At 70.9% G+C, this 55008-nt stretch carries 59 protein-coding genes and 4 tRNA genes (2 of these 63 only partly in view); 24 read left to right on the forward strand and 39 right to left on the reverse strand.

The window, feature by feature from the left end:
• A protein-coding gene (metG, locus tag AC4BGB_RS05270) for a methionine--tRNA ligase (RefSeq protein WP_490545380.1) crosses the window boundary here: on the reverse strand, window positions 1-1055 show its 5' portion. 754 nt of this gene lie to the left of the window's left edge; 1055 of the gene's 1809 nt are visible here — the first part of the coding sequence; it begins with the start codon at window positions 1053-1055; its stop codon lies beyond the left edge, outside the window.
• A gap of 80 nt (window positions 1056-1135) precedes the next feature.
• Between metG and AC4BGB_RS05275 the strand changes: the two genes are divergently transcribed.
• On the forward strand, window positions 1136-1816 hold the full coding sequence (locus AC4BGB_RS05275) for a GOLPH3/VPS74 family protein (protein ID WP_490545382.1): 681 nt from the start codon (window positions 1136-1138) through the stop codon (window positions 1814-1816).
• Between the two features lie 10 nt (window positions 1817-1826).
• Here the strand turns inward: AC4BGB_RS05275 and AC4BGB_RS05280 are convergent, their stop codons facing one another.
• Window positions 1827-2477, reverse strand: a complete 651-nt coding sequence (locus AC4BGB_RS05280) for a mycothiol-dependent nitroreductase Rv2466c family protein (protein WP_490545384.1) — start codon at window positions 2475-2477, stop codon at window positions 1827-1829.
• A gap of 81 nt (window positions 2478-2558) precedes the next feature.
• Between AC4BGB_RS05280 and pepN the strand changes: the two genes are divergently transcribed.
• Window positions 2559-5117, forward strand: coding sequence for an aminopeptidase N (pepN, locus tag AC4BGB_RS05285; protein ID WP_490545386.1), 2559 nt, complete (start codon window positions 2559-2561; stop codon window positions 5115-5117).
• Between the two features lie 12 nt (window positions 5118-5129).
• On the opposite strand, the gene AC4BGB_RS05290 is transcribed toward pepN, so the two are convergent.
• Window positions 5130-5510, reverse strand: a complete 381-nt coding sequence (locus AC4BGB_RS05290; RefSeq protein ID WP_490545388.1) for a DUF5130 family protein — start codon at window positions 5508-5510, stop codon at window positions 5130-5132.
• Entirely contained in the window at window positions 5497-5862 is a 366-nt protein-coding gene (locus AC4BGB_RS05295; protein WP_490545390.1) for a hypothetical protein, read from the reverse strand. The genes AC4BGB_RS05290 and AC4BGB_RS05295 overlap by 14 nt, the downstream gene beginning before the upstream one ends.
• Before the next feature lie 78 nt (window positions 5863-5940).
• Between AC4BGB_RS05295 and AC4BGB_RS05300 the strand changes: the two genes are divergently transcribed.
• The 3 genes from AC4BGB_RS05300 (at window position 5941) to AC4BGB_RS05310 (ending at window position 9920) form a co-directional block, all read left to right on the forward strand.
• The gene (locus AC4BGB_RS05300; RefSeq protein ID WP_490545393.1) at window positions 5941-6924 is read left to right on the forward strand and encodes a mechanosensitive ion channel family protein; all 984 of its coding nucleotides are present in this window, start codon (window positions 5941-5943) and stop codon (window positions 6922-6924) included.
• 67 nt (window positions 6925-6991) lie between these two features.
• Complete coding sequence (locus AC4BGB_RS05305) at window positions 6992-9514, forward strand: SCO7613 C-terminal domain-containing membrane protein (protein WP_490545395.1); 2523 nt, start codon at window positions 6992-6994, stop codon at window positions 9512-9514.
• Between the two features lie 16 nt (window positions 9515-9530).
• Window positions 9531-9920: a globin gene (locus AC4BGB_RS05310; protein WP_490545397.1), complete on the forward strand. Its 390-nt coding sequence runs from the start codon at window positions 9531-9533 to the stop codon at window positions 9918-9920.
• A gap of 3 nt (window positions 9921-9923) precedes the next feature.
• Here AC4BGB_RS05310 and AC4BGB_RS05315 read toward each other — a convergent pair whose 3' ends face one another.
• Window positions 9924-10736, reverse strand: a complete 813-nt coding sequence (locus tag AC4BGB_RS05315; protein WP_490545399.1) for an acyl-CoA thioesterase — start codon at window positions 10734-10736, stop codon at window positions 9924-9926.
• A 163-nt stretch (window positions 10737-10899) separates the two neighbouring features.
• Between AC4BGB_RS05315 and AC4BGB_RS05320 the strand changes: the two genes are divergently transcribed.
• Window positions 10900-11517, forward strand: coding sequence for a TetR/AcrR family transcriptional regulator (locus AC4BGB_RS05320; RefSeq protein ID WP_490545401.1), 618 nt, complete (start codon window positions 10900-10902; stop codon window positions 11515-11517).
• 54 nt (window positions 11518-11571) lie between these two features.
• Entirely contained in the window at window positions 11572-12786 is a 1215-nt protein-coding gene (locus AC4BGB_RS05325; RefSeq protein WP_490545403.1) for an acetyl-CoA C-acetyltransferase, read from the forward strand.
• Between the two features lie 147 nt (window positions 12787-12933).
• Here AC4BGB_RS05325 and AC4BGB_RS05330 read toward each other — a convergent pair whose 3' ends face one another.
• Window positions 12934-13479, reverse strand: a complete 546-nt coding sequence (locus AC4BGB_RS05330; protein ID WP_490545405.1) for a YceI family protein — start codon at window positions 13477-13479, stop codon at window positions 12934-12936.
• A gap of 132 nt (window positions 13480-13611) precedes the next feature.
• On the opposite strand from AC4BGB_RS05330, the gene AC4BGB_RS05335 reads away from it, so the two are divergent.
• Window positions 13612-14103, forward strand: coding sequence for a MarR family winged helix-turn-helix transcriptional regulator (locus tag AC4BGB_RS05335; RefSeq protein WP_490545407.1), 492 nt, complete (start codon window positions 13612-13614; stop codon window positions 14101-14103).
• A 42-nt stretch (window positions 14104-14145) separates the two neighbouring features.
• Here the strand turns inward: AC4BGB_RS05335 and ettA are convergent, their stop codons facing one another.
• From ettA to AC4BGB_RS05360, 5 genes are all read right to left on the reverse strand, one after another.
• A complete protein-coding gene (ettA, locus tag AC4BGB_RS05340; RefSeq protein ID WP_490545409.1) occupies window positions 14146-15828 on the reverse strand; it encodes an energy-dependent translational throttle protein EttA in 1683 nt (560 codons plus the stop codon).
• A gap of 111 nt (window positions 15829-15939) precedes the next feature.
• Window positions 15940-16407, reverse strand: a complete 468-nt coding sequence (locus tag AC4BGB_RS05345; RefSeq protein WP_490545411.1) for a single-stranded DNA-binding protein — start codon at window positions 16405-16407, stop codon at window positions 15940-15942.
• A gap of 118 nt (window positions 16408-16525) precedes the next feature.
• Entirely contained in the window at window positions 16526-18181 is a 1656-nt protein-coding gene (locus AC4BGB_RS05350; RefSeq protein WP_490545412.1) for a GTPase family protein, read from the reverse strand.
• On the reverse strand, window positions 18178-19947 hold the full coding sequence (locus tag AC4BGB_RS05355; RefSeq protein WP_490545414.1) for a dynamin family protein: 1770 nt from the start codon (window positions 19945-19947) through the stop codon (window positions 18178-18180). The genes AC4BGB_RS05350 and AC4BGB_RS05355 overlap by 4 nt, the downstream gene beginning before the upstream one ends.
• Window positions 19944-21125, reverse strand: coding sequence for a PrsW family intramembrane metalloprotease (locus AC4BGB_RS05360; protein WP_490545417.1), 1182 nt, complete (start codon window positions 21123-21125; stop codon window positions 19944-19946). The genes AC4BGB_RS05355 and AC4BGB_RS05360 overlap by 4 nt, the downstream gene beginning before the upstream one ends.
• A 39-nt stretch (window positions 21126-21164) precedes the next feature.
• Between AC4BGB_RS05360 and AC4BGB_RS05365 the strand changes: the two genes are divergently transcribed.
• The 3 genes from AC4BGB_RS05365 (at window position 21165) to AC4BGB_RS05375 (ending at window position 23314) form a co-directional block, all read left to right on the forward strand.
• Window positions 21165-22583 (forward strand): aminopeptidase P family protein, encoded by a 1419-nt coding sequence (locus AC4BGB_RS05365; RefSeq protein WP_490545420.1) that lies wholly within the window; start codon window positions 21165-21167, stop codon window positions 22581-22583.
• A gap of 44 nt (window positions 22584-22627) precedes the next feature.
• Window positions 22628-23155, forward strand: coding sequence for a hypothetical protein (locus AC4BGB_RS05370; protein WP_490545422.1), 528 nt, complete (start codon window positions 22628-22630; stop codon window positions 23153-23155).
• 82 nt (window positions 23156-23237) lie between these two features.
• Window positions 23238-23314: transfer RNA gene (locus tag AC4BGB_RS05375), tRNA-Arg, on the forward strand.
• Between the two features lie 9 nt (window positions 23315-23323).
• Here the strand turns inward: AC4BGB_RS05375 and AC4BGB_RS05380 are convergent.
• The 4 genes from AC4BGB_RS05380 to AC4BGB_RS05395 all read right to left on the reverse strand — a co-directional run bounded on the left by AC4BGB_RS05380 (window position 23324) and on the right by AC4BGB_RS05395 (window position 26129).
• On the reverse strand, window positions 23324-23719 hold the full coding sequence (locus tag AC4BGB_RS05380) for a nuclear transport factor 2 family protein (protein ID WP_490545424.1): 396 nt from the start codon (window positions 23717-23719) through the stop codon (window positions 23324-23326).
• Window positions 23720-23892: 173 nt separating this feature from the next.
• Window positions 23893-24906, reverse strand: coding sequence for an adenosine deaminase (locus AC4BGB_RS05385; protein ID WP_490545426.1), 1014 nt, complete (start codon window positions 24904-24906; stop codon window positions 23893-23895).
• Between the two features lie 12 nt (window positions 24907-24918).
• Window positions 24919-25662: a DsbA family protein gene (locus AC4BGB_RS05390; RefSeq protein WP_490545428.1), complete on the reverse strand. Its 744-nt coding sequence runs from the start codon at window positions 25660-25662 to the stop codon at window positions 24919-24921.
• On the reverse strand, window positions 25662-26129 hold the full coding sequence (locus AC4BGB_RS05395) for a MauE/DoxX family redox-associated membrane protein (RefSeq protein ID WP_490545431.1): 468 nt from the start codon (window positions 26127-26129) through the stop codon (window positions 25662-25664). The genes AC4BGB_RS05390 and AC4BGB_RS05395 overlap by 1 nt, the downstream gene beginning before the upstream one ends.
• Window positions 26130-26178: 49 nt before the next feature.
• Between AC4BGB_RS05395 and orn the strand changes: the two genes are divergently transcribed.
• The 4 genes from orn to AC4BGB_RS05415 all read left to right on the forward strand — a co-directional run bounded on the left by orn (window position 26179) and on the right by AC4BGB_RS05415 (window position 29469).
• Entirely contained in the window at window positions 26179-26808 is a 630-nt protein-coding gene (gene orn / locus AC4BGB_RS05400; protein WP_490545435.1) for an oligoribonuclease, read from the forward strand.
• Window positions 26809-26843: 35 nt separating this feature from the next.
• A tRNA-His gene (locus tag AC4BGB_RS05405) sits at window positions 26844-26919 on the forward strand.
• A 175-nt stretch (window positions 26920-27094) separates the two neighbouring features.
• Window positions 27095-28441, forward strand: coding sequence for a hemolysin family protein (locus tag AC4BGB_RS05410; RefSeq protein WP_490545437.1), 1347 nt, complete (start codon window positions 27095-27097; stop codon window positions 28439-28441).
• Window positions 28438-29469: a hemolysin family protein gene (locus AC4BGB_RS05415; protein ID WP_490545439.1), complete on the forward strand. Its 1032-nt coding sequence runs from the start codon at window positions 28438-28440 to the stop codon at window positions 29467-29469. The genes AC4BGB_RS05410 and AC4BGB_RS05415 overlap by 4 nt, the downstream gene beginning before the upstream one ends.
• 47 nt (window positions 29470-29516) lie before the next feature.
• Here the strand turns inward: AC4BGB_RS05415 and AC4BGB_RS05420 are convergent, their stop codons facing one another.
• The 5 genes from AC4BGB_RS05420 to AC4BGB_RS05440 form a co-directional block, all read right to left on the reverse strand.
• Entirely contained in the window at window positions 29517-30308 is a 792-nt protein-coding gene (locus AC4BGB_RS05420; RefSeq protein WP_490545441.1) for a TetR/AcrR family transcriptional regulator, read from the reverse strand.
• A gap of 12 nt (window positions 30309-30320) precedes the next feature.
• The gene (locus AC4BGB_RS05425; RefSeq protein WP_490545443.1) at window positions 30321-30767 is read right to left on the reverse strand and encodes a nuclear transport factor 2 family protein; all 447 of its coding nucleotides are present in this window, start codon (window positions 30765-30767) and stop codon (window positions 30321-30323) included.
• A 74-nt stretch (window positions 30768-30841) separates the two neighbouring features.
• Entirely contained in the window at window positions 30842-32116 is a 1275-nt protein-coding gene (locus AC4BGB_RS05430; protein WP_490545446.1) for an NAD(P)/FAD-dependent oxidoreductase, read from the reverse strand.
• Complete coding sequence (locus AC4BGB_RS05435; protein WP_490545447.1) at window positions 32113-32433, reverse strand: TraR/DksA family transcriptional regulator; 321 nt, start codon at window positions 32431-32433, stop codon at window positions 32113-32115. The genes AC4BGB_RS05430 and AC4BGB_RS05435 overlap by 4 nt, the downstream gene beginning before the upstream one ends.
• A gap of 108 nt (window positions 32434-32541) precedes the next feature.
• The gene (locus tag AC4BGB_RS05440; protein WP_490545449.1) at window positions 32542-32718 is read right to left on the reverse strand and encodes a hypothetical protein; all 177 of its coding nucleotides are present in this window, start codon (window positions 32716-32718) and stop codon (window positions 32542-32544) included.
• Between the two features lie 72 nt (window positions 32719-32790).
• Between AC4BGB_RS05440 and AC4BGB_RS05445 the strand changes: the two genes are divergently transcribed.
• Window positions 32791-34368, forward strand: coding sequence for a phytoene desaturase family protein (locus AC4BGB_RS05445; protein WP_490545451.1), 1578 nt, complete (start codon window positions 32791-32793; stop codon window positions 34366-34368).
• Between the two features lie 83 nt (window positions 34369-34451).
• On the opposite strand, the gene AC4BGB_RS05450 is transcribed toward AC4BGB_RS05445, so the two are convergent.
• A tRNA-Lys gene (locus AC4BGB_RS05450) sits at window positions 34452-34524 on the reverse strand.
• Between the two features lie 184 nt (window positions 34525-34708).
• Here AC4BGB_RS05450 and AC4BGB_RS05455 point away from each other — a divergent pair.
• The 3 genes from AC4BGB_RS05455 (at window position 34709) to AC4BGB_RS05465 (ending at window position 39749) form a co-directional block, all read left to right on the forward strand.
• Entirely contained in the window at window positions 34709-35305 is a 597-nt protein-coding gene (locus tag AC4BGB_RS05455; protein WP_490545453.1) for a hypothetical protein, read from the forward strand.
• Window positions 35306-35462: 157 nt separating this feature from the next.
• Window positions 35463-37517, forward strand: a complete 2055-nt coding sequence (locus AC4BGB_RS05460; protein WP_490545455.1) for a sensor histidine kinase — start codon at window positions 35463-35465, stop codon at window positions 37515-37517.
• Between the two features lie 132 nt (window positions 37518-37649).
• Entirely contained in the window at window positions 37650-39749 is a 2100-nt protein-coding gene (locus AC4BGB_RS05465) for a sensor histidine kinase (RefSeq protein ID WP_490545457.1), read from the forward strand.
• Between the two features lie 3 nt (window positions 39750-39752).
• On the opposite strand, the gene AC4BGB_RS05470 is transcribed toward AC4BGB_RS05465, so the two are convergent.
• The 5 genes from AC4BGB_RS05470 to AC4BGB_RS05490 all read right to left on the reverse strand — a co-directional run bounded on the left by AC4BGB_RS05470 (window position 39753) and on the right by AC4BGB_RS05490 (window position 42678).
• Window positions 39753-39998, reverse strand: coding sequence for a DUF3618 domain-containing protein (locus tag AC4BGB_RS05470; RefSeq protein WP_490545460.1), 246 nt, complete (start codon window positions 39996-39998; stop codon window positions 39753-39755).
• Window positions 39999-40059: 61 nt separating this feature from the next.
• Window positions 40060-40824: an energy-coupling factor ABC transporter ATP-binding protein gene (locus AC4BGB_RS05475; protein WP_490545462.1), complete on the reverse strand. Its 765-nt coding sequence runs from the start codon at window positions 40822-40824 to the stop codon at window positions 40060-40062.
• Window positions 40824-41558 carry a cobalt ECF transporter T component CbiQ gene (gene cbiQ, locus AC4BGB_RS05480; protein ID WP_490545464.1) on the reverse strand — a complete coding sequence of 245 codons (735 nt, stop codon included), beginning with the start codon at window positions 41556-41558 and terminating at the stop codon, window positions 40824-40826. The genes AC4BGB_RS05475 and cbiQ overlap by 1 nt, the downstream gene beginning before the upstream one ends.
• A gap of 5 nt (window positions 41559-41563) precedes the next feature.
• Complete coding sequence (locus tag AC4BGB_RS05485; protein WP_490545466.1) at window positions 41564-41959, reverse strand: PDGLE domain-containing protein; 396 nt, start codon at window positions 41957-41959, stop codon at window positions 41564-41566.
• Window positions 41956-42678: an energy-coupling factor ABC transporter permease gene (locus AC4BGB_RS05490; RefSeq protein ID WP_490545468.1), complete on the reverse strand. Its 723-nt coding sequence runs from the start codon at window positions 42676-42678 to the stop codon at window positions 41956-41958. Before AC4BGB_RS05490 ends, AC4BGB_RS05485 begins: the two co-directional genes overlap by 4 nt.
• A gap of 62 nt (window positions 42679-42740) precedes the next feature.
• On the opposite strand from AC4BGB_RS05490, the gene bcp reads away from it, so the two are divergent.
• The 4 genes from bcp to AC4BGB_RS05510 all read left to right on the forward strand — a co-directional run bounded on the left by bcp (window position 42741) and on the right by AC4BGB_RS05510 (window position 45305).
• Entirely contained in the window at window positions 42741-43241 is a 501-nt protein-coding gene (gene bcp, locus AC4BGB_RS05495; protein WP_490545470.1) for a thioredoxin-dependent thiol peroxidase, read from the forward strand.
• A gap of 61 nt (window positions 43242-43302) precedes the next feature.
• Window positions 43303-43387 (forward strand) — tRNA-Leu (locus AC4BGB_RS05500).
• A gap of 42 nt (window positions 43388-43429) precedes the next feature.
• On the forward strand, window positions 43430-44299 hold the full coding sequence (locus AC4BGB_RS05505) for a bile acid:sodium symporter family protein (RefSeq protein ID WP_490545472.1): 870 nt from the start codon (window positions 43430-43432) through the stop codon (window positions 44297-44299).
• Between the two features lie 73 nt (window positions 44300-44372).
• Window positions 44373-45305 carry an NADP-dependent oxidoreductase gene (locus AC4BGB_RS05510; RefSeq protein ID WP_490545475.1) on the forward strand — a complete coding sequence of 311 codons (933 nt, stop codon included), beginning with the start codon at window positions 44373-44375 and terminating at the stop codon, window positions 45303-45305.
• Here the strand turns inward: AC4BGB_RS05510 and rdgB are convergent.
• The 13 genes from rdgB to clpS form a co-directional block, all read right to left on the reverse strand.
• Complete coding sequence (rdgB, locus tag AC4BGB_RS05515; protein WP_490545477.1) at window positions 45295-45975, reverse strand: RdgB/HAM1 family non-canonical purine NTP pyrophosphatase; 681 nt, start codon at window positions 45973-45975, stop codon at window positions 45295-45297. The genes AC4BGB_RS05510 and rdgB overlap by 11 nt on opposite strands.
• A complete protein-coding gene (rph, locus tag AC4BGB_RS05520) occupies window positions 45968-46699 on the reverse strand; it encodes a ribonuclease PH (protein WP_490545480.1) in 732 nt (243 codons plus the stop codon). The genes rdgB and rph overlap by 8 nt, the downstream gene beginning before the upstream one ends.
• A gap of 43 nt (window positions 46700-46742) precedes the next feature.
• On the reverse strand, window positions 46743-47540 hold the full coding sequence (locus AC4BGB_RS05525; RefSeq protein WP_490545483.1) for an ABC transporter permease: 798 nt from the start codon (window positions 47538-47540) through the stop codon (window positions 46743-46745).
• Window positions 47537-48451, reverse strand: coding sequence for an ABC transporter ATP-binding protein (locus tag AC4BGB_RS05530; RefSeq protein WP_490545485.1), 915 nt, complete (start codon window positions 48449-48451; stop codon window positions 47537-47539). Before AC4BGB_RS05530 ends, AC4BGB_RS05525 begins: the two co-directional genes overlap by 4 nt.
• A gap of 85 nt (window positions 48452-48536) precedes the next feature.
• Window positions 48537-49313, reverse strand: coding sequence for an MBL fold metallo-hydrolase (locus AC4BGB_RS05535; RefSeq protein WP_490545487.1), 777 nt, complete (start codon window positions 49311-49313; stop codon window positions 48537-48539).
• A gap of 40 nt (window positions 49314-49353) precedes the next feature.
• Window positions 49354-50184: a glutamate racemase gene (gene murI / locus AC4BGB_RS05540; RefSeq protein ID WP_490545489.1), complete on the reverse strand. Its 831-nt coding sequence runs from the start codon at window positions 50182-50184 to the stop codon at window positions 49354-49356.
• A gap of 69 nt (window positions 50185-50253) precedes the next feature.
• Entirely contained in the window at window positions 50254-50646 is a 393-nt protein-coding gene (locus AC4BGB_RS05545) for a hypothetical protein (protein ID WP_490545490.1), read from the reverse strand.
• Window position 50647: 1 nt separating this feature from the next.
• Complete coding sequence (locus AC4BGB_RS05550) at window positions 50648-51007, reverse strand: hypothetical protein (protein ID WP_490545492.1); 360 nt, start codon at window positions 51005-51007, stop codon at window positions 50648-50650.
• On the reverse strand, window positions 51004-51951 hold the full coding sequence (locus AC4BGB_RS05555; protein WP_490545494.1) for a PLP-dependent cysteine synthase family protein: 948 nt from the start codon (window positions 51949-51951) through the stop codon (window positions 51004-51006). The genes AC4BGB_RS05550 and AC4BGB_RS05555 overlap by 4 nt, the downstream gene beginning before the upstream one ends.
• A gap of 6 nt (window positions 51952-51957) precedes the next feature.
• The gene (locus AC4BGB_RS05560) at window positions 51958-52251 is read right to left on the reverse strand and encodes a MoaD/ThiS family protein (protein WP_490545496.1); all 294 of its coding nucleotides are present in this window, start codon (window positions 52249-52251) and stop codon (window positions 51958-51960) included.
• Window positions 52252-52292: 41 nt separating this feature from the next.
• On the reverse strand, window positions 52293-52742 hold the full coding sequence (locus tag AC4BGB_RS05565) for a M67 family metallopeptidase (RefSeq protein WP_490545497.1): 450 nt from the start codon (window positions 52740-52742) through the stop codon (window positions 52293-52295).
• A 53-nt stretch (window positions 52743-52795) separates the two neighbouring features.
• A complete protein-coding gene (locus AC4BGB_RS05570) occupies window positions 52796-53374 on the reverse strand; it encodes a DUF2017 domain-containing protein (RefSeq protein ID WP_490545499.1) in 579 nt (192 codons plus the stop codon).
• A complete protein-coding gene (clpS, locus tag AC4BGB_RS05575; RefSeq protein WP_490545501.1) occupies window positions 53371-53667 on the reverse strand; it encodes an ATP-dependent Clp protease adapter ClpS in 297 nt (98 codons plus the stop codon). Before clpS ends, AC4BGB_RS05570 begins: the two co-directional genes overlap by 4 nt.
• A 36-nt stretch (window positions 53668-53703) precedes the next feature.
• On the opposite strand from clpS, the gene AC4BGB_RS05580 reads away from it, so the two are divergent.
• Window positions 53704-55008: the 5' portion of a nicotinate phosphoribosyltransferase gene (locus AC4BGB_RS05580; protein ID WP_490545503.1), read on the forward strand. The gene runs 6 nt beyond the window's last position; only the first 1305 of its 1311 coding nucleotides appear in the window; its start codon is at window positions 53704-53706; its stop codon lies off the right edge, out of view.

Genomic DNA, 55008 nt, shown 5'->3' on the forward strand with positions numbered 1-55008 from the left:
CTGAACTTCTTGCCCTCCATCGTCAGGAACTCGGAGGAGACCACCTCGGTGGGCAGGTTCAGCGCGCCGAACTGGCCCGGCTGGCCACCCTTGTCGCCCTTGCCGTCGTAGGCCAGCAGCTCCGCCGGCCAGATCTGGCTGTGGAAGGTGATGTTGTCCTTGCCCATGAAGTAGTAGCTCAGCGCCTCGGGGTCGTTCCACCACTCGCGCCAGCGGTCGTCGTCACCGGTACGACGGGCCCACTCCACGCTCGCCGACAGGTAGCCGATCACCGCGTCGAACCACACGTACAGCCGCTTGGTCGGGTTCTCGGCCCAGCCCTCCAGTGGCACCGGGATGCCCCAGTCGATGTCGCGGGTCATCGCCCGCGGGCGGATGTCCTCGAGGATGTTCTGGCTGAAACGGATCACGTTGGGCCGCCACAGCCCCGTCGCCTCCCGGCCGTCGAGCCACTCCTTGAGCGCATCGGCCAGCGCCGGGAGGTCGAGGAAGAAGTGCTGGGTCTCCACGAACTCCGGCGTCTCGCCGTTGATCCGCGACCTGGGGTCCCTCAGGTCGGCCGGGTCGAGCTGGTTGCCGCAGTTGTCGCACTGGTCGCCGCGGGCCTTGTCGTAGCCGCAGATCGGGCAGGTGCCCTCGATGTAGCGGTCGGGCAGCGTGCGACCGGTGGACGGGCTGATCGCCCCGAACGTGGTCTTCTCGATGAAGTAGCCGTTGTCGTAGACCCCGGTGAACAGCTCCTGGACCACCGCGGTGTGGTTGCGGGTGGTGGTGCGCGTGTAGAGGTCGTAGGAGATGCCGAGCGCGGCGAGGTCCTCGGCGATCACCCGGTGGTTGCGGTCGGCGAGCTCCTGCGGGGTGACGCCGGCCTCGTCCGCGGCGATCAGGATCGGGGTGCCGTGCTCGTCGGTGCCGGAGACCATCAGCACGTCGTGGCCGGCCATCCGCATGTAGCGGCTGAACACGTCCGAGGGCACCCCGAAACCGGCGACGTGGCCGATGTGGCGGGGGCCGTTGGCGTAGGGCCAGGCGACTGCGGACAGCACTTTGCTCATGCGGGTGATCCTAGGCGCGAGGGGGCGACGCCACCGACCGGGTGCGGGCGGCCGGTTGTCCGGTCTCCTAGTCTGCTGGCATGACGAGGTTGATCGCCGAGGACCTGCTGCTCCTGCTGCTCGAGGACGAGTCCGGGAAGCTCACGAACGCCAGCTACCTCGACACCGGCATCGGGGGCGCACTGCTCGTGGAGCTGGCGCTCGGCGGGCACGTGGAGGTGGTCAAGAGCGAGAGCAGGTGGACCCGCGCCAAGGTGCACTCGACCGGCACGGCGCAGCCGGCGGATCCGGTGCTGGTCGAGGCCCTCGGCATCATCGCCGAGAAGGAGCGCTCCGCCGACGACCTGGTCGGCCGTCTGGGCCGGAAGCGGCGCGAGCCTCTCCTTCTCAGGCTGGAGCGCGAGGGGATCCTGCGCCGCGAGGAGGGCAGGATCATGGGCCTGTTCCCGACCACCCGATGGCCCGCCGCCGACAGCAGCCACGAGGCCGAGGTGCGCCGACAGCTCACGGACGCGCTGGTCCACGGTATTGCGCCCAGCGAGCGGGTCGCTGCCCTGGTGGCCCTGCTCTCCGCGCTCGATCTCGCCCACAAGGTCGTCGACACCGGCGGCCTGCCGGCCCGCGAGGTCCGCAAGCGCGCCAAGCAGATCGCCGCCGGCGACTGGGCCGCCAAGGCCGTGCGCGACGCCGTGAGCGCCGCTCAGGCCGCGATCCTGGCCAGCATCACGGTGGCCACGACCGCGGCCAGCACGAGCAGCTGAAGCTCCTGGCTCAGCTGAAGTCGAGGTCGGCCGTGCGGCTGCGCTTGAGCTCGAAGAAGTAGGGGTACGACGCGACCGCCACGCACCCGTCCCACAGAGCGCCGGCCTCCTCGCCGCGCGGCGCCTTGGTCAGCACCGGCCCGAAGAAGGCCACGCCGTTGATGTGGATCGTCGGGGTGCCGACGTCGTCGCCCACCGCGTCCATGCCCTCGTGGTGGGACCGCGCCACCGCCTCGTCGAGGCCGCTGTCGTCCATCGCGTCGGCCAGCTCGACCGGGAGGTCCGCCTCCTTCAGGGACTCCTCGATCAGCTCGCGGGAGATGTCCTGCTCCTGGAGGTGGATGCGGGTGCCCATCGCGGTGTACAGCGGAAGGAGCACCTCGTTGCCGTACTTCTGCTCCGCCGCGACCAGCACGCGTACCGGGCCCCAGGCGCTCTTCAGCATCTCCCGGTAGTCCTCGGGGATGTCCTTGTCCTGGTTGAGGTAGGCCAGGCTCATCACGTGCCAGCGCACCTTGATGTCGCGCACCTTCTCGACCTCGAGAATCCACCGAGAGGTGATCCACGCGAATGGGCAGCGCGGGTCGAACCAGAAATCTGCCTGCGAACCGGTCTGGGAAGTCGTCATGCACAGTCGAACGCACCCGGCAGGTCGATACATTCCCGACGTCTTGCAGCCGTCCACTCTGGGCGTCTCACGCGGGTTCGGAGCATGTCGCCCCCGGGTGCAATGATGGAAAACATGCCTGGAACCAACCTGACTCGCCATGAGGCACAGACCCGTGCCCGGTTGCTCGCGGTCGACTCCTACACCGTGGAGCTCGACCTGACGACCAGCGAGACGACGTTCGCGACCACCACGACCATCGAGTTCACCAGCGTGGAGACAGGCGCCGAGACCTTCGTCGACCTCGTCGGTGCCACGGTCGGCGAGGTGACCCTCAACGGGGTCGCGCTCGACCCGGCCGAGGTCTACGTCGACAGCCGGATCCAGCTCACCGACCTGCAGCCGACCAACGTGCTGGTGGTCCGGGCCGAGTGCCCCTACTCGCGCACCGGCGAGGGCCTGCACCGGTTCGTGGACCCCGCCGACGACCGGGTCTACACCTACACCCAGTTCGAGGTTCCGGACGCCCGGCGCGTCTTCGCCACCTTCGAGCAGCCCGACCTCAAGAGCGTCTTCACCTTCCACGTCACCGCCCCCGAGGACTGGGTCGTGGTCTCCAACTCCCCCACCCCCGAGCCGAAGCCGCTGGGCGAGGGCAAGGCGCTGTGGCAGTTCCCCCCGACCGAGCGGATGTCGACGTACATCACGGCCGTGATCGCCGGTGAGTACCACGCGGAGTACGACACCTACCGCGGCAAGTTCGGCGAGATCCCGCTCGGGCACTTCTGCCGGCAGTCGCTCGTGGAGCACATGGACACCGCGGAGCTGGTGAAGCTGACCAGCCAGGGCTTCGAGTTCTTCGAGGACGCCTTCGACTACCCCTACCCGTTCCACAAGTACGACCAGCTCTACGTGCCGGAGTACAACATGGGCGCGATGGAGAACGCGGGCGCGGTGACCCTGCGCGACGAGTACCTCCCGCGCAGCCGCCAGGACGCCTCGTTCTACGAGTTCCGCTGCTCGGTGATCCTGCACGAGATGGCCCACATGTGGTTCGGCAACCTGGTCACGATGCGCTGGTGGGACGACCTCTGGCTCAACGAGTCCTTCGCCGAGTGGGCCTGCTACCACGCGGCCGTCGAGGCCACGGAGTACGACGAGTCCTGGACCGGCTTCACCAACGCCCGCAAGAACTGGGCGCTGCGCCAGGACCAGCTGCCCAGCACGCACCCCATCGCCGCCGACAACCACGACCTCCAGGCGGTCGAGGTCAACTTCGACGGGATCACCTACGCCAAGGGCGCCTCGGTGCTCAAGCAGCTGGTGGCCTGGGTGGGCCTGGACAACTTCCTGGTGGGCCTGCGCTCCTACTTCAAGCGGCACGCCTTCGGGAACTCCGAGTTCAGCGACCTGCTGACCGCCCTCGAGGAGGCCTCCGGGCGCGAGCTGGAGCCCTGGGCCAAGGAGTGGCTGCAGACCAGCGGCGTGAACACGCTCTCACCGCGCTTCGAGCTCGACGAGGACGGGAGCTACGCCTCGTTCGAGGTGCGGCAGACGGCCACCGGCGAGCACCCGACCCTGCGCCGCCACCGTCTCGCGATCGGGCTCTACGACCTCGAGTCGCGTCCCGACGGGACCGAGCACCTGGTCCGGCGTACCTCGATCGAGGTGGACGTACACGGCGAGACCACGCCGATCCCCGAGCTGGTCGGCGCCACCCAGCCCCACCTGCTGCTCCTCAACGACGGTGACCTGACCTACGCCAAGATCCGACTCGACGAGCGCTCGCTGGCAACCGTCGTCGACGGTCTCTCCCGGCTCGACGACTCGCTGGCTCGCGCCCTGTGCTGGGGCGCCGCGTGGGACATGACCCGCGACGCCGAGCTGAGCGCGACCGACCTCGTCAACCTGGTGCTGGGCAACATCGCCAGCGAGACCGACGCGTTCGGCTCCTCGCGGATCCCCGGCTACGCCGCCCAGGCGATCAACAACTTCTCCGCTCCCGGCAACCGTGCGGCACTGCGGGAGACCTGGGAGAAGGGGCTGCGCAGGCTGCTGGAGGAGGCGGAGCCGGGCAGCGACCACCAGCTGACCTTCGCCCGCAGCTACGCCGCCGCCGCGCACAGCGACGAGGGGCTGGCCGACCTGAAGGCGCTGCTCGAGGGCTCTCTCGTCCTCGAGGGCCTCACCGTGGACACCGACCTGCGCTGGGCACTGCTCACCGGGCTGGCGCGCGCCGGCCGGGCCGACGAGGACCAGATCGAGGCGGAGAAGGCCAGGGACAACACCATCTCTGGCCGGGAGCGCGCGGCAGGTGCCTGCGCCAGCCGGCCGACGGCCGAGGCCAAGGCCGAGGCGTGGGAGATCGCGATCGTCCGTGACGACGTGCCCAACGAGACCCAGCGCAGCGTGGTGGGAGCGTTCATGCAGCCCGGACAGGCCGACGTGCTCGAGCCCTACGTGGAGAAGTACCTCCAGGCAGCCGACACGCTGTGGGAGGACAAGGGCACCCAGCGCGCCTCCACCGTCCTGGAGCTGATGTTCCCCCGGCCCCTGGCCTCACCCGAGCTGCTGGATCGGGTGAGCAGGTGGCTGCAGGAGTCGCCGGCAAACTCGGCGGCCAAGCGCTACGTGCGCGAGGGTGCCGCGGACGTGGAGCGCTACCTCGCCGGGCAGGCGAAGGACGCCCAGTAGGTCAGCCGGAGCTCAGCCGTGCAGCGTCTCGGGCTGCCGGGCGCTCTCGGCCAGCTGCAGCACGCCGTGCTTGATGCCGCCGACCAGGTCGCCGTTGGCGAACGCGGACTGCATCCCGACAACGGCCAGCTCGACGGCACCGTTGCTCAGCGAGCGACGCACGACCGAGCCGGTGACCACCTCGATCGCCCGGGCCGACGGGTCGACCAGGATCAGGACGCTGCGGTCCGGGGATGCCAGCGAGGCGTGCAGCCGCTGGGCGTAGGAGTGGTGGTCGCCGTCCACGACGCCCACGAAGACGGAGAACTCGAACCGGCACGACGTCTCCGCCGCACGGATCGCCCGGTCGATCTCGGCCTGCTGGGCCGAGGAGAAGGCGTCACCAGCCGGCACTGGCGCCGCCGGTGTCCTTGGAGCGCGCCTCGACCTGTTCCGGCGTGACCTCGTCAGCAGCCTGCGCGCCCTTGGTGGGGCCGCCGAACCACTCGGTCTCGCCTCGCCAGGTCTGTCCGGGCTCGTAGCCCTTCTTCGAGGCCAGTGACGGCAGGATCGCCAGCAGGGTGATCACGATCGCGAGCCCGAGCGGGATGATCACCAGCAGGAGCAGGTAGTTGAAGGCCGAGACGGGATCGCCGCTGTCCCATCCCTCGGGCTCCAGTGCGGCGGCGGGGCTGAGCATCCCCGCTCCCAGCACGAGCGAGAACGCAACCGGAAGGGCCAGCAGTGAACGGCGGAAGGGGCGCATGCCTCGGTGAGTGAACACACATGAAGGATAGCCGCGTCGGGCTGGATGCCTTCCCCCATCCCTCGTAGCCTCCCTCACATGCTTTCTGCGACACCACCGTTCGGCCTGTTCGAGATGCCTGCTGCCTGCGAGGAGAGCGACAGCTGGACCTGCGCGGCCGTCTACGACTGGACCGGGGGCAACGAGGACCTGGCCGGTGCGGCCACCTGGCTGATCGGCAAGCCGCTCGCCATCCTGGTGATCTTCGTGACCGCGGTCGTGCTCCGCTGGGTCGCCACCAAGGCGATCGACCGCGTGGTCCAGCGCGCCGAGGCTGCTCCCCTGGGAGCACGCACCGCCTTCAACCGCAGGGCGCAGCGGGCGAAGAGCCTGGGCACGCTGCTGAAGAGCATCACCACCACGATGGTGTTCGGCATCGCCTTCGTGATGGCGCTCTCCGAGCTCGGCATCAACGTCGCCCCCATCCTCGCCAGCGCGGGTGTGCTCGGCCTCGCCATCGGCTTCGGCGCCCAGAACCTCGTCAAGGACTTCCTGTCCGGGGTGATGATGATGATCGAGGACCAGTACGGCGTCGGCGACGCCGTCGACCTCGGTGAGGCGGTCGGGACCGTCGAGGCGGTGGGCCTGCGGGTCACCCGCGTGCGCGACGTGGACGGCACCGTCTGGTACGTGCGCAACGGCGAGATCCTGCGGGTCGGCAACCAGAGCCAGAACTGGGCCCGGACGGTCCTCGACGTCGGCGTGAGCTACTCCGAGGACCTCTCCCGGGTACGCCGGGTGCTCACCGACGTCGCCCACGGCCTGTGGGAGGACGAGGACTTCAAGAACATCATCATCGAGGAGCCCGAGGTCTGGGGCGTGCAGAACCTCGCTCCCGACGCGGTGATCGTGCGGGTCACGCTGAAGACCGCCCCGATGCAGCAGTGGGCGGTGGCGCGTGAGATGCGCGAGCGGATCAAGTCGCGCTTCGACCACGAGGGCATCGTGATGCCGCTCCCCCAGCGGGTCGTCTGGCAGAGCGGCCCGGCCGCGGACCGGCCGGCCGCCCCCGCACCTGAGTAGTCCTACTCAGTCCGGTTGAGTCGCGCACCGGGCGCGCGGGCCGACCCCGGACCGCGACGATCGCTCCATGAGCAGACTCGCGGACCCGACCATCTGCCCCGACTGCCGCGGCAGCCTCGACCCCGACGCCACGTGCACGCAGTGTGGCCTGCGGATCCGGGGCCCGCTCGCCGGCCAGCTGTGGGCGGTGATGGTCACCGCCGACGGGCTGGTGGAGCAGCTCCGACTGGCCCCGGAGAGCGCCCCGGAGAGCTCCCCGGTGAGCGCCCCGGGGACCAGCGCTGTCACGGGCGGACCCACGCCGGTGGTCCCGGGACCGGCGGCAGCCCTGCCCCGCCACCCCGGCACCGCCACCCCGGCCGCTCCGAGGCCCCGTCGGCTGCCCTCGGCCTCGGTGCCCGTGGTGCTGCTCTCGCTGGGCGCGCTGTGCCTGCTGGTGGCCGCGGTGGTCTTCGTGGCGGTGACCTGGAGCCTGCTCGGCCTGACCGGGCGCACGCTGGTCCTGCTCGCGGTGACCGCTGCCTTCGCCGCGGTGGCCACGGTCCTGACCCGCAAGGGCCTGCGCGGAGCCGCCGAGACGTTCTGGTTGGTGGTCGCGGGGATGCTCACCGTGGACCTGCTCGGCGCCCAATCCGCCGGCCTGCTGGGCCTGGACGCCCTCTCCTGGCGCGGGACGAGCGCCCTGGTGGGTGTGCCGCTGCTGGCCCTGGGTGTGGCGGCAGGCGCCTGGGCCCGGAGCCAGCCCGTCGGGCGGCTGCTCGGCGCCGAGTCGGTGGCCGTGCTCGGCGCGCTCCTGGTGTGCGCGAGCAACGCGTGGTTCGCCGAGAACCCTGCGCTCGGCACCACCATCGCCGTCCCGCTGCTCGGCGGTGGCTGCGCGCTGCTGCGCCGCAGGGTCCCCGTGGCGGCGTACGGGCTGGGCGGGGTGGGGGCGGTGACCTGGTTCGTGCTCCTGGGCGAAGGGTGGGCGCGAGTGCTGGAGAGCGCCACGCTCGCCGGCTGGTGGAGCCAGGGCCGCGGCTGGCCGCTGCTGGCCGCGTTCGTGCTCGCCGCCGTGGCAGCGCAGCTCGTCCGGCCCGACCAGCTCCGCTCGGTGGTCGCCGGGCTGGCGCTGGTGCCGCTGGTGCTGCTCGGCAACGGTCCGGAGACCGGGGCACCGGCCACCCAGCAGCTCCTCCTCGTGTGCGCCACCCTCGCCGTGCTCGGCGCGCTGACCGCCCTGGCGGGCGAGGTCTGGGCCCGCGGTGCGGCAGTGCTCACCGGGCTAGGGATCGCCGGTCTGGGCGTGTGGCTGGCCGCCGTGCCGTTCGATGTGGTGGCCGAGCTCGACCCCGACGGCGTCGCCGCGACCGACGTGCTCCTGCCGATGCAGGGGGGCCACCCCGCCTGGTGGACGTTCCCGGTGGCCGCGACAGCGGTGGTGCTCGCGGCGTACTGCCTGGTCCGCCGGCTTCCGGCGCGGCACGCCACCACCGCGAGCCGGGTGGTCGCCACCCTGACGCCGGTCACGCTCGCGCTCGGCCTGCTCGCCCTGGTCCTGGAGCTGGCGCCGCCGCTGTGGGCGGGCGTGCTCGCCGCCGCACTCGCGACCGCGGCCGGTGCGGGAGCGGCCTGGTGGTCTCGCGATCGTCTGGTCGCCGCCGTGGCCGGGAGCACCGCCACGGCGTACCTCGCGGCCCTGACGCTGTACGCCGCCGCTGCCGCCCACCTGCTCAGCGCGCTGGCGGCCACGGCGATCGCCCTGGTCGCGGCGCTGGGCGGGGCGGTGCGTGAGCGCGAGCGCGCCGCCCTGGCCCCGGCGGTGCTGGGCACGGTCTCCGCGCTGCTCGGCGGCTGGGCGCTGGTCTCCCGGGGCCTGGAGGCCGGGCTCGAGCCGAGCACGCGGGCGCTGCTCCTGGCGGTGTACGCCGCCGCGGTCGGCCTGCTCGCCGCCCCGGCCACCCGTCAGTCCAGCACCCGGGTCGCCCTGGAAGCGTCCGCCGCCGTGCTCGCCCTGCTCGCCCTCGCCGCGTCGGGCGACGAGCGGACCGCCGCGATGGTGCTCACCGTCGTCGGGACGGGCCTGTGCGCGATCACCGTGAGCACGCGGGACCGGCTGCACCTCGGCTGGGCCGGGGCCGCCGTCCTCGGCATCGCCACGGTGCTGCGGGTGGACGCCGCGGTGCGTGCGCCGGAGCTGTACACGCTCCCGGCCGCCCTGCTGCTCGTGGCGGCGGGCGCCTGGCGGCTGTACCGGGACCCCACGACCACCAGCGTCGCGGCGCTCGGCAGCGGGCTCACGCTGGCGCTGCTGCCGAGCCTGCTGCTGGCGCTGGACGAGCCGGTCTCGGTGCGCGGCGCGCTGGTCGGGGCGGCGTCGGTGCTGACCCTCGCGGCCGGGCTCCGGCTGCGCCTCGCCGCACCTTTCGTCCTGGGGGCCCTGGCCACCGGCGCGCTGGCGATCAGGCACCTGGAGCCCGTGGCCGAGGCGGTGCCCCGCTGGGTCTCGCTGGGCGGTGTGGGCGTGGTCCTGCTGCTGGTCGGGGTGACCTGGGAGGCCCGGCGACGCGACCTGGAGACCGCCCAGCGCTACCTCGCCGCCCTGCGCTGAGGACCCGGTTGCCACAATGCACGTCGTGAGCACGTTCTACGAAGACATCGGTGGCAGTCCCACGATCCGCGGGATCGTCAAGCGGTTCTACGCGGGGGTCCGGGACGACGAGGTCCTGCGTCCGATGTACCCCGAGGAGGACCTCAAGGCCGCCGAGGTGCGGTTCGCGATGTTCCTCGAGCAGTACTGGGGCGGGCCCACGACGTACTCCGAGCAGCGCGGCCACCCCCGGCTGCGGATGCGGCACGCGCCGTTCCGGGTGACCCCCACGGCCAAGGACCACTGGCTGAAGAACTTCCGGGCCGCCCTCGACGAGGCCGACCTCACGCCCGAGCAGGACGCCCAGTTCTGGGACTACGTCACCCACGCCGCGCAGTTCATGGTGAACACGCTCGAGGAGAGCTGAGCCTCAGCCGGCGCTGATCTCCCGCTGCAGCCGCGCCCGCTGGGCCGGCGCCATCTCGGTGGTGCCCTGGGTCTCGAGGTCGTAGGTGACCATCACCACCGCCGCTCTCGCCAGCACCCGGTCGCCGTCGCAGAGCGTGGAGCACAGGGTGAACGACCTGCTCCCGAGGTGGGCGACCCAGGAGCGCACCGTGTAGGGCTCGGGGCGGTAGGTGACCGGCGCGAGGTACTCGACGTCGGTACGCGCCACGACGTGCTCGCTCCACTTCTCCCCGCGCGTGTGCAGGTTCATCAGGTAGCGGATCCGGGCCTCCTGGAAGTACTCGAAGTACACCCCCGGACGTGCCGCTCCGGTCTCGTCGAGGTCCGAGCGGCGTACGACGAGGTCCCACTTGTCGCGGAAGTCGCGGGCCTCCCGGGCCACCGGTCGCCACTGGAGAGCGGGTCCCCGGGCGTCCTGGGCCAGGGCCCGCTCGGCCTCGTCGGGCCGGTGGTCGAGCACGGTGGTCGCACGCAGGTAGGTGGTCCGCTCGCTCGACCCGTCCACCGGGGCGTCGTACACCTCCTGGGCGAGGGTGATCCGGTCCTCGGTCAGCTCGGTGACCCAGGTGTCGACCAGGACCGGCGTACGCCGGAACACCAGCGGCAGGACGAACTCCACCTGGTGAGAGGTCACCGGCGCCCTCCCGGCGGGCAGGCCGGCGAAGAACGCCTGCCGGGCCTCGCTCACGTAGTCGAGGTAGGTGACGTTGTTGACGTGACCCAGCAGGTCCATGTCGGCCCAGCGCAGCGGGCACTCGAAGGTGTGGTGCGGCACGCGCAGATCGTCTCAGGGTCTCCCCCGGCCGGCTGCAGCGGCTGGTGGCTCCCTCAGTGGGGAGCGTCCTTTCCGAGAGTTTCTACATCTGTAGAATCTACAGATGTAGATGAACCTCTTCACCGCGCGGAGTACTGTGCGATGTCACGACAGGAGGAACCCCGTGAACTCGGTCCCGGGTGTGTTCAGCCAGCGCGAGCAGGACCTGCTGCGCGCGGCTGTCGGCGTGGTCGCCCGCGCGGGGCTGCGCGGCCTGACGCACCGGGCCGTCGACGCCGAGGCGGGCCTGCCCGAGGGCAGCTGCTCGGCCTACATGCGCACCCGGCTGGCGCTGGTCACCCGGCTGACCGAGTTCGTGATGGCCTTCTTCGAGAGCGACCTGCGAGCACTCACCCTCCGGGTCGAGCAGCACGCCGGGCGCGACGACTTCGAGCGGTACGCCGTGCAGCAGACCGCCGAGATGCTCCAGTCCTGGCTGCTCCGCCCCGAGCTGCTGCTGACCCGGATGGAGCTCAGCATCGAGGGATCCCGGCAGGAGGAGGTGGCCCGGATCAGCCAGGCGGTCTCGCTCCAGCTCGTCTGCGTCGTCGAGCAGGCGATGGCCGCCGGGGGCCGCAAGGAGGGGCGCACCCGCGCCACGGCGCTGATCGCGGCGGTCGACGGGGTGCTGCTGCACGCGCTGCGTCAGGAACCGGCCGACCGGGCGGCGTACATGCGGCAGAGCCTGGAGCTGCTGATGGGAGCGCTCATGGATGAGCCTGCCGACGACCGTCTAGGCTGACCCCGCCCTGCGCGGCGCGGTTGGCGCCGCCCTCATCAACACGACGGAGTGCACATGCCCGAGGCAGTGATCGTTTCGGCCGCCCGAACCCCCATCGGACGCGCGAACAAGGGTTCCCTCAAGGACTTCCGGCCCGACGACCTCAGCGCCCTGGTCATCAAGGCCGCGCTGGACAAGATCCCGGACCTGGACCCCGCCACCATCGACGACCTGATCCTGGGCTGTGGCCTGCCCGGCGGCGAGGCCGGCAACAACATGGGCCGCGTGGTCTCCGCGCTGCTCGGCTACGAGATCCCCGGAACCACCGTGACCCGCTACTGCTCGTCCTCGGTGCAGACCTCGCGGATGGCCTTCCACGCGATCAAGGCCGGCGAGGGCGATGCGTTCATCTCCGCAGGCGTGGAGACGGTGTCCCGGTTCGCCAAGGGCACCTCCGACCACATCCCCGACACCCGCAACCCGCTGTTCGAGGACGCCGCCAAGCGCACCGAGGAGCTGGCCAAGGGCGGCCAGGACTGGCACGACCCGCGCAAGGACGGGCTGCTCCCCGACATCTACATCGCGATGGGACAGACGGCCGAGAACGTCGCCCGGCTCCGCGGCCTGGAGCGCAAGGAGCTCGACGAGTTCGCCGTGCGCAGCCAGAACCTCACCGAGCAGGCGATCGCCAGCGGCTTCTGGGCCAACGAGATCACCCCGGTCACCGCCCCCGACGGCACCGAGGTCACCGCCGACGACGGCCCGCGCGCCGGGGTCACCTATGAGGCGATCGCCGGCCTGAAGCCGGTCTTCCGCCCTGACGGCGTGGTCACGGCCGGGAACTGCTGCCCGCTCAACGACGGTGCGGCCGCGGTCATCGTGATGTCCGACACCAAGGCGGCCGAGCTCGGCCTGACCCCGCTCGCCCGGATCGTCTCCACCGGGCTCAGCGGCCTCTCCCCCGAGATCATGGGCCTCGGTCCGGTCGAGGCGAGCAAGCGTGCCCTGGCCAACGCGAACATGTCGATCGACGACATCGATCTCGTCGAGATCAACGAGGCCTTCGCCGCGCAGGTCGTCCCGTCGTACCAGGACCTCGGCATCGACCTCGACCGCCTCAACGTCAACGGCGGTGCGATCGCGGTCGGCCACCCCTTCGGCATGACCGGCGCCCGCCTCCAGAACACGATGCTGAACTCGCTTAAGTGGCACGACAAGCAGACCGGCCTGATCACCATGTGCGTCGGCGGCGGCCAGGGCATGGCGATGATCCTGGAGCGCCTCTCCTGACCTGGACCCCAAACCCGCCGAGACGTCGCAACTGAAAGACCAGAAACCGCCGAGACGTCGCATCTGAAAAGTCAGTCTCTTTCAGATGCGACGTCTCGGGGTTCTGCGGACTTTCAGATGCGACGTCTCGCGGGTTTGCTGGGAGGCTCAGGCCTGGTTGAGGACGGCCTCCACGGCGAGGTGGATGTTCACCTTGTCGCCGATGAGGAGCTTGCCGCCGTCGAGCGGGATGTTGAAGTCGATGCCGAAGTCCTTGCGGCTGATCTCGGCGGTGGCCTCGAAGCCGAGACGCGAGCCGCCCCAGGGGTCCTTGCCGGCGCCGAGGAACTCGACGTCGAGCTCGACGGGCCGGGTGACGCCCTTGATGGTGAGCTCGCCGACGGCGGTGCTGCCGTCGAAGGAGGTCGTCACGAAGCTCATGCCGCCGTGGTTCTCCACGTCGAAGAAGTCGGCCGAGCGCAGGTGACCGTCGCGGTTCTCGTCGCGGGTGTCGATGGAGTTCAGGTCGATGGTCGCCGTGGCGCGGGTCTCGGCAAGCGTGGTGCCCGTGGTGAGGCTGCCCTCGAACTTGGTGAACTGGCCGCGCACCTTGCTCATCAGGTGGCGAACGGTGAAGCCCACCTCGGAGTGGCTGGCGTCGATGGTCCAGGTGCCGGCGACGATGTCGGTGCCGAATTCGGTGTCAATGCTCATACTCATCAGTCCTCGTGGTCTGTGACGTGCGCTCGCCGCACAGTCAGTAGTAGAATCTTCAACCAATCTGGTCCGGGGATATTCCCGCACCGATTCACGACATCTGGACGGGGGCCACCTAAACTCCCCGGCATGGGAAACGGGAGCGAGGTTCGCTGGCTCGACGCCGATCAGCAGCGTTCGTGGCGCGCCTACATCATGGGAACCGAGCTGCTCCAGCACCAGCTTGACCGCGAGCTGCGCGAGGAGCACCAGATCTCGTTCAGCGAGTACGAGATCCTCGTGCGCCTCTCCGAGGCCGAGGACGGCCGGATGCGGATGGCGCTGCTCGCCGATGCGATGTCGCACTCCCGTAGCCGGGTGACCCACACCATCGCCCGAATGGAGAAGGCCGATCTCGTACGCCGGGACGCGGCTCAGTGCGACGGGCGCGGTGTCGAGGCCGTGATGACCGATACCGGTCGCCGCAAGCTCGTCGAGGCGGCACCGACCCATGTCCGGGGTGTGCGGACCCACCTCGTCGACGTCGCCTCCAGCGACGACTTCGCCGCCCTGGGCCGGATCTTCAACGAGGTCAGCGACCGGCTGATGCAGGGCATGCCCGACGACGCCGACATCCGCTGATCCGAGCCGGCCCCCAGGGGCGGCCCGGCCTCAGGCCCGGCCTCAGTCGCGGGTGAGGCGCCGGTGGGTGACGCGGTGCGGGCGGGCGGCGTCGGGACCGAGGCGCTCGATCTTGTTCTCCTCGTAGGAGGCGAAGTTGCCCTCGAACCAGAACCACTTGCCGGAGTCCGTGTCGTCGCCCTCCCAGGCGAGGATGTGGGTCGCGACGCGGTCCAGGAACCACCGGTCGTGCGAGGTGACCACGGCGCACCCGGGGTACTCCAGCAGCGCGTCCTCGAGCGAGGACAGCGTCTCGACGTCGAGGTCGTTGGTGGGCTCGTCGAGGAGCAGCAGGTTGCCGCCCATCTTCAGGGTCAGCGCCAGGTTCAACCGGTTGCGCTCACCACCGGAGAGCACGTTGGCCTTCTTCTGCTGGTCGGGGCCCTTGAAGCCGAAGGAGGCGACGTAGGCGCGCGAGTTCATCTCGAAGTTGGCGACCTTGATGAAGTCCAGGCCGTCGGAGACGACCTCCCAGACGTTCTTCGTGGGGTCGAGGCCCCCGCGGCTCTGGTCGACGTAGGAGATCTTCACCGTGGTGCCGACCTTGAGCTCGCCCTTGTCGGGCTGCTCCTGGCCGGTGATCATCCGGAACAGCGTGGTCTTGCCGACCCCGTTGGGGCCGATCACGCCGACGATGCCCGCGCGGGGCAGGCTGAAGGACAGGTCGTGGATCAGGGTGCGCCCGTCGAAGCCCTTGGTCAGCCCGTGTGCCTCCAGGACGATGTCGCCCAGGCGCGGACCGGCGGGGATGTTGATCTCCGAGGTGTCGATCTTGCGCATCCGGTCGGCCTCGGCCGCCATCTCCTCGTAACGAGCCAACCGCGACCTGCTCTTGGTCTGGCGGGCCTTGGCGTTCGAGCGCACCCACTCGAGCTCGCGCTCGAGCATCTTGGCGCGCTTGGCGTCCTTCTGGCCCTCGATCTTGAGCCGGTCCTTCTTGGTCTCCAGGTAGGTCGTGTAGTTGCCCTCGTAGGGGTGCGCCTGGCCCCGGTCGAGCTCGAGGATCCAGGTCGCGACGTTGTCGAGGAAGTACCGGTCGTGGGTCACCGCCAGGACGGCGCCCGGGTAGGTGGCGAGGTGTCCCTCGAGCCACTGCACGGACTCGGCGTCGAGGTGGTTGGTGGGCTCATCGAGCAGGAGCAGGTCGGGCTGCTGCAGGAGCAGCTTGCACAGCGCGACCCGGCGACGCTCACCACCGGAGAGGTGGTCGACGATCGCGTCCGGCGGCGGGCAGCGCAGCGCGTCCATCGCCTGGTCGAGCCGGCTGTCGAGGTCCCACGCGTTGGCGTGGTCCAGGTCGGTCTGCAGGTCGCCCATCTCGGCGAGGAGCTTGTCGTAGTCGGCGTCGGGATCCGCGAGCTCCTCGGAGATCGCGTTGTAGCGGTCGAGCTTGCCCTTGATCTCGCCGACGGCCTCCTCGACGTTCTCCAGCACGGTCTTGCCCTCGGTCAGGGGCGGCTCCTGCTGGAGCATCCCGACCGTGGCCGCCGGCGCCAGGGACGCGTCGCCGTTGTTGGGCCGCTCCAGCCCGGCCATGATCTTGAGCAGGGTCGACTTGCCGGTGCCGTTGGGGCCCACGACGCCGATCTTGGCGTCGGGCAGGAACGACAACGTGACGTTGTCGAGCACCACCTTGTCGCCGTGGGCCTTGCGGACGTTGTGCAGCGTGTAGACGTAGTCAGCCATGATTGGACCAGCCTAAGGGGAGAACCCCCTCCGAGCCGATTCGGGCCGATCCGGGCCGATCCGGGCCCGGACAGCCGCCGGAGCGACCCCCGGCCGCGTGCGTGAGCGTCCTCAGGCCGCCGGGGTGACCGGTTGCCCCGTGGCGTCGAGCTGCGGGCCGTCGGCCCCGTAGGCGTGGACCATCTCGCGGACCTCCTCGCTCTCGCGGGGGTCGCGGGGCGCGGCACGCACCGTCTTCTCGAAGCTGCTGGTCCCCCGGTTCAGGTCGTGCCCCACGAAGGTGGCGTCCACGACCCAGGTGACCGAGCTCGGCTGGCCCTCGCGCTCCCAGACATCGACCCGGACGCGGCCGTGCACCACCACCGCGTCTCCACGCTTGATGCTCTCGCTGACGTTCTTGCCCAGTCCTCGCCAGCAGTTCACGGTGAACCAGGACGTCTGCCCGTCCACCCAGGTCCCGGCCTTGTTGTAGCGCGGCGTCGCGCCCACGCGGAAGGACGCGCACTGGGTGTCGCCCACGTCGCGCACGTCCACGTCTCCGCCGACCCAGCCCTGCAAGGTCACGAACGGCTCGTTCATCTTCTGCCTCCTCGTCGTCGATGCAAGGCAGTCCACCCGCCTGTGACGACACCGGGGCAGGCGCCGGGCGACGCTGTGGACCCGTCACCGCACGGGGCCGGCTGTGGACGCGAAGTGGTCAGCCGCGCGCGGCGCGCAGGCCCTCCCAGGTCTCGCGGTACGCCGCAAGCTCGGCCGCCACCGGGTCGATCACCAGCTCCTCGGCCACCTCGGCCACTCCCGCGCGCAAGCGTTTGTCGGCCCGTCGCGCCCGCGACCCGGCGGAGTAGGAGATCAGCAGTCGCGAGAGCAGCGCGAGCCCGACACCAGCGCCCGCGCCGAGCACCAGCATCAGCGAGGGCACCGGCAGGCCCAGGTAGTCCGGTGTGCCCGGAGCCGAGAGCTGCAGGTAGGAGAACGCGGCGAGGCCGGTGAGCCACAGCCCCCCGACCAGCGCCGTCGCGAAGAGCACCCACTGCAGCACCCGCACCACCCGGCACCACAGGGGGATCTCGGAGACGCCGAGGTCGGTCGTGGTGACCACCCGGTCCAGCCGGTCACCCAGGTCGGCGAACCGGGAGGTGGAGGCCCGCCTCACCGAGCGGACCCAGGGCTGGGCGAGGCCGGTGGACGTCCGGTCGCACAGGTCGCGGACGGCGCTGTCCACCCGGGCCTGCTGCACCTGGCCGACGGCGGGCAGGGAGGACCGGGCGGCGGCGACCAGGTCCCGGCCGGAGGTGTGGCGGTCGAGGTGCAGCCTCCTGAGCGGATCGGGCTTCAGCCTGGAGACCCAGGCGGTGACCGGCCAGCCCGTGGCCCTGCGCGCACGCACGGTCGTGGCCCGGCGTACGGCATCGGCGACGGTGGGGACGCCGGCGGCGTCGGCGAGCGCGTCCACGAGCTCGCGCTGGTCCTTGGGCCCCAGCTCGCGGGGGGCTGCGTCACCGTTGTGGTCCGCGAGCCGCGCGGAGGCCGCGTCGAGATCGCCGGCCAGGCGCTTGCGGATCGAGGCCTTGTCGGCGACCCGCTGAGCGATCGCGCGCCGCAGCTCGGGGATCCCCTCCCCCGTCCGCGCCGAGGTGCCGAGCACCGGGACGCCGTCGAGGCCGTCCGCGGCGAGCAGCCGCCGTACGTCGTCGAGCACGGCGTCACGACGGTCGGCCGGCACCTCGTCGATGTGGTTGAGGACGACCAGCATCACGTCCTGGTGCGTGGCCAGCGGCGCCAGGAACCGCTCGTGGATCGCCGCGTCGGCGTACTTCTGCGGATCGAGCACCCAGACCATCAGGTCGGTCAGGCCGATCAACCGCTCCACCTCGAGGTGGTGGGCCACCTCGGTGGAGTCGTGGTCTGGCAGGTCGAGCAGCACCAGCCCTTCGAGCGAGGCGTCCTGCTGCCCGCGGTCGAGCATCGAGTCGTGGAGCACCCGGTGACGCGGCGGGATCTCCAGCCAGTCGAGCAGCCCGTCGGCCCCGTCCGCGCCCCAGATGCACGCGGTGGCCGAGGACGTCGTCGGACGGCGTACGCCGACCTCGGCGAGCTGATGCCCGGTCAGGGCGTTGAACGTGGAGGACTTGCCGGACCCCGTGGCCCCGGCCAGGGCGACCACCGTGTGGTCGGCGGACATCCGCAACCGGGCTGCGGCGCGATCGACGACTTGGGAGACGGGTTCCACGACGGAGTCGTCGAGACGTCCGCGACCGGCCTCGACCGCGCGCTGGAGACCGTCGAGCCGGGTGTCGAGCGGCGCGGAGCGGCCGAACACCTTCCGGGCCCCGGCGAGGAGCCCGCTCACGACGCGTTGTCCCTCGCGGCGAAGCGCAGGTCGTCCACCTTGCGCGCCAGCGTCCGCAGCTGCTCGCCGGCATCGGCGGAGACCCCGAGGGCGTCGAGCCGGTCCACGTAGCGCTGCTTCTCCTGTTCCATCAGGGCCTCGACCCGCTGCCGCAGATCCTTGCGGGCGTTCGACGCCAGGCGGCGTACGGCCTGGTCCCCGAAGACCGCCTCCAGCAGCTTCTGGCCGAGTACGGCGGAACCGCCCGCGATCCCGACCTCGGCCCCGGTGACTCCACCGGTCGAGGCGAAGACCACGACCATCAGCGCCACCGCGAGGCCGTTGAACCCGTAGGCGAGGAAGCGAGCCGTCGTGCGCTTGTCCGCACCCTCGCTGCGGACCAGGTCGAGCACGGCGGTCTGCCAGTCGCGGACCATCCGCTCACTGCGCTCACGCAGGTCGCGGGAGGCCCGGGAGAGGTCGACGCCACCGTCCTGGAGCACCTGGAGGCCCGCGTCCACCGAGCGCCAGGAGGCGTCCGTGCGCTCGGCCGCGGCCTCGGCGTGCTCGAGGATCAGCGTCTGCAGACCCGACTCGACCGCCACGGCCACCCGCTCGACCTCCTGCGGCTTGCCCTTCACCGCGTTGGTGACCCGGTCGCGCAGCCAGCCGATCCGCGACTGCAGGTTGCGGAGCAGCTCACCGGTCCCCACGAACTCCTGCCACCTCGCGAGCACCTCGCCCCGCAGCAGGGTGCCGTCGGCCGAGGCCTCGTCGATGTCGGCCAGGGCCTGGTCGTAGGAGGCGTCCACGTCGCGCTCGAGCCGCGCGCGGATGTCGGTCTGGACCTGGCAGGCGTCGGCGAGGTCATGGGTACGGCGGGCGATGGTGCGCACTGCTCCTTCGAGGGTCTGTCGGACGACGGCGTTCCGGGCCTCCACGTCGGCGCCGAGGGCCGCGAGCCACTCGCGGATGTCGCTGACGGCAGCGGGGGCGAGCAGCCCGTGCTCGTCGAGCGGGCCCTCGGCGACCGTGAACAGCGGGGAGTCCCTGAGTCCGCGGGAGGTCAGCATTCTCGCAAGGTGACCGCTGACCACGGGCATCGCCTCGTCCGCGGTCCGGTCGAGCACGATCGCCACGGCGGCGCTGCGCTCGGCCGCCTGCTTGAGGAACCCCCAGGGGACCTGGTCGGCGTAGCGCGCCGCCGAGGTGACGAACAGCCAGAGGTCGGCCGCGGCCAGGAGCTGGGCGGCGAGGCTGCGGTTGTGCTCCTCGACCGAGTCGATGTCCGGCGCGTCCAGCAGGGCCAGCCCGCGCGGGATCGCCGTCGAGGAGACCAGCCGCAGGGCATCGGGGTCGGTGGTCGCCCGGGTGGTGCGCTCGAGCTCGGGCAGGATGCGCGGCTGGTCGAACCAGCTCACGTCCTCGGGGTGGTGCACGAGCACGGGCGAGCGCGTCGTGGGCCGGAGTACGCCGGGCTCGCTGACCGGCTGGCCCACGAGGGAGTTGACCAGCGTCGACTTGCCGGCGCCGGTGGAACCGCCCACCACCGTGAGCAGCGGGGCGTCGGTCTGCACCAGCCGGGGCAGCACGTAGTCGTCGAGCTGGTCGACCGTCTCGGCGAGGACGGCACGGCTCTGCGCCACTCCGGGGACCTCCAGCGGCAGCCGCGCCCGCTGGAGGGCGTCGCGCAGGGCCGTGAGGGTGCTCAGCATCTGCGCGGAGGGCTCGGAGCTCCCCGTGGCGGGCTCGTGCGGTCCCCCCGAGGAGGGCCCGGCGGGGCTCACTGCCGCGTCCCCTCCCCCGGTCCGGGGCTCCGGGTCTGGGTGACCACGGGCAGCTGGGCGGGCTGGCGCCCACCGGCCGGCTGCGGCCAGATCAACCCGGGACGCAGGGCGCGCATCCGGTCGACGTGCTGCTGGCCGACCGCGGCGAAGTCCGGCGGCGCCACTCCGCGCAGGTAGCGGCTGTGCAGGAAGCCGAGCTCCACTGCCTCGTTCTGGTAGGCCACCATCGTCCGCCGTGCCGGCTTTCCGCCGACCTTCTCGGCGTACCGCCGGGCGAAGCGTCGCGCCGGGATCCGCGAGAGCCAGGGGATCTCGGCCGGGTGCAGGAACCCGCGCTGGGCACAGTCGCTGAGCGCCGCGGTCAGTACGGCGCCCTCACGGCGTCGCGACCAGATCGCGAACCCGCTCAGCAGCAGGAACGCCGGCACCATCAAGAAGACGTAGGTCGCGATCGCGTTGCGGCCGTCGTCGAGGCTCAGCGAGCCGTTCCAGGCGGCGTGGGCCGCGACGGCCAGCAGGTAGCCGACGACAGGGGCGATCACCCGCACGGGCTTGCTGCGGCTGGTCACCGCGAGCCCGATCCCGATCCCGATGAACGCGGTGAAGAACGGGTGCGCGAACGGGCTGAAGATGCACCGGACGATGAACAGCCCGACGGCGCTGCCGATGCCTCCGGCCTGTCCGTCCTCGCCCATGTACGCCGCCATCAGGTAGAGGATGTTCTCGGTGAAGGCGAACCCGATGCCGACCATGCCCGCGTAGACGATGCCGTCGAGGACCCCGTCCAGCTCCTGGCGCCGGAACCACAGCAGCAGCAGGATGAACAGGCCCTTGGAGGCCTCCTCGGTGAACGGGGCGATCACCGTGGCGCCGAAGGACTCACCGGACTCGAAGATCAGCGCGTCGAAGGTCTGGAGCAGCAGGGCGCCGGTCGTGGCCACGAATGCTCCCCAGCCCAACCCCATCAGCAGCAGCGACCGCGGCTCCGGCTCGTAGCGGTCCAGCCACATGTAGGCGGCGACCAGGGGCCCCAGGGGCAGCGCGGCGAGGATCAGGCCCACCACCAGCGCGCCCGGCGCTCCGGAGAGCAGGAGCACCAGGCCGATCACCGCAGCCCCGACCACCATGATCGCCGACACGGTGATGGTGAAGGCTGCGGAGCTGCGACGGGTCTGCATGGCGGTAGCGTAACGACCGGCCGAACGTAGAGTGGCATCGTGACTGATGCGACGGACACGAGCACCGAGGACCACACCGAGAGCCACGACCCGGCCGTTCCGCCGGCCTACGCGGCGTTCATGCGCACCGGTTGGGCCGAGCTCGAGCGCGACGTGCCGCGGCACCCGGTCGCCGACTGGACGCCCGCTCGCCGGCAGCGGCTGACCGAGCAGTTCCCCGGCGAGCGCCTGGTGATCCCGGCGGGCGGCTTCAAGGTGCGGTCCAACGACACCGACTACCGGTTCCGCTCCGAGACCGCGCACACCCACCTGTGCGGCAACCAGACCAGCGACGCCGTGCTCGTGCTCCGGGACGACGAGGTCGTGCTGTTCGCACGGCCGCGCAGCTCCCGTGAGACCGACGAGTTCTTCCGCGACAGGCAGTACGGCGCCCTCTGGGCCGGCCGCCGCCCCTCGCTGCCCGAGATCTCGGCCTCGCTCGACGTACCCACCCGGCACATCGACGACCTCGCCGAGCACCTCGCCGGCCCGGACAAGACCCGAGTCCTGCGCGGGGTGGACGCCCGCGTCGACGGCCAGCTGTCCGGCGACCGGGCCCGCGACCAGGAGCTCGCGCGCGTCCTTTCCGAGCTGCGCCTGGTCAAGGACGAGTGGGAGGTCGCGGAGCTGCAGCACGCCTGCGACATCACCACGCTCGGCTTCGAGGACTCCGTGCGGGAGTGGGACCGGGCGATCGAGCACGGTGAGCGCTGGATCGAGGGCACCTTCTTCCGTCGTGCCCGCGCGATGGGCAACGACATCGGCTACGACTCGATCGTCGGCGGCGGACGGCACGCGACCACGCTGCACTGGATCGAGAACACCGGCCCGATCACTCCGGGCGAGCTGGTGCTGCTGGACATGGGGGCGGAGGCGTCCTCGCTCTACACCGCGGACGTGACCCGGACGCTGCCGGTCGACGGGCGGTTCACCGGGGTGCAGCGCGACCTGTACTCCCTGGTGCTGCAGGCCCAGCAGGCCGGTCTGGACGCCGTACGTCCCGGAGCGGCGTTCCGGGCCCCCCACGAGGCCGCCATGTCCGTGCTCGCCCACGGGCTCGAGGACCTCGGGCTGCTGCCGGTGTCCGCGGAGGAGGCGCTCTCCCCCGACAGCCGGGTCTACGCACGGTGGACCCTGCACGGCACCAGCCACATGCTCGGGATGGACGTGCACGACTGCGCGGCCGCCGACACCGACATCTACCCCGGCGGCGATCTCGCCGAGGGAATGGTGCTCACGGTCGAGCCGGGACTCTACTTCCAGGAGGACGACCTGCTCGTCCCCGAGGAGCTGCGCGGCATCGGCATCCGGATCGAGGACGACGTGCTGGTCACCGCCGACGGAGCCCGCAACCTCTCCGCGGCGCTCCCCCGCGACCCAGACGAGATCGAGACCTGGATGGGCGAGCTCCGCGGCTGAGTCCACTCACCTCCGCGCACAGACCCACCGCTACCCTCCGGCGGATGAGTGACTCGTTCCGGCTGACCGTGCGGCGTACCACGATTGCCGACATGCAGCGGGCCGCTGCCGGCACCCGGAAGGAACAGCGGCTGCGCCACCCCGGCTACCGGGTCCGGATCGACGGCGACAGGCTCAAGCTCCGGTACGCCGGTAGCGGTTACACCCGCTCGGCGTGGCGGCTCGTGGCCCGCCTCGAGGAGCGGTCCTACGGCGTCGTCGTCACGGGGACCATGCGCCGGACCATCGCGGTCCTCTCCTGGTCGTGGCTCATCGTGGTCGGTGTGCTCCTCACCGCGGCCGGGGTCGGGATCGCCTCCGCGGAGGGGGCGGCACACCCGGGGACCTGGATCACCCTGACCGGCGGACCTGCCTTGGTCCTCATCGGCCTGCTCAACCTGATGCTCGACTCGGTCATGGGGTTCGGCGACGCGGCGGACGCGCGACACCTGCTGCGGGAGCTGTTCGAGCCGCCGGAACCAGAACCCGAGCCCGCCACCCGGGGCCGGCTGCGGCGGTTCCTGACCAGCTGACCCCTACGGCCGGGGACGACCGGGAAAAACAGCGACTACGGCATACTCGTTCCCCGGTGGGTCCGACTGCACGACCCATCCGGCCCCTGTAGCTCAGCTGGATAGAGCAAGAGCCTTCTAATCTCTAGGTCGCAGGTTCGACTCCTGCCAGGGGCGCCACAGCGCCGGTCAGCCGGCGGGCTGCTCCAGCTCGGCGCCCATCAGGGTCATCAGCTGGGTGAGCCCCTTGAACGGGCGCACCATCACGGTGAACTCGGTCAGGCGGCCGTCCGCGTCCCAGCGGATCATGTCGATGCCGTGCACGGTGAGGCCGTCGAGGTCGGCGATGAACTCGAGAACCGCCGAGCCCTCGTCCCACCACTCGTGCTCGTACCGCAGTGTCGGGCCGAGCACGGCCAGCGCTGCGGTGAGGTACGCCGTGGTCAGCGCCTTGCCCTCCTGGGGCGTGTGCACCGCCGGTGAGCGGAACACGCACTCCTCGGCGAGCAGCGCGTCGAGCCGGGCCGGGTCACCGGTGTCCACGACGTCGTGCCAGCGGGCAAGGGGCTCGGGGCGACGGCTCATGGGCTGAGCCTAGGGCGCCCGGATCGCGGGCACCTCGGGTGATCTCGTTCACACTCCGTGCGTGTCGGGTCAGGGCCACCGGACGAGGCGTCGTAGAAAGGGACCGGCCCTGGAAGGTATGAGCTTCCAGGGCCTCAGCCTTTCCCGGAGCCCTCAGCCGGAGCCGCTGCGCCTCAGCCCGCGACCGCCTTGTCGATCTCCCCCAGGATCCGGTCCTTCACGTCCTGCGGCGCGTACGACGCCCGCACCGCCGTACGGGAGAGGGAGGCGAGCCCCTCCTCGTCGAGGTCGAGCAGGTCGGCGGCGATGTCGTACTCGCGGTTCAGCGTGGTGCCGAACATCGGCGGGTCGTCGCTGTTGATCGTGACCACCACGCCCGCCTCGACGAAGGCCGGCAGCGGGTGCTCGGCCAGCGACGCCACGGCGCGGGTCGCGAGGTTCGAGGACGGGCACACCTCGAGCGCGATCCCGGTCTCCGCGAGGTGGGCCAGCAGCTCCGGGTCCCGGACCGCGGAGGTGCCGTGCCCGATCCTCTCCGCGCCCAGCACCCGCAAGGCGTCCCACACCGTCTCGGGCCCGGTCGTCTCCCCCGCGTGCGGCAGGCTGCGCAGGCCGGCCGCCCGGGCGGCGGCGAAGTGCCGCTCGAACTGCGGCCTGGGTACGCCGATCTCCGGCCCGCCCAGCCCGAAGCCGATCAGCCCGTCGGGACCGTGCTCGAGGGCGTACTCGAGCGTGGCGTCGGCGGCCGGGAGCCCGCTCTCCCCCGGGATGTCGTAGATCCAGCGCAGCACGATCCCGAAGTCACGCTCCGCGGCGACCCGGGCGTCCTCGATCGCCTCGGTGTAGCCCTCGATCGGGATGCCCACCGCGACGGAGGTGAACGGCGTGCAGGTCAGCTCGGCGTACCTCACCTGCTGGCCCTGCGCCATCTCGCGGGCGACCTCGTAGGTCAGCAGCCGGACGTCCGCGGGGGTGCGGACGAGGTCGACCACCGCGAGGTAGACCTCGATGAAGTGCGCGAAGTCCCGGAAGGCGAAGAAGTCCGCGAGCCGCTCCGGGTCGCTGGGCACCACGCCGGGGTGGCGCTCGGCGAGCTCGGAGACGATTCGTGGCGACGCCGACCCGACGTGGTGCACGTGCAGCTCGGCCTTGGGCAGGCGGGAGATGAACTCGCTGTGCGCAGACATGCGCCGAGCATGTCAGCCGTCGGCGAGCATCTTCTCCAGGCGATCCGCCATCTCCGTCAGCGAGTCGCCCTCGAGCGGCTTGCCGTCGACCAGGACCGTCGGCGTCCCCTGGATGCCGGCCTTGGTCGCCGCGTCCGTCGCCGCCTTGACGAACTCGGGGTTCGGCTCCCCGATCTTGTCCAGGACGGCCTTGTCCGTGACACCGGCCTCCTCGGCGAGCTTCTTGAGGTCCTCGACGTCCGGCTGGTCCCCGCCCGACTCGTAGGGCTGGTTCTCGAAGAGCAGGTCGTGGTACCTCAGCGCCTGCTCACCGGTGCCGCCCTCGAGGACCGCGCCCCAGGCGGTCAGGGCCAGGGTCGAGTACTCCTGCGACAGCAGCTTGAACGGCCGGTACTCCACCAGCGCGCGCCCGGCCTCGGCGTCGGTGTGCAGGAAGTCACGCGTCGCCGTCTCGAACTGGCGGCACGCCGGGCACAGGAAGTCCTCGTAGATGACCACCTTGGTGGCATCGGGGTTGTTGCCGACCACGAGCGTGGTCCCGCTGGCCACCGCCTTCGGGGTGGCCCCGGTGCTGGCGCCCGGCTTGGAGCTGTCGTCACCGCCGGAGAAGATCACGCCCGCGGCGACGATCGCGGAGAGCACCACGACCACGGCTGCGGCGATCAGCACCCGGCGGTTGCGTTCCTTCCTCGCGGCCTCCGCCTGGATCCTGGCGGCACGCTCGCTTCGTTCGCTCAGACGGTTCTTCTTCGACATCACACCTTCTCCGGTCGTGGGGGGAAGAGCACGTTGTCCACTGCCAACGGCGTACGTCGCAGCATGACGACGAGCCCTGAGAGCAGGATGAGCCCGATGTCGCGGGCGATCTCCCACGGGTACTTGCTGAAGGCGTCCGGATCCGGCCCGCCGTCACCGAAGCAGCCACAGTCGATCGCGATCCCGCGGCTCCATACAGAGATTATGCCGACGATGAAAGCCACCAGCAGTGCGGCCGAGAGGGCAGCGCTGGCACGGCGCAGGAGCCCGATCACGAGGCAGACCCCGATCACGACCTCGAGCATGGGCAGCACCCGGCCGACGGTGTCGGCGACCCCCAGGGGCAGCAACTGGTAGGCGCGTACGGCGCTGACGCTCGCCTCCGGATGGGGCAGCTTGATCGCGCCCGCCCAGATCCAGACGCCGCCGACGACGAGGCGAGCCACGAGTCCCGCCCACCCCCACATGGCTACACAGTAGAAGGCCGCTCGGGAGCGAGTGAGTAGGGTCGTGATCGTGAATGACCGACTCGTCTGGATCGACTGTGAGATGACCGGCCTCTCGATCGAGGCAGATGCCCTGATCGAGGTGGCGGCGCTCGTCACCGACTTCGACCTCAACGTCCTCGGCGAGGGCGTCGACATCGTGATCAAGCCCCCACCGGAGGCGCTCGACCAGATGGTGGAGTTCGTGCGCAACATGCACGTCTCCTCCGGGCTGCTCGACGAGCTCGACGCGGGCGCGACCATGGAGGAGGCCGAGGAGCAGGTGCTCGCCTACGTCAAGGAGTTCTGCCCCGACGGGAGCCGGCCGCCACTGGCCGGCAACACCGTCGCGACGGACCGGATGTTCCTAGCCCGCGACATGCCGAGCCTGGAGCAGTTCCTGCACTACCGGATCGTGGACGTGTCCTCGATCAAGGAGCTCTCCCGCCGCTGGTTCCCCCGCGCCTACTACAGCGCCCCGGCCAAGGGCGGCAACCACCGTGCCCTCGCGGACATCCAGGAGAGCATCGAGGAGCTGCGCTACTACCGCGAGGCGGTCTTCGTCCCCTCCCCCGGACCGGACTCCGCGACCGCCAAGCAGATCGCCGCGAAGCACCAGGCCGCCCTGACCGGCACCCGCCCGGTGTCGGAGGAGGGCTGAGGAACCGCTACACTCTTGCCTCGCAAGATCCCATGGTGGGTATAGCTCAGCTGGTAGAGCGCCGCCTTGTGGTGGCGGATGTCGCGGGTTCAAGTCCCGTTACTCACCCCAAGAGAAATCGAGCCCCTGACCTGCAGTGATGCAGGGCAGGGGCTCGATCGCTTCCCGGGGCCCCATGCCCCCGGATTCGCCTTGCGCCCGCTGGCTATTCTTTCCGCGTGGATGACCCTCCCCGAAGTCCGTGCCCCTCTGACCCAGCAGTCCCCAGCCCAGGGACGGTCAGGGGGTGGAACTCGTGAACGAGTGGATCATGTTGGGCATCGGCCTGGCCCTCACTGTGGGGACCGGGCTCTTCGTTGCCTCGGAGTTCGCACTGGTCAACCTGGACCGGCACGAGCTCGAGGGCCGCGAGAAGCAGGGCGAGAAGGGGCTCGGGGCCACGATCAAGGCCCTGCGGATCACCTCCACGCACCTCTCCAGCGCCCAGCTGGGCATCACCTTGACGACCCTGCTGACCGGGTACACGTTCGAGCCGGCCGTCAGCTCACTGCTCGTGAGCCCGCTCGGCGGGCTCGGCCTTCCCGACGGGGCCATCACCGCCGTCGGGGGCGTGATCGGCGTCCTGCTGGCGACGCTGTTCTCGATGGTGATCGGCGAGCTGGTCCCGAAGAACTTCGCCCTGGCGCTGCCGCTGGCGACCGCGAAGCTCGTGGTGCCGTTCCAGGCCGGGTTCACCACCGTGTTCAAGCCGGTGGTGCTGCTGCTGAACAACACCGCCAACAGCCTGATCCGGTCCATGGGGATCGAGCCGAAGGAGGAGCTCAGCGGCGCTCGCAGCGCTGACGAGCTGACCTACCTGATCCGGCACTCCGCGACCGCGGGCCTCCTCGAGGCCGACGAGGCGACCCTGCTCGACCGGACCCTGCGGTTCTCGGCGTACGACGCGGGCGACCTGATGACCCCCCGGGTCCAGATGACCGCGGTCAAGGTGACCGACACCGCTGCCGACGTGATCGCCCTCTCGGCCAGGACGGGTCACTCCCGGATGCCCGTGCTCGACGACGGCCCCGACGACATCGAGGGCTTCGTGCACGTGAAGAGCGCGTTCGCGGTGCCCCTGGAGGAGCGTGAGCAGGTCTCCGCGGCCGCGCTGATGTTCCCGCCGACCCGGGTGCCCGAGACGATGCCGGCCTCCAAGCTGCTGGCCGAGCTGCGCACCCGCGGGCTGCAGATCGCCGTGGTCACCGACGAGCACGGCGGCACCGCCGGCATCGTCACCCTCGAGGACCTGGTCGAGGAGCTCGTCGGCGAGCTCGAGGACGAGCACGACCACATCCGCTCCGCGATGACTCGCCGCGGCCGTTCCGTTTCCTTCGACGCCAGCTGGCGTCCCGACGAGGTCCGCGAGCGGACCGGCGTACCGGTCCCTGACGGCGAGGACTGGGACACCGTCGCCGGGTACGTCGTCGACACCCTCGAACGGATCCCCGAGCTCGGCGACGAGGTCCCGGTCGAGACCGGCATCCTGCGCGTCGAGCGCCTCGACGGACCCCGCATCGTCCGGTTGCGGTTCGTCCCGCTCGAGGCCACCGTCGCCGCCACCTCCGCCTCTACCCAGGAGAGCCTCCGATGAGTGAGTACCTGCCCGGCATCGCGTGGCTGGTGGTGCTGCTCGCGGGGAACGCCTTCTTCGTCGGCGCCGAGTTCGCCGTGATCTCCGCCCGACGCAGCCAGATCGAGCCCAAGGCGGCAGAGGGCAGCCGGGCCGCGAAGACGACGCTGTGGGCGATGGAGCACGCCACGCTGATGCTGGCGACCTCCCAGCTCGGCATCACGGTGTGCTCGCTGCTGATCCTGAACGTCTCCGAGCCGGCGATCCACCACCTGCTCGAGTACCCGCTGGGCCTCACCTCGCTCTCGGCGGAGTCGATCAGCGTGCTCGCGTTCGTCGTAGCGCTGGTCCTGGTGACGTTCCTCCATGTCGTGCTCGGAGAGATGGTGCCCAAGAACCTGGCCTTCTCCATCCCCGACCGCGCGGCACTGCTGCTCGCCCCGCCGCTCGTGCTGGTCTCCCGCGCGGTGCGCCCCGTGATCGCGTCGCTCAACGCCGTGGCGAACGGGGTCCTGCGCCTGTTCAAGGTCGAGCCGAAGGACGAGGCGAACAGCACCTTCACCCTGGAGCAGGTGGCCGGCATCATCGAGCAGTCGCAGCGAGAGGGACTCCTCGAGGACCACTCCGGCACCCTGGCGGGTGCGTTCGAGTTCACCGACAAGACCGTCGGTGAGGTGGAGGTTCCGCTGGACCAGGTCTTCACGCTGCCGGAGACGGCCAGCCCGGCGCAGGTCCAGCGGGCCGTGGTGGAGCACAACCACTCCCGCTACGTGGTCACCGATGAGAACGGCGCACCGTCGGGCTACCTGCACATGAAGGACGTGATGGACCTGTCCGCCGACGAGTTCGCCACACCGGTGCCGGAGAAGCGGATCAGGCGCCTGGTCGCCGTACCGCGAACCATCGCGCTCGAGGACGCCCTCGCCCACCTGCGGCACAACGGCGCCCACCTCGCGGTGACGGTCGACGAGCTGGGCGAGCCCGTAGGAGTGCTGTTCCTCGAGGACGCCATCGAGGTGCTCGTGGGTGAGGTCACCGACGCTGCCTGAGCCGGTGAGGCTCCAGTCACAGTGCCGCTGCGTGCCCTCCCCCGGCCTCAGCGGGAGTGGGTGCGGGCGAGCAGGGCGAAGGACGCGACGAGGCGCTCGAGTCCGAACCGGTAGGCGTGCTCGGGGTCGTAGGCGCTGCCTCGGGCGGCACCGGCGACGGACCCGATCCGCGCGGCGTACGGGTAGGTGGCCGGGTCCAGGAACCCGCCCAGCAGTGGCTCGACCGCGGCCCACCACTCGGCGTCGGAGCGGCCGTCCTCCAGCTGGGCCCGGTGGGCTGCCTGCCGCTCGAGCGCGTTGGCACACACGAACGACAGCAGGCAGCTCAGCGAGTCGTCGACCTCGAGGTCGGTAAGGCCGGAGCCGTCGAAGGCGCGCAGCTCCCGGTCGTACTTCGCCGTCTGCCCCGGCCCCAGCGGCGGCCGCGCCGTGGACACCGCGGCAGCCCACGGGTGGTCAACGAGCATCGTCCGGTTCGCGTCCGCAACCTGGCGGACCCGGTGCTGCCACGGCTGTTCCGGGTCCGGCCGCGGCGCACCGGTCGCGTACATGGCGCCGTAGACGGTGTCGAGCATCAGGTCGAGCAGCACGGTCCGGTTGGGCACATAGGTGTAGAGCGTCATCGCCGTCACGCCGAGGTCGCCGGCCAGTCGACGCATCGTCAAGGCCTCGAGACCGGCGGCGTCGCTCACCGCCACGGCCGCCTCCACGACCCGGTCCACGCTCAAAGCACGGGGACGTCCCAGACCACCTCCCGGCGAGCCCTGCGCCAGCTGCGCGCGCCACAGCAGGCGCAGCGTCTGCAGGGACACGTCCGCGGAGGTCCGATCACCGGTCACTGCCGCAGGCTCTCACTCCCCCCGCTGGCCCATCTGGTCAGCCCAGCCACCGGCGACCATGGTCTGGAACCGCCAGCCCTCCGGCGTCTTGATCAGCAGGTCGCCGTACCGCATGTGCTGCTCGTGCTCGCCGACCCGCATCGTCGCGTCGGTCACCACGAAGCACAGCGCGCGGCTCAGGAAGGTCGGGTGCCGGACCGAGGTCATCTCCACCTCGCCCGCGCCCGCCACGACGTCGCGCATCTGCGCCAGGAACCGCTCCCGGTCGCACGTGCCGACGACCCCGTGGCCCTCGGCGTCGTCGGTCACCTCGTTGATCGGGAACGCCGCCTGGTCCGCCATCGCGTCCAGGTCGCCGGCCTCCACCAACGCGTCGTAGTGGGCGAACCACGCGAGCACCTCGCGTGTCTCCTGCTCGAAACCGGTCGCCGCCTCGGGCTCCATGATGGACTCAGTCATGCCGCTCCTATTTATATACGGTGTATATAAATAGCACTCGGCAGTGGCCCACACAAGAGGTGGCCGAGTCAGGTTCAGCGCAGGGGGTCGAACGCGGTGAGCTCCGCGGGGTTGACCCCGGTGCAGATCCGCTCGGCCAGCAGCCGGCCCGTCACGGGCCCCAGGACGATGCCCCACATGCCGTGACCACCAGCGGCGAACACCCGCGGCGACGTGGTGGCCCCAACGAGTGGCAGCCCGTCAGCCGTGCACGGACGCGACCCCACCCACTCGTCCTCACGGGTGTCGAGGTCCAGGCCCTCCAGCAGTGGTCCGGCCGCGGCGACGATGGCCTCCACCCGGCGCGGGTCCAGCGGTGCGTTCGGTGGGCGGAACTCCATCATCCCCGCGACGCGGAGCCGGGGCCGCTCCTCGGAGTGCATCGGCGTACAGGCGACCCGCTGGGCCGGGAAGTACACCGGCCCGCCCACGGGACGGTCCATCGCGACGCTGAAGCTGTAGCCGCGACCCGCCTGCACCCCACGTCGTACGCCGAACCGGGCGGCCAGCTCGTCGAGCCAGGCCCCGTTCGCCAGGACCGCGGCGTCGAAGCGGTGCTCCTCCCCCGTGGAGGCGACCACCGTCACTCCCCCGTGCTCGTCGCGGACCTGCTCGACATCCACCCCCTCGCGGATCACGCCGCCCCGCGCCCGCACCGATGCGGCGAGGGCGTCCATGAACTCGGGCGGGTTGAGGTAGCGCTGGCCGTGGATCCGGATCGCGGCGCCCACCTCGCCGGAGAGGGCGGGCTCGTCGCGCCGTGCCTCCTCACCGGAGACGGCCTCGAACTTCACGTCCTGGCCGGCGGCGTGGATGTGCCCCAGCTCCTCGAGCAGGGTCGCCCGCTCGGCCTCGCTGCGATAGCAGGCCAGGAACGGGTCGGCCGCGTGGGTGCGGGCCGTGACCCCGCCCTCGGCCAGTCGGTCGAACCCGTCGAGCGCGAGCGCGTTGACCGGCGCGTAGGCGCGCATCCCGAGCCCCCACCTGCGCTCGGTGCTGTGCCGCGCGAACCCGGCCAGGAAGCGGAGGAGCTTCGGCTGCGGGCGGAGCGGGACGTAGACCGGCGAGGAGGGGCTGAGCACCGCGCGCACGCCGTAGGTCAGCACCGCCGGCTCCGGCAACGGGGTGGTGATCCCCGGGGTCAGCCAACCCGCGTTGCCCCACGAGGAGCCGGCCGCCACGTGCGCCCGGTCGAGCACGGTGACCTCGACCCCACGCTCCTGGAGGAACCAGGCGGTGGACAGGCCGACCATCCCGGCCCCCACGACGACGACGTGGCGCGGAGGGGCGGTGAGGCCGCCTTGACTCACCACCGGGGCTGCTCGGTGCAGCGCGTGCAGCGCGTGGCCCAGGGGCGCAGCTCCAGCCGGCCCACCGAGATCGGGTCCGCACAGCTCATGCAGGTGCCGTAGCGCCCGGCCGCGAGGCGCTGGCGCGCGGTGCGCACCTCGTCGAGGATGCGCTCGACGCTGGCGCGGTGAGCGGCGGCCACGACGTCGAGGTCGTGGCTCGGCAACGAGTCGAGGTGCTCCTGGCGGGAGGTCTCGAACCGTTCGAGCTGCGCGTCGAGTTCGTCGTGGGTGAGGTGGCCCGAAGAGAGGCGCGGAGAAACGCTGGAGGTGGTCATGTTCGTGTCCTTGGCTTTCGAGGGCGCGCGGCGAGGTCGCAGGCGCGCAGGGAGGGAGGAGCACCCGGTCGGATCAGGTCCGGCCGGGCCGGCAGTGGCCGTCGAAGGTCAGGGACGAACGGGCGGGGCGCGGTCGACGCTGCGGCGCAGCACGTCGAGCCCGCGGATGCCGCGGGCCTCCTCGCTCAGCTGGACAGCGAGCAGCGCGGCACCGGAGGGCACGTGCGCAGGCAGATGGGTCGAGTCGGCTGACGCCGTCGTCCCCATCGCTGCCTGGATGCCCATGCTGGCGACCATAGCAATCGGCTGCGCGACCTGCCCTATTCTCGCGAGCATGCACACCGCGGGCACACTGAGATGAGCGCGCCGAGGCGTTCGAGCTACGACGTGGTGGTCGTCGGTGGCGGGCACAACGGGCTGGTCGCGGCGGCGTACCTCGCTGGAGCCGGTCTCTCCGTGCTCCTGCTGGAACGGCTCGACCACACCGGGGGCGCGGCGATCAGCACCGAGGCCTTCCCCGGTCTCGGCGCGCGGCTCTCGCGGTACTCCTACCTCGTCTCGATGCTCCCCGAGCAGGTCGCCCGCGACCTCGACCTCGGCGTGGAGCTGCGGTCTCGGCGTACGGCGTCGTACTCCCCCACGGTGCGCGACGGCCGGCACCTCGGGCTCCTCGTGGAGCACGAGGAGGGCGAGGCCACCCGCGCGTCCTTCCGCGCGCTCACCGGCAGCGACGAGGAGTACGACGCCTGGCGCACCTTCTACGGCGAGGTCTCCCGGCTGGCCGAGGCCGTGGCGCCCACGCTGGTGCGTCCGCTGCCCACCGCCGGGGAGGTGCGTGACCTGGTCGGGCCCTCCCTGTGGGAGGCAGTCGTGGAGCGGCCGCTCGGCGAGGTGATCGAGCAACGCTTCCGCGACGACCTCGTGCGCGGGGTGGTCGCGACCGACGCCCTGATCGGCACCTTCGCCGACCTCCACGACCCGTCGCTGGTGCAGAACCGGTGCTTCCTCTACCACCTGATCGGCAACGGGACCGGCGAGTGGCGGGTGCCGGTCGGCGGCATGGGCGCAGTCACCACGGCGATGCTGCGCAGCGCCACCGTCCGGGGCACCGAGGTGCTCACGAGCGCCCGGGTGAGCGCGATCCGGGGCGACGCCGACGGGACCGAGGTCACCTGGGAGGACGGCGGCGGCAGCCACTCCGTACGGGCCCGGCACGTGCTCTCCAACGTGGCCCCCTGGACCCTGCAGGGCCTCCTCGGGGACGAGCCGACCCGCGGGCCCCGCCCGTCCGGCTCCCAGCTGAAGGTCAACTTCCTGCTCTCCCGGCTGCCGCGGCTCAGGTCCGGGCACGACGCCGCGGACGCGTTCGGAGGGACCTTCCACGTGGCCGAGGAGTACTCCGCGCTGTCGCGCGCCCACGCGCAGGCGGCATCCGGCTCGATCCCGGCCACGCCTCCCGGTGAGTTCTACTGCCACTCCCTGACCGACCCCTCGATCCTGGGCCCGCTGGCGGCGCAGGGCGTGCACACGTTGACCTACTTCGGGCTGCACATGCCCGCGGAGCTCTTCTCCGGCGACCGCGAGGCGCAGCGTGACGAGGCCGTACGACGGGCGATCGCCGCCGTCGACGTACATCTGGAGGAGCCGCTGATGGACTGCGTCCTGGTCGGCCCCGACGGGCGACCGTGCCTGGAGGCGAAGGTGCCCCAGGACGTGGAGGACGACCTCGCGATGCCCGGCGGGCACATCTTCCACGGCGACCTCAGCTGGCCGTGGGCCCCCGACGACGAGGCGCTGGACACCCCGGCCCGGGAGTGGGGCGTGGCCACGGCGCTCGACTCCGTGCTGGTGTGCGGCTCGGGCGCCCGGCGCGGTGGTGCCGTGAGCGGGCTCGGCGGCCACAACGCGGCGCAGGCGGTGCTCGCCGCACGCTAGGCCGACACAGGAGGGCCGTCCCGGAACGGGAAGAGGCCCTTCCCGATGCTGCTGAGAAGGACCTCTACCTGTGTGACCTGCGGTGCGCCAGCAGGGACTTGAACCCCGAACCCGCTGATTAAGAGTCAGCTGCTCTGCCAATTGAGCTACTGGCGCTTGAAGCGTCAGAACCTTAACAAGGCGATGCCGTCACCTCCAAAACGGGGTCGTCCTCCGCCCTTGCGCGACCCGCCCCGGCCCACCGGACCACGGGCGCAGTTTGCGCGACGAAGGGGCCGGGTACCCCTCGACCGGAGGAGAGACGCCGGTGGAGAGCCGGTGTCACAACCAGGGAGCGAACATGAAAACGGTCATCATCATCCTGGTCGTGCTTGCCGTCCTGCTGGCGGCAGCACTGATCTGGACCGCGATGAAGCGGAAGAAGGACCAGGTCGGTCGCCAGCGCGCCGGAGAGCTGCGCTCGGAGGCCGCGGGAGTCGCCGCCGAGAAGCGCGAGCGGGAGGCCCGCGCCCGGGAGGCCGAGGCCGAGGCCGAGCGGGTCCGCGCCCAGGCCGACCAGCTCGAGGTGCGCGCCCAGGAGGAGCGCACCGGCTACGACCAGACCCGTGCCCAGGAGGAGCACTCCCTGCGCGAGGCGGACCGGCTCGACCCCGACGTGGACCACCGTGATCCCGAGTACCGGCCCGGCCACAACGAGACGGGCGACGAGACCGGCCGCGAGACGGGCCGCGAGACCGGCCGCGACCCGGGCCTCAACGGCTCCCCGACCCGCCACGGCGACCACCCGGGTCAGGAGCCCGACTGGTCGCGTGACGAGCCGGTGGACCAGCCCGGAGGCGGATCGCACCGGTACTCCGCGGGGCCGGCCAACCCGGTGCCGCCCGGCCCGGAGACGATCGTGCCCGAGGACGAGCAGGGCCGTCGCGACCAGATCTGAGCGGTTCTCCAGGCGCAACCTGAATCTGCGAAGCGGCCACGGCAGGGAGAAAATGCTGGTCTAGTGACTCTCGGAACCTCGCGCAGCCCGGCAGCGATGTCGACAGCGCGCTGGTTCGCGCCCCGGGAAGTGCCCGTGGCCGAGGACGGGAGGCCACGTGTCCAGGTCCCCCCGCACGCGCGTCGTAGGCCTGCTCCTGGTCCTGATCGGCGTCCTTGGCTACTTCGCCGTGAAGTTCTCGGACCCGGACACGCACGTGGCGGGGATGTGGCCGGTCGGCCTCGCCTCGGGTTTGTTCGTCTACGTCTCCAGCGCCAGGCTGCCGTGGGCCTCGGCAGCCGTGCTCGTCCTGGCTTTCGCCAGCATCGACCTCGGCGGGTATCCCTCGGTCGTGGCGGCCGGGTACGCCGTGAGCATCCTGGTCGAGGGACTCCTCACCCAGCACCTCCTCGGGATGAGGTGGGGTGAGCGGCGCCGGCTCGACGACGACCTCGACATGGGTCGCTACACCGTCGCTGCGGTGGTCGGGGCAGCCACCGGCTCGGCCCTGTTCGCGCTCGTCTCCCTGGCCACCGGCTTCGGGGTGCCCTGGGCGGTGGGAGTGGCCGCCTTCACCGTCCACCTGGCTTCGCAGCTGACCCTCCTGGCCTTCTTCATGGAGGAGGTTCGCCTCCCGGGCGTGAGCGGCCGCGTGGAGCGGGTGACCCGCTGGACCCTCACCGTCCTCGCCACCGTGCTGGCCTTCGCTCCCACCACGCTCTCCGGGGCCCTGTTCTTCCTGCTGCCCCTGCTGGGCTGGACGGCCCTGCGGGGCTCCATGCGCGAGGCGCTGTGGCAGCTGCTGATGGTGGGGGTCATCACCAGCACGCTGGTCGGTGCCGGACGTGGTCCGTTCGTGGGGTTCGAGACGTTGGGCCTCCGCCCCGCGGAGCTCGACGTGATCCCCCACCAGACCTTCCTGCTCAGCTGCGCGCTGGTGTGCCTGCCGTTCGCCATGGCCGTGAACCGCCAGCGCCACACCGCGATGGAGAAGGCGCACGAGCGCGAGCGCCTGCGCCGTATCGTCGAGGGAGCCACGGCGATGGCGATCATCGAGACCGACGTCCACGGCCGGATCACCTTGTTCAACCCCGGGGCTGAGGCGATCCTCGGCTACTCCGAGGCGGAGGTCCTCGGCAGGCTCCCGGCGATGTTCCATCCCGCCGAGGACATCGCCCGGCAGGCCCGGGCGCTCGGGGTGCCCGCCGACCCGATCCACGTGGGGCTGGCCCATGCCGCCACCGGCACCGGCCCTCGCGACTGGAGCTACGTCCGCAAGGACGGGGCGGTCCGGTCGATGTCGATGTCCGTGGTCCCCATCGAGGACCACCGCGGGTCGGTCGTGGGCCACCTGATCACCTCCGAGGACACCACCGAGCGGGTCCGGACCCAGGAGGCCCTCGAGGCCGCGCTGGTCACCGAGAGGCGTGCGGTCGCCCGGCTCACCGAGGTCGACCGGACCAAGGATGCCTTCGTCTCCAGCGTCAGCCACGAGCTGCGTACGCCGATCACCAACATCGTCGGCTACCTCGAGCTCCTCATCGACGGGGCGTACGGCGAGCCGACCGAGCCCCAGACCCGGGCGCTGGAGCGCATCGACACCAACAGCCACCGCCTGCTCGAGCTCATCGACGACCTGCTCACCCTCTCCAGGATCGAGTCCCTCGACGCGGACCTCACCCAGGAGCCGGTGGACCTGCGAGACGTCATCCGGCGTACCGGCACCAAGGTCGGCAGCGACCTCAGCGACCGCGGGCAGCGGCTGGACCTGCAGCTGCCGAGCGAGCCCGTGGTCGTGCTCGGCGACGAGGGACACCTCGAGCGGATGGTCTCCAACCTGGCCACCAACGCGGTCAAGTTCACCCCCGACGGCGGCACCATCGTGCTCCGGCTGCGGACCGACGGGGCGGGACCTGCCATCGAGGTCCAGGACACCGGGGTCGGGATCCCTCCCGAGGAGCAGGCCATGCTGTTCAACCGGTTCTACCGCTCCAGCTACGCCCAGACCGAGGCGATCCGGGGCAGCGGGCTCGGCCTGTCCATCGCCCGCAGCATCGCCCAGCGCCACGGCGCCCAGATCAGCGCCACCTCCGCACCCGGACGCGGATCGGTGTTCCGGGTGACCTTCGGCGAGTCGCCGAAAGGCGTGCCCACGCCTCGCGCACCCACCTGAGACCGAGTCCGATCCCACGAAAATCCTAGAAGGCCCGCAATTGGGTCGCGCCTCCTTTACCGTACAAATGCGGTGTACCCGACTCTGGTAGACCGATTGGCCCATCGGCGCGAGACACGAAGGACGGGTGCGTTGCACGGCTCCCGAGCGAACCGCCTGCTGGCGACCTGCCTTTTGGTGGCCGCCCTGCTGCTGGCGGTGCGCGGAATGCGCACCACCCCCGAGTCGGACCTGATCGCCCCCTGGTGGCCGGCGACCGCCCTGGTGACGGCCGTGCTCATCCTGTCTCCCCCGCGCCACGTGCGCCTGATCGTGGGCCTCGGTGGCCTCCTCGCGCTCGCCGCCAGCCTGGTCGCGGGGCGCGGGATCGTCTTCGCGACCGGCTTCGGGATCGCCAACGCCGTGGAGGCGCTGCTCATCCTGCGCTGGCTCACCGGGTTCGAGGTGGACCGGCCCCAGTTGCGCGGCTGGCTCGACTACCGCCGCTGGCTTCTCGGCATCACCGTCGGCAGCTGCGCCGCCGGCGCCATCACCGCCCTCACGATCGGTCTCACCGGCGGCACCGACCTGTGGCGGCCGATGATGTGGATCGCGGTCACTCACTTCGGTGCCCAGGCGGTGGTCCTGCCCCTGGTGATGCGCCAGCCGCGGCGCAAGGTGCGGGTCTCGGCCGTGGAGATCCTGAGCCACCTCTCCCTACTCACCCTGGGCGCGTTCATGTGCTTCGGCGCCGACGCCACCGAACCGGTCGCGTTCCTGCTCCTGCCCCTGCTGATGTGGGCGGCGGCGCGGTTCACCTCCACCTGGGCAAACATCGAGCTGGCTGGGGTCGCGATCGGGATGGCGCTGCTCTCCGCCCTGGATCGGGGGCCGTTCGTGGAGATCACCGACAGCTCCCCCGCGCTGGCGATCGCGGCCAGCGCCCAGATCTTCGTGGCCGTCGGCGCCGTGACCTCGGTGGCGTTCTCGGTCGCCATGGGCAACCTGCACGACTCGCTGCGCCGGATCCGGGAGAACGAGGTCCAGCTGGGCCAGCTGCTGGACTCCGCGAGCGGTACGGCGTTCATCGCCACCGACCTCGACGGGCTGATCACGTGGTTCAGCCCCGGGGCCGAACAGCTGCTCGGCTACTCGGGAGAGCAGGTGGTGGGGCGGCTGACCCCCGCCCCGTTCCACGAGAGCCGCGAGCTCGCGGCCCGGGCCCGGGAGCTGGGGATCCCGGTCGGGTACGGCGTCGTCACCCATGCGGTCGCCAACGGCACCGAGCAGGACACCCGTGACTGGACGTTCGTACGCCGCGACGGCAGCCGGCTGACGGTGTCGCTGAGCGTCACCGCCGTGCGCGACGACGACGGCCGCCCGCAGAGCTACCTCAGCGTGATCCGGGACGTGACCGACCGGCGGGCCGCCGAGCAGGCTCTGGTCTTCGCCCTGGACAAGGAGCGCGAGACCAACCGGCGGATGCTGGACCTCGACCGGGCCAAGGGCGAGTTCGTCTCGACCGTGAGCCACGAGCTGCGCACGCCCCTGACGAGCATCGTCGGCTACACCGAGCTGCTCGCCGACGACCTGTCCGAGAACCTCAGCGGGGAGCAGCACGAGCTGGTCGAGCGGATCGACCGCAACGCCGAGCGGCTGCTGCACCTGGTCGAGGACCTCCTCACCCTGGCGCGGATGGAGGACGACGACCTCTCCCTGGACCGGGTCGAGACCGACCTGCGCACGGCCGTCCAGGCGGCGGCCGACGAGGTCTCGCACGCGGCGCACAAGGCCCGGGTCTCACTGGAGGTGAACCTCCCGGCCATGCCCGTGATGCTCCAGGGCGACCCGGAGTACCTCGAGCGGCTGGCGCTCAACCTGGTCAGCAACGCGGTGAAGTTCACCAGCGCCGGCGGCTCCGTCGAGGTCGGCGTCGAGGTGGAGGGCGATGTCGCCTCGCTGCGCGTCGCGGACACCGGGATGGGGATCCCACCCGAGGAGCAGGGCCGGCTGTTCCAGCGGTTCTTCCGCTCCTCGCTGGCAAGCGAGCACGCGATCCAGGGCACCGGTCTCGGGCTGCACATCGTCCAGTCCATCGCCGAGGCCCACAACGGCCGGATCGACTTCGAGTCGACGCCGGGCGTGGGCACGACGTTCGTGTTCGTCGTACCGCTGCTGGACGCGCGTGGCCTGCCGGAGACGGTGACCGCCGAGCAGCACGAGCCGGCCAGGTCCCGGCGGTCGGTCACCTGAAGGTCAGCTGACGACCTTGCGCACGAGCGCGAACAGCGCGATCACCCCGACGACGCCGCCGACGACCTTGACGATGTTGTCCTGGCGGGGGGCGCCGGTCGAATCCACGAAGTAGGCCTTCACCGAGGCGACCTCGCGGCGCGCGATCGTCTTCGGGCTGGCCCGGTGGACGAGCTGGTCGATGGTGGCGCCGAGGCGCTCGCGAGTCTGCTCGATCTGGTCCTCGAGGGACGACACCTGGTCGGACACAGTCCTTGGCTCCTTCGCGTCACGCACGGCTGCCCCACCCCCGGGAGGGGGCTGGGGCGGTTCAAGCAGGAAGGCTACCAATGCCCGGGATCGTCCTCGGATCGAACCCGAACGGCAGCTCGAGGCGGTGCCGGCGCATCAGCTCGGGATCGGTGAGCAGGTCGTAGGTCGTCCCGTCCGCCACCACCTGCCCGTCGGCGAGCACCACGGACCGCGGACACAGCTCGAGCGCATAGGGCAGATCGTGGGTGACCATCAGCACGGTCACGTCCAGGGAGCGCAGGATGTCTGCCAGCTCCCGCCGCGAGGCGGGGTCGAGGTTGGAGGAGGGCTCGTCCAGGACGAGGATCTCGGGCTCCATCACGAGCACGGTCGCGACCGCCACCCGGCGGCGCTGGCCGTAGGAGAGGTGGTGCGGCGGCCGGTCGGCGTACTCCGCCATCCCGACCTGCTCGAGGGCCGCCATCACGCGCCGGTCGAGCTCCGCGCCGCGGATCCCTTGGTTGGCGGGGCCGAAGGCGACGTCCTGGCGCACCGAGGCCATGAACAGCTGGTCGTCGGGGTCCTGGAAGACGATGCCGACCCGGCGACGGATCTCCGGGAAGTTCTTCTTCTCCACCGGCATCCCCGAGACCGAGACCGTGCCCGCGCCGGCGGTCAGGATGCCGTTGAGGTGCAGCACCAGGGTGGTCTTGCCGGCGCCGTTGGGGCCCAGCAGCGCGACCCGCTCCCCCTCGTGGATGTGCAGGTCGACGCCGAAGAGCGCCTGCGTCCCGTCGGGGTAGGCGTGCGCCAGGCCACGTACGTCGAGCACGGAGACCGCCATCAGGCTGCCCTCCCTTCGGTGACCTGGTGTTCGTGGACGTGCTCCTGGCTCGAGGTCGCGGGCGACGTGCTCGGCAGCGTGCCGGTGTACCCGCGCGAGAGCATCGCGAGGTGCACCCGCTCCCCTCGCTCGTAGGACCGGATGAACAGCGCGCCGAGCGTGCGCGCGAGCACCGGCCAGTGCCGTGGCGAGCGGGGGTCGCAGCCCCGCGACCGCATCGAGGTGATCATCCGGGCCATCTCGGCCGTGACCACGTCGAGGTAGCGCAGCATGAAGCCCATGATCTGCACGATCAGCTCGGGCATCCGCAGCCGGGTCAGCCCGGCCAGGACGGCCTGCGGGTCGGTCGTCGCCGCGAGCGTCAGCGCCGCGAGGACGCCCAGGGTGCCCTTCGCGATCAGCGCCCCGGCCGCCCACAGGCCCGGCTCGGAGACCGAGACCCCGAGCACCTCGACCCGCGGCCCCTCGGCGATGAACGGCACCAGGATCGCGAACACCACGAACGGGGTCTCGATCAGCATCCGCTTGGCCAGGTAGCCGGCGGGCACGCCGCTGATGGCGACCACGGTGACCAGGATGCCCAGGTGGACGGCGTAGAGCGGGTACCAGTCCCGTGGGGTCGCGACCACGACCAGCATGAAGCTCACCAGCGCGACCAGCTTGAGGTGCGCCGGAGCCCGGTGGACCCGGCTGTGGCCGTGGTAGTGGAGCCGGTGGCCGTGACCAGCACCCACGCCGGTCAGCGACCCGAGGTGGTGGTGACGTCGGACCCGGTGTCGGCATCCGTGTCGGTATCCGTGTCTGCCTCGTCCCGGTCGTCCGGGTGCCCACGACGGCGCAGCACCCAGAAGAGTCCTCCGGCGAGGGAGAGCACGATCAGCGATCCCGCGACACCGGCGATGCCACCGCTGATGCGGCCGTTCTCGACGCCCTTGGTGGAGTAGTCCGCGAACGGGCTCGAAGCGGTGGGCGAGTCCTCGGCGTGCTCGATGAACCCGGTCTTCTCGGCCACGAACTCCAGGCCGTCGGGGTGCGAGCTGGCGTAGAAGCTCGCCACGCCCGCGACGAGCAGGGCAGCCAGCAGGGACACCACGAAGAACCTGCGGGTCCTGGTGCCATGCGTCCGAGAGCTCATGACGTGCCTCCCGACGAGGTGGGCCGCGAGGGCATCTCCACCGGCTTCTTGATCTCCAGCGTCCGGGCGCGCAGGGCGGACCGGGCGCCGTAGACCAGGTCAGGGCGTACGGCGACCACCGAACCCACCACCAGGAAGGTGATCAGCGCCTCGCCGACGCCGATCACCGTGTGCCAGGTGACCATCGCGACGAAGACCTTGCCGGTCGCGACGGGGGCGGTGCCGCCGACGGCGAACAGCAGCGTGAACACGGTGGCCGCGACCGGCACGCTGACCAGCGCGCCGATGGCAGCGGCCGGGGCGACCGCTCCGAGGCGGTTCGGCAGCACAGCCCGGACGCCCTTGAACACCAGCCACCCCACGCCCACGCCCACCAGCGCGAGCAGGGTGATGTTGGTGCCGAGCGCGGTGATGCCGCCGTCGGCCATGAACAGCGCCTGGACCAGCAGGACCGTGCTGATGCACAGCACCGCGGTCCACGGGCCTGCGAGTACCGCGGCCATCGCACCGCCGAGGAGGTGGCCGCTGGTGCCCGCGCCGACGGGGAAGTTCATCATCTGGCCGGCGAAGACGAAGGTGGCGACGAGCCCCGCCATCGGCGCGGTACGGTCATCGAGCTCCCGCCGCGCGCCGCGCAGTGCCAGTGCCACACCCCCGACGGCGATGACCCCGGTCGCGACCGAGGTGGGGGCATCGAGGAAGCCGTCGGGAACATGCATGACTTCCAGCGTACGTTATTGCAAACAGTTCGCAACAAGCCGCAACCAAGGAGCCCTACTCCGTGACTGCCACGTCCCAGCCCCCGGCACCGGCCCCGAGCCGGCTCTCCCCCGGCGACACCGCGCCGGACTTCACCCTGCCGACCGACTCCGGCGAAGAGGTCTCCCTGTCGTCCTTGCGCGGCCGCAAGGTGATCGTGTACTTCTACCCCGCGGCGATGACGCCGGGCTGCACCACCCAGGCCTGCGACTTCACCGACTCCCTGGAGTCGCTGCAGGCAGCCGGCTACGAGGTGGTCGGCATCTCACCCGACAAGCCCGCGAAGCTGGCGAAGTTCCGCGAGAAGGACTCGCTCTCGATCACCCTGGCCTCGGACGAGGACAGGTCGGTGATGACCGCCTACGGTGCGTTCGGGGAGAAGAAGCTCTACGGCAAGGTCGTGCAGGGCGTCATCCGGTCCACGATCGTCGTCGACGAGGACGGCAAGGTCGCCGTGGCGCAGTACAACGTCAAGGCCACCGGCCACGTCGCCAAGCTGCGCCGGGACCTCGGTCTGGGCTGATCAACGCCCCGACCTGGTCGGGGGCGGCCGGCGCAGCGATCCCTAGACTGCGTCGTGCAGGGCCGAAGTGGTGGAATCGGCAGACACGCAGGTTTTAGGTACCTGTGCCTTCGGGCGTGGGGGTTCAAGTCCCCCCTTCGGCACCAGTTTTTCCACACAAGGGCGTCGCGACCCCCTACAGTCCGACGATGGACTCACCGCTCACCACCATCGGCCTGCCTGCCGCCCTGGCGATCATCATGCTCGGGCTGGGCCTGGGGCTCACCGTGGACGACTTCCGGCGGGTCGGCCGGCACCCACGGGCCGTGGCCGTCGCCCTGGGCTGCCAGCTCCTGCTGCTGCCGGCGATCTGCTTCGGCCTGGTGGTGCTGTTCGACCTCCCGGCACTGCTCGGCATCGGGATGATGCTGCTCGCCGCCTCACCGGGCGGGACGAGCGCGAACCTCTACAGCCACCTGTTCCGCGGCGACGTGGCCCTCAACATCACCCTGACCGCGATCAACTCGGTGATCGCCCTGTTCACGCTGCCGCTCATCGCCGGGCTCGCGATCGGCTACTACGACCGCGGCGGGGACGTGCAGCTGCCGTTCGGCGAGGTCGTCCAGGTCTTCGCCGTGGTGCTGGTCCCGGTGGTCATCGGCATGGTGGTGCGTGCGCGCGCACCCGGCTTCGCCGCGCGGATGGACCGCCCAGTGCGGATCGGCTCCGCGGTGATCCTGGCGGTCCTAGTCCTCGGCATCCTGCTCGACCAGAGCGAGAACGTCGGCGAGTACTTCGCCGAGATCGGGCTCGCGGCCGGTCTCTTCTGCGCGATCAGCCTGGTGCTGGGGTACGTCGTACCCCGGGCCGCCGGGGTCCAGGAGGACCAGGCGATCGCCTCCTCGATGGAGATCGGCGTGCACAACGCCACCCTGGCCATCTTCGTGGCGGTCGAGGTGCTCGACGAGACCGAGATCTCGATCCCGGCGGCGGTCTACTCCATCTTCATGTTCGTCTTCGCCGGCCTCTGGGGCTCCTTCGTCGCCCGCCGCTCCCGCGCGACCGCAGCGGCACGCTGAGGCAGCCCGCCCGGAATACGTCTGCGGGGGCCTTGTTGGGAACAGGGAACGTCCGACGACGAGAGGCAACCGCATGCGCGCAGCGACCTACGACCAGTACGGCGACCCAGACGTCCTCCAGGTGCGCGAGGTCGACGACCCGCCCGTCGGTCCGGACACCGTGCTCGTCCGTGCGAAGGCCACCAGCCTGAACCCGGTGGACAGCCTGATCCGCCAGGGCAGCCTCAGCGGCGCCTACCCCCACCACTTCCCGATCATCCCCGGCTGGGACCTCTCCGGCGTGGTCGAGGCCGTCGGACCCGCGGTCCGCACCGGCCTCAAGGTCGGCGACGAGGTCTTCGGCTACATCCGGCGCGACGACGTCTGCTTCGGGACCACCGCCGAGCTGGTGCCTGCTCCCGAGCGGACGGTGGCGCTCAAGCCCGCCTCGATCAGCCTCGAGGAGGCGGCCGGGCTGCCGCTCGCGGGGATGACCGCCTACCAGTGCCTGGTCGAGGAGCTCCAGGTCACCCAGGGTGACCGGGTGCTGATCCATGCCGCCTCCGGCGGGGTCGGCCACCTCGCGGTCCAGATCGCGAAGTCGCTGGGCGCCACCGTGATCGCCACCGGCAGCCCCGGCTCGCACGACTGGCTGCGCGGGCTCGGCGCCGACGAGGTGCTCGACTACTCCGCCGGGAAGATCAGCGAGCAGCTGGACTCGGTCGGCGGGAAGGCGGACGCGGTCGTCGACCTGATCGGCGGCGAGGCGCTCCAGGACGCCCCCAACCAGGTCCGCAGCGGCACCCGCATCGTCTCGGTCGTGGACCCGGAGACCGTGCTCGGTCTGGGCGGCCACTACGTCTTCGTCCGGCCCGACCGGGCGAACCTGAACGCTCTCGTCGACCTGGTCGACTCCGGGGCGCTCACGCTCAGCGTCGCGAAGACCTTCACGCTGGACCAGATCGTCGAGGCGCACCAGTTCCTCGCCGACGGTCACCCGCGCGGGAAGATCCTCGTCACGATCTGAGCGTGCCGGTCACCAGCTCGGCCACCACCGGGGCGATCGCCCGCAGGGCGTGACCCCGGTGGCTGATCCGGTCCTTCTCCGCGGCCGACAGCTCCGCCGAGGTGAGGGCACCGTCCTGCTCGTCGGGGACGAAGAGCACGTCGTAGCCGAACCCGCCGTCGCCGCGCAGCTCCCGGATCACCCGGCCACCCATCTCCCCCGTGGTCACCTGCTGGGACCCGTCGGGGTGGCAGAAGGCCACGGCACACCGGAACTGCGCCCCGCGCCGTTCGTCGGGCACGTCGGCCAGCTGGTCGAGCAGCAGGGTGTTGTTGCGGTGGTCGTCCTTGGGCACCCCTGACCAGCGCGCGGACAGGACACCGGGCATCCCGTTCAGCGCGTCCACGCACAGGCCGCTGTCGTCGGCCAGCGACGGCAGCCCGGTCGCGCGGACACCGGCCCGCGCCTTGAGCAGGGCGTTGCCCTCGAAGGTGGGCTGGTCCTCCACCGGCTCGTCGTACGCCGCCACGTCGTCGAGCCCGAGCACCTCGATGCCGGGACCGCCCTGGGCACCGAGCACCTCGCCCAGGATGCGGCGCAGCTCCTCGATCTTCTTGGTGTTGCGCGAGGCCAGGAAGACCTGGGGGGTCTCGGCAGGCTCGACCACCACCTCCGGTGCTGGCTCAGCCATCGTTCGCCAGCGCCTCCTGCTGGATCCTGGTCAGGTCGACACAGCCCTTCTCGGCAAGGGAGAGCAGCGCGTCGAGCTCCGAGCGGTCGAACGCGACGCCCTCGGCGGTGCCCTGCACCTCGACGAACTTTCCGTCCCCGGTCATCACGACGTTCATGTCGGTCTCCGCGCGCACGTCCTCCTCGTAGGGCAGGTCGAGCCTGGGGACCCCGTCGATGATGCCGACCGAGATCGCCGCGACAGAACCCGTCAGGGGCTCGCCGGCGAGGGCGCCGTTGGCCTTGAGGTGCGCGACCGCGTCGGCCAGCGCCACGTAGGCGCCGGTGATCGCAGCCGTGCGGGTGCCGCCGTCGGCCTGGAGCACGTCGCAGTCGAGCACGATCGTGTTCTCGCCGAGCGCCTTGTAGTCGATCACCGAGCGCAGCGACCGCCCGATCAGCCGGGAGATCTCGTGGGTGCGCCCGCCGATGCGGCCCTTGACCGACTCGCGGTCCGAGCGAGTGTTGGTCGCCGACGGGAGCATGGCGTACTCCGCGGTGACCCAGCCCAGGCCGGATCCCTTGCGCCAGCGCGGCACCCCCTCGGAGGCGGACGCGGCGCACAGCACGCGGGTGCGGCCGAACTCCACCAGCACCGACCCGGCCGGGTGGTCCTGCCAGTGGCGGGTGATCTTGACCGGGCGGAGCTCGTCGTCGGCGCGGCCGTCAGCGCGTGAGGAAGTCATGCGTCCGACCCTACCGACGTCGGGAGGGCGACGACGACAGCGGTTACTTGACCTCGGCGCGCAGGATCCGCCACACGCCCAGGCCGAGCGGGAGGACGAACCAGATGAGTCCGGAGACCACGAAGTGCGCCCAGTCCTGACCCTGCATGTCGCCCTCCAGCAGCGGCACCTGGGCACTGGTGAAGTCGATCCAGGGCTGCAGGTCGGCGAACCAGCCGAGGAACGCCGAGGCGATCGCGAAGATCGACGGGAGGATGAACGCGTACGCGAAGTACACGACGATGGCGATGGCGGTGTTGAGGAACAGCGCCGCGAACGCGAAACCGGTCAGCATCGCGATCCCCTGGGAGGCCAGGAACCCCAGGAAGGGCACGAAGCCGAAGGTCCAGTCGGACGAGCCCTCGAGGGCGGCGTACAGCAGGTTGGCCACCAACGCGGCCGCGATGGCGACCAGCGCCACGGCGGCGGCGAGCAGCAGGCCCGCCACCATCTTCGCCCCGACCACCCGTCCCCGGTTTGGCTCCAGGGTGAACGTCACCATCGCGGTGCGCTGCGTCCACTCACTGGTGACCAGGAGGATGCCCAGGACCGGCAGCAGGAACGAGGAGGTGTAGACGGTCGTGGACACGAAGTCGGACAGCGAGGTCATCACGTCCTGCCTCACCACGACGATGAGGACCACCACCATCACCAGGGTGGTGAGCCCTGCGGTGATCCCGAGCAGCCACTGGCCGGCCCGGGTGTCGTAGCTCTTGCGCAGCTCCACCCTGGTGAGGGTGGCGAAGCTCGGCCGGGGGGTGCCCGAGACGTCGATGGTCTTCACGGGCGTGGCGGTGCTCATACCTGCGCTCCTTCGGAGGTGATGGTCTCTCGGGCGTCCGCGGAGGTGAGCTGCAGGAACATCTCCTCGAGCCCCGCCCCCTCGGCGCGCTTGAGCTCGGTCAGGACCACTCCACCGGCAGCGGCGGCGCGGCCGACGTCCACGGGCTCGCACTCGGCCCGGAAGCCGCCGTCCCCCGAGGGCAGCGCGGTGATGTTCGCGGCCTGCAGAGCACGTTGCAGCGCGGCCGGGTCCTCCGGCTTCACGTAGGTGCCGGCGGTGTTCAACAGCTGGTCCTTGGTGCCCTGCGCCACGATCTTGCCGCGGCCGATCAGCACCATCTCGTCGGCGATCATCTCCACCTCGTGCAAGAGGTGGGAGGACAGCAGGACGGTTCCGCCCTGGCCCGCGAAGTGCCGGAGCAGGCCTCGCATCCAGTGGATGCCGGCGGGGTCGAGGCCGTTCACGGGCTCGTCGAGGATCAGGACCGACGGGTCCCCCATCAGGGCGTTGGCGATGCCGAGGCGCTGGCGCATCCCGAGCGAGTAGTTGCGCACCCGGCGCTTGGCCTCGGAGCCGGAGAGGCCGACCAGCGCCAGCATCTCCTCGACGCGCTTCTTGCCCATGCCCATCGTGTCGGCCGAGATCCGGAGCACCTCGCGGCCGGTGCGGCCGCCGTGCTGGGCGGAGGCGTCGAGCAGCACGCCGACATGGCGTGAGGGGTTGGGGATGTCGGCGAACCGGTGCCCGCCGATGAACGTCTCCCCGCTGTCCTGCAGGGTCAGCCCGACCATGATCCGCATGCTGGTGGACTTCCCGGCGCCGTTGGGTCCGAGGAAGCCGGTGACCTTCCCTGACTTGGCGACGAAGGAGACGTCATCGACCGCCGTGAACTGGCCGTAGCGTTTCGTCACGTTTTCGAGCGAGATCATGGGCCCCACTATGCCGAACGGCGGCAATGATCCGGCGGCCCGACTCGCCTGGGCCGGTCACCCGACGTAGGTCACACGTCGTAGGTCACACGTCGTAGGTCACACCGGGCATCGCGAGCTCCACGGGGCCGTCGTAGGTCCCGACTGCCTCGGCGAGCACCTTCTGCGGGTCGTGCCACGGCGGGATGTGGGTGAGCACGAGCCGGCGGGCCGCCGAGACCGTCGCCGTCCGGCCGGCCTCGGCCCCCGTGAGGTGCAGGTCGGGCGGGTTCGGTGCGCCCTCCATGAACGACGCCTCGCACAGGAACAGGTCTGCCTCGCGGGCCGTGTCCTCGAGCCCGTGGCAACTGCCGCTGTCACCGGAGTAGGCCAGCACGCGTCCGTTGGCCTCCACCCGCAGTGCGTACGCCGTGACCGGGTGCACCACTCGTCGCACGGTGACGGTGAACGGTCCGTACTGCACCGAGTCGGGGGTGTAGTCGATGAAGTCGAACTCCTCCCTCATCCCGGGGTCCTCGTCGAGGTCGTAGGCCTTGGCCATCCGCAGCGCCGTGTCGGCCGGACCCCAGACCGGGATCCGCGGCAGGGCGCCGTCGGGGTGGTACTTGCGCATCACGTAGTAGCCGCACAGGTCGAGGCAGTGGTCGGCGTGCAGGTGGGAGAGGAACACGCCGTCGATCGCGGTCGCGTCGGCATACCGCTGCAGGGAACCCAGGGCGCCGTTCCCGAGGTCGAGGAGGATCCGCCAGGTGCGTCCGTCGAGCTCGGCCTCCAGCAGGTAGCAGCTCGCCGAGGACTGCGGTCCGGGGTAGGACCCGGAGTTGCCGATCACGGTCAGTCGCATGCTGGGTCCCGAGTCCATGGGGTTTCACGTCCCCTTCGGTGAGGAGCGGTCCCGCTGATCATCGCGCCCCCACGGCCGTGACGCCACCCGCGAACTGGCTGACGCTCTCGAGCTCGGGCCCCAGGAAACGACGTCCGGTGGTCTCGAACTCCTCGGGCTGGCCAGTGGTCAGGAACCGGTGCCGGGGCGGGTGGCTCTCCCCGTCGGCCGGGGAGCGCTCGATCCCGTGACGCACCAGCATCCGGTAGACGTCCTTGCCGCACTCCTCGGCGCTGCTGACCAGGGTGACCCCGTCGCCCATCACCATGGAGATCACGCCGGTGAGGAGCGGGTAGTGGGTGCACCCGAGGATCACGGTGTCCACCTCGGCAGCGAGCAGCGGGTCGAGGTACTCGTGGGCGGCCGCGAGCAGCTCGGGCCCGCTGGTGATGCCCTGCTCGACGAAGTCCACGAACCGGGGACAGGCCTGGGTCGTCAGGGTCACTTGGGGGGCCGCGGCGAACGCGTCGTCGTAGGCCAGCGACTCGGCGGTGGCCCGGGTGCAGATCACCCCGATGCGGCCACTGCGGGTGGCCGCGACCGCGCGGCGGGTCGCAGGCAGGATCACCTCGACCACGGGCACGTCGTAGCGCTCCCGGGCATCGCGCAGCATGGCGGCGCTGGCGGAGTTGCACGCGATCACCAGCGCCTTGACGCCCTCGGCGACGAGGTGGTCGAGACACTCGAGGGCGTACTCGCGCACCTCGGGGATCGGCTTGGGGCCGTAGGGCTGGCGTGCGGTGTCACCGAGGTAGACCACCGCCTCGTGGGGCAGCTGGTCCATCACGGCGCGAGCGACGGTGAGCCCACCGAAGCCCGAGTCGAAGATGCCGATCGGTGCGTCAGTCACAAGGAGCAAGGCTAGTGCGCAACGCCGACGATGAGGTGGTTAAGCGACTCAGGTCACCTGTTCGCAGGCTCACGCACGCGCGCGGCGTCCGCGCAGCAACCACCACAGGCCGACCACCGGGAGGACCAGGGGCACGTAGCCGTAGCCGGCGCCGAAGTCCGACCAGACGGTGCTGTCCTGGTAGTCGGCCGCGAACAGCTCGCTGGTCAGCCCCACGGCCAGGACGCCGACGAGCTCGATGCCGACGGTCACCAGGCCCAGCGCGCGGCGGCCGGTGGCCAGCGCGAACGTGGCCACCAGGTAGACCACAGCGGCGAACGCGCTCAGGCTGTAGGCCAGCGGCGCCTCCGAGGCCTGGGTGGTGAGCTGGAGGGTGGAGCGCCCGGTCGCGGCGAGCGCGAACACGCCGTACACGAAGACCAGGACCCGGCCGAAACCGGTGCCGGTGCTCCCGGGGGCCACCTCAGGCACCGAGGGCCCAGACGTCCGCGAGCCGGATGAACATGAACGGCACCACCAGCACTGCGACCAGCAGCACTGCGGTCCCACCGCGCGACTGCTCGCCGGAGGACCAGATGACACCCGCGGGGACGATCAGCAGCGAGCCGACCAGGTAGCCGACGTACTCCCACACCGAGACGCCGCTCGGGGCGCCGGCGACCTTGACGATGCCGAGCACCAGGTGGACGACGAGGAGCACCTCGATGCCGAGCATCACGTTGAGCAGCCAGCGCTCCGGTGTGCGGTCGCGGATGATGAGGACCACGATCCACAGCGCGCTGAGCAGGCACGCGGCGGTGATCACCCCCTGGATGACCGTCACGCCCAGAGCTGCCCTTCGAGCTTCTCCTCGGCCTCGTCGACCGTGCCCTCGTAGGCACCGGTGGACAGGTACTTCCAGCCGCCGTCGCAGACCACGAACACGATCTCGGCCGACTCCCCCGCCTTGACGGCCTTGGCCGCCTGGCCGAGCGCGGCGTGCAGGATCGCGCCGGTGGAGATGCCGGCGAAGATGCCCTCGGCCTCGAGCAGCTCCCGGACGCGGCGTACCGCGTCACGTGGACCCACCGAGAACCGCGAGTCGATCAGTGACTCGTCGTACAGCTCGGGCACGAAGCCCTCGTCCATGTTGCGCAACCCGTAGACGAGCTCGCCGTAGCGGGGCTCCGCGGCCACGATCTTCACGCCGGGCTTGTGCGCCCGGAAGAACCGGCTGACGCCCATCAGCGTGCCGGTGGTGCCGAGCCCGCCGACGAAGTGGGTGACCTCGGGCAGGTCGGCGAGGATCTCGGGGCCGGTGCCCTCCTCGTGGGAGAGCGCGTTGGCCTCGTTGCCGTACTGGTAGAGCATCACCCAGTCGGGGTGCTCCTCAGCGATGCCCTTGGCCTTGCGGACCGCCTCGTTGGAGCCGCCCGCGGCCGGCGAGGACACGATCTCCGCGCCCCACATGCGCAGCAGCTGGCGGCGCTCCTGCGAGGTGTTCTCCGGCATCACGCAGACAAGGCGGTAGCCCTTGAGCTTCGCGGCCATCGCCAGCGAGATGCCGGTGTTGCCGCTCGTCGGCTCGAGGATCGTGCAGCCGGGACGCAGCGTGCCGTCCTTCTCGGCCTGCTCGATCATCCGCAGGGCCGGGCGGTCCTTGATCGAGCCGGTCGGGTTGCGGTCCTCGAGCTTGGCCCACAGCCGCACGTCCGGGGACGGGGACAGCTTCGGCAACCCCACCAGCGGGGTGCCGCCGACCGAGTCGAGGAGGCTGTCGAAACGCACCGGGACTCAGGCGGCGCTGCCGCCGGCGACGGCCGGGAGCACCACGACCTGGTCACCGTCGGAGAGCGCGGTCTCGAGGCCGCCGGTGAACCGGACGTCCTCGTCGTTGACGTAGAGGTTGACGAAGCGGCGCAGGTCGCCCCGGCCGTCCTTGTCCTCGATCAGCCGGTCCTTGAGACCGGGGTGCTTGGCCTCGAGGTCGTCGATCAGCTCGATCAGCGTGGCGCCCGAAGCATCGACCGACTTCTCGCCTCCTGTGTAGGTGCGCAGGATGGTCGGGATGCGGACCTCGATGGCCATGGGTGCTACTCGCTCTCAGTCGTGGTTCAGCGTCGTGTGGTTCAGCTGCTGGTCGACGGCTCGTCGGCGGGGGTGTCGGTCACGCGGACCTCTTCCTCGGTGACGACGCCGTCGATGATCCTGTAGGACCTGAACTCCACAGGCCCGTCACTATTCCCGTCCTCGCGTGTGCTGACCAGCACATAGTGGGCGCCGGGCTCGCTCGCGAGGTCGATGTCGGTGCGGCTCGGGTAGGCCTCGGTGGCGGTGTGCGAGTGGTAGATCACCACCGGCTCCTCGTCCTGGTCCCACATCTGCTTGTAGAGCGCGAGCAGCTCACCGGAGTCGAACTCGTAGAACGTGGGCGAGCTCGCGGCGTTGGTCATCTCGACGATGCGCACCGCGCGGTCGCTGCCCTCGGGGCCGGCGACGATCCCGCACGCCTCGTCGGGGTGGTCCCGCCTGGCGTGCGCGACGATCGCGTCATGGATGGCACGGGAGATCTGCAGCACCGGGCCAGCCTACGTTCACCGCGGCGCGACCCGGCCCCCGGATCAAGGTCCGGTCAGCGCAGCGAGTGGACCAGGGTCTCCTGCAGGTAGCCGAGCCAGTCGTAGATGTCGTGAACCTGGGCGCGCGGGTCGTCGTCGGGCAGCGAGTGCCAGTACTCCTCGTCGCCCTCCTCGACCCCGAGGCGCGTGCCGATCGCGAGGCGCATGTCGGTGAAGGACTTCATCCACGTCATCGCCTCCCCCTCGTCGAGCTCGACGTCGATGAAGATCCCGTCCTCGGGCTCGCTCGGCAGCCCGGCCTCCTCGAGCGTGTCGATCACCGCCGCGGCCGCGGTCGCCTTGCCGTCGCGCAGCGCGTTCTCGGTGAACCGGCGGAAGTCGCCTGCCGCCTCCTCGTCGTCGGGGTACGCCGTGGGGAAGAACCGGGCCAGCACCGGGTCCTCCGGAGCGGTGGTGGGGCCGGAGAAGTCGAGCAGCTGCTCCAGCGGGTCGCTCTCCACCGGCGCGAGCGCGGACTCGTTGCGCAGCAGCTCGATCAGCTGGGCGGCCAGGGAGCGCAGCAGGTCGGCCTCGAAGACCGTGAACGTGGCCACGCTGGCGCCGCTGCGGCGATGACGCTTGAACCCGCTCACGGGGCGTCGGACCTCTGCATCGTGGCCCACAGGCCGTACTCGTGCATCGCCTGCACGTCGCGCTCCATCGCCTCGCGGGTGCCGGTCGAGACGACCGAGCGCCCGTCCTGGTGGACCTCCATCATCAGCTTCTCCGCCTTCTTCTTGCCGTACCCGAAGTACTTCTGGAAGACGAAGGTGACGTAGGACATCAAATTGACCGGGTCGTTCCACACGATGGTGACCCACGGGGTGTCGAGGTCCGTGACCTCGGCTACCTCGGGCTCGTCGAGCTCAACCGGTGAAGTGGACACACGCACATTGTGCACAGCGGTCATTAGGGTGTTCCGGTGCGCACCCCCTCTCGGCCCTCCACGGCCCTGCTCACCGACCACTACGAGCTGACCATGCTCCAGTCGGCGATCGCCTCCGGCGCCGCCCATCGCCGCTCGGTCTTCGAGCTGTTCCCCCGGCGTCTCCCCACCGGCCGCAGGTACGGCGTCGTGGCCGGTGTCGGGCGCGCCCTCGACGCGGTCGAGGACTTCCGGTTCGCCGAATCCGAGATCGACTTCCTGCGCGAGAAGCAGATCGTCGACGAGGCCACGCTGGAGTTCCTCGCCGGCTACCGGTTCACCGGCGACATCTGGGGCTACCCCGAGGGCGAGACCTACTTCCCCTACTCCCCCCTGCTGGTCGTCGAGGCGAGCTTCGCGGAGGCGGTGCTGCTCGAGACCGTGCTGCTCTCGATCTACAACCACGACGCCGCGATCGCCTCCGCCGCCTCGCGGATGACCTGGGCGGCGGGCCCGCGGCCGTGCATCGAGATGGGTTCGCGGCGTACGCACGAGGGTGCTGCGGTCGCGAGTGCCCGGGCGGCGTACATCGCGGGGTTCACGGCCACCTCCAACCTGCGCGCCCACCAGGCGTACGGCGTGCCCAGCACCGGCACCAGCGCGCACTCGTTCACGCTGCTGCACGACACCGAGGCCGACGCGTTCCGCGCGCAGGTCGACTCGCTGGGCAGGGGGACGACGCTGCTGGTCGACACCTACGACATCGCCGAGGCGGTCCGTCTCGGTGTCGAGATCGCCGGGCCCGAGCTCGGGGCGGTGCGGATCGACTCCGGTGACCTCGGCGTGCTGGCCCAGCGGGTGCGCGACCAGCTCGACGAGCTCGACGCACCGGACACGAAGATCATCGTGACCTCCGACCTCGACGAGTTCGCGATCGCCGGCCTGGCCGCGGCCCCCGTCGACGGGTACGGCGTCGGCACCCAGCTCGTCGTCGGCAGCGGCCACCCCACGTGCGGCTTCGTCTACAAGCTCGTGGCGCGCGAGGACGAGTCGGGCAAGGTCGTCGGGGTGGCGAAGAAGAGCAAGGACAAGATCTCCATCGGGGGGCGCAAGTACGCCCTGCGCCGTCTCTCCCCCGACGGCGTGGCGATGGCGGAGGTGATCGGCATCGGCGGTCCGTCGCACAACGACGGCGACGACCGCTCGCTGCTCGTCCCGCTCGTCCGTGCTGGCGAGGTGGTCGGTCGCGAGTCGCTCGAGGCGTCCCGGGAGCGGCACCTCCGGTCCCGCAACGAGCTGCCGCTGATGGCTCGCCAGCTCTCCAAGGGCGAGCCGGTGATCGAGACGGTCTTCGAGGGCTAC

Source organism: Nocardioides sp. Z30_9 (assembly GCF_058215735.1).

Excerpts from the sequence above, each read along its gene's own strand:
- AC4BGB_RS05275 (WP_490545382.1), top strand. The coding sequence starts at position 1,136 with ATGACGAGGTTGATCGCCGAGGACCTGCTGCTCCTGCTGCTCGAGGAC.
- AC4BGB_RS05280 (WP_490545384.1), bottom strand. The coding sequence starts at position 2,477 with ATGTATCGACCTGCCGGGTGCGTTCGACTGTGCATGACGACTTCCCAG.
- pepN (WP_490545386.1), top strand. The coding sequence starts at position 2,559 with ATGCCTGGAACCAACCTGACTCGCCATGAGGCACAGACCCGTGCCCGG.
- AC4BGB_RS05295 (WP_490545390.1), bottom strand. The coding sequence starts at position 5,862 with ATGCGCCCCTTCCGCCGTTCACTGCTGGCCCTTCCGGTTGCGTTCTCG.
- AC4BGB_RS05300 (WP_490545393.1), top strand. The coding sequence starts at position 5,941 with ATGCTTTCTGCGACACCACCGTTCGGCCTGTTCGAGATGCCTGCTGCC.
- AC4BGB_RS05305 (WP_490545395.1), top strand. The coding sequence starts at position 6,992 with ATGAGCAGACTCGCGGACCCGACCATCTGCCCCGACTGCCGCGGCAGC.
- AC4BGB_RS05310 (WP_490545397.1), top strand. The coding sequence starts at position 9,531 with ATGCACGTCGTGAGCACGTTCTACGAAGACATCGGTGGCAGTCCCACG.
- AC4BGB_RS05325 (WP_490545403.1), top strand. The coding sequence starts at position 11,572 with ATGCCCGAGGCAGTGATCGTTTCGGCCGCCCGAACCCCCATCGGACGC.
- AC4BGB_RS05330 (WP_490545405.1), bottom strand. The coding sequence starts at position 13,479 with ATGAGCATTGACACCGAATTCGGCACCGACATCGTCGCCGGCACCTGG.
- AC4BGB_RS05335 (WP_490545407.1), top strand. The coding sequence starts at position 13,612 with ATGGGAAACGGGAGCGAGGTTCGCTGGCTCGACGCCGATCAGCAGCGT.
- ettA (WP_490545409.1), bottom strand. The coding sequence starts at position 15,828 with ATGGCTGACTACGTCTACACGCTGCACAACGTCCGCAAGGCCCACGGC.
- AC4BGB_RS05345 (WP_490545411.1), bottom strand. The coding sequence starts at position 16,407 with ATGAACGAGCCGTTCGTGACCTTGCAGGGCTGGGTCGGCGGAGACGTG.
- AC4BGB_RS05360 (WP_490545417.1), bottom strand. The coding sequence starts at position 21,125 with ATGCAGACCCGTCGCAGCTCCGCAGCCTTCACCATCACCGTGTCGGCG.
- AC4BGB_RS05370 (WP_490545422.1), top strand. The coding sequence starts at position 22,628 with ATGAGTGACTCGTTCCGGCTGACCGTGCGGCGTACCACGATTGCCGAC.
- AC4BGB_RS05380 (WP_490545424.1), bottom strand. The coding sequence starts at position 23,719 with ATGAGCCGTCGCCCCGAGCCCCTTGCCCGCTGGCACGACGTCGTGGAC.
- AC4BGB_RS05385 (WP_490545426.1), bottom strand. The coding sequence starts at position 24,906 with ATGTCTGCGCACAGCGAGTTCATCTCCCGCCTGCCCAAGGCCGAGCTG.
- AC4BGB_RS05390 (WP_490545428.1), bottom strand. The coding sequence starts at position 25,662 with ATGTCGAAGAAGAACCGTCTGAGCGAACGAAGCGAGCGTGCCGCCAGG.
- AC4BGB_RS05395 (WP_490545431.1), bottom strand. The coding sequence starts at position 26,129 with ATGTGGGGGTGGGCGGGACTCGTGGCTCGCCTCGTCGTCGGCGGCGTC.
- AC4BGB_RS05415 (WP_490545439.1), top strand. The coding sequence starts at position 28,438 with ATGAGTGAGTACCTGCCCGGCATCGCGTGGCTGGTGGTGCTGCTCGCG.
- AC4BGB_RS05425 (WP_490545443.1), bottom strand. The coding sequence starts at position 30,767 with ATGACTGAGTCCATCATGGAGCCCGAGGCGGCGACCGGTTTCGAGCAG.
- AC4BGB_RS05435 (WP_490545447.1), bottom strand. The coding sequence starts at position 32,433 with ATGACCACCTCCAGCGTTTCTCCGCGCCTCTCTTCGGGCCACCTCACC.
- AC4BGB_RS05440 (WP_490545449.1), bottom strand. The coding sequence starts at position 32,718 with ATGGGCATCCAGGCAGCGATGGGGACGACGGCGTCAGCCGACTCGACC.
- AC4BGB_RS05445 (WP_490545451.1), top strand. The coding sequence starts at position 32,791 with ATGAGCGCGCCGAGGCGTTCGAGCTACGACGTGGTGGTCGTCGGTGGC.
- AC4BGB_RS05455 (WP_490545453.1), top strand. The coding sequence starts at position 34,709 with ATGAAAACGGTCATCATCATCCTGGTCGTGCTTGCCGTCCTGCTGGCG.
- AC4BGB_RS05475 (WP_490545462.1), bottom strand. The coding sequence starts at position 40,824 with ATGGCGGTCTCCGTGCTCGACGTACGTGGCCTGGCGCACGCCTACCCC.
- AC4BGB_RS05485 (WP_490545466.1), bottom strand. The coding sequence starts at position 41,959 with ATGAGCTCTCGGACGCATGGCACCAGGACCCGCAGGTTCTTCGTGGTG.
- AC4BGB_RS05490 (WP_490545468.1), bottom strand. The coding sequence starts at position 42,678 with ATGCATGTTCCCGACGGCTTCCTCGATGCCCCCACCTCGGTCGCGACC.
- AC4BGB_RS05505 (WP_490545472.1), top strand. The coding sequence starts at position 43,430 with ATGGACTCACCGCTCACCACCATCGGCCTGCCTGCCGCCCTGGCGATC.
- AC4BGB_RS05510 (WP_490545475.1), top strand. The coding sequence starts at position 44,373 with ATGCGCGCAGCGACCTACGACCAGTACGGCGACCCAGACGTCCTCCAG.
- rdgB (WP_490545477.1), bottom strand. The coding sequence starts at position 45,975 with ATGGCTGAGCCAGCACCGGAGGTGGTGGTCGAGCCTGCCGAGACCCCC.
- rph (WP_490545480.1), bottom strand. The coding sequence starts at position 46,699 with ATGACTTCCTCACGCGCTGACGGCCGCGCCGACGACGAGCTCCGCCCG.
- AC4BGB_RS05525 (WP_490545483.1), bottom strand. The coding sequence starts at position 47,540 with ATGAGCACCGCCACGCCCGTGAAGACCATCGACGTCTCGGGCACCCCC.
- AC4BGB_RS05530 (WP_490545485.1), bottom strand. The coding sequence starts at position 48,451 with ATGATCTCGCTCGAAAACGTGACGAAACGCTACGGCCAGTTCACGGCG.
- AC4BGB_RS05535 (WP_490545487.1), bottom strand. The coding sequence starts at position 49,313 with ATGGACTCGGGACCCAGCATGCGACTGACCGTGATCGGCAACTCCGGG.
- AC4BGB_RS05560 (WP_490545496.1), bottom strand. The coding sequence starts at position 52,251 with ATGGCCATCGAGGTCCGCATCCCGACCATCCTGCGCACCTACACAGGA.